The sequence below is a fragment of the Brasilonema angustatum genome, from assembly GCF_059505445.1.
This window is the reverse complement of the sequence record NZ_JCACKO010000102.1, coordinates 230685-288355: the sequence shown is the minus strand read 5'-3', so window position 1 is coordinate 288355 and position 57671 is coordinate 230685. Positions and strand designations below refer to the sequence as shown.

Sequence of the window (57671 nt, the reverse complement as noted above, 5' to 3'; positions counted from 1 at the left end):
AAGCTTCCGTCTCCTGTTCTAAGAGTCCTTCTGCTTCCTGCGCCATTTTGCGGCGACTTTCTTGGTTTTGTGCAACGACTGCCTTTAAATCATCCACATTAAACGCCTGTACGTTTGCCAATCCGTTAACATCAGCATGAACGTTACGTGGTACCGAAATATCAATCAACATCAAAGGTTGACTGGGTTCCAAAACCATCTCTAATTTAGTGCGGTCAAGAATCGGCTCTAGAGAAGATGTGCTTGTAAATACTAAATCACTTTCGGTAATTACGCTCATCATTTCCGAAAGCAAGCAAGTTTTGATCGGTTGTCCGGGGAAGTGCTTTGCCAATTCCTGCGCCCGCCCCAGAGAGCGATTTAAGATACAAATTTGATCAGCGCCTTTGGATAGTAGGTGTTGTACTAGCAAGCGTGACATTTTGCCAGCACCTAAAATTGCCACCCGAGATGCCGTTAAATTTACTAATTTCATCTGCGCTAACTCCACAGCCGCCGAACTGATGGAGACAGCGCCAGTGCCAATGCTGGTTTCGGTGCGAACCCGTTTGCCTGCTGTAATGGCTTGTTTAAATAAGCGATTTAAAACTGTTTTTATACCGTTGAACTGCTGTCCTAGTTTGTGAGTGTGTTTCACTTGAGCGAGAATTTGACCTTCTCCCAAAACCAGGCTATCTAAACCAGAAGCAACACGCATCAAGTGCATGACTGCATCTTGATGGAGTAAAACAAACAAATCTTGCCGTAAAGATATGACTGGTAATTTACTGTGTTCAGAAAGAAACTGAGTCACTTCCCGAATTCCCTGTTCGGTTTCTTGGGCAACAACGTAAATTTCCAGGCGGTTACAAGTGCTTAGTATTGCGACTTCTTCAATATGAGGATAGCTGAGCAAGTGCGCGATCGCACCTTCAATTTGTGGTTCTGGAACACTCAGTTTTTCCCGAACTTCTACCGGGGCTGTTTTATGGCTTAACCCCACCACTGCTATATTCATTTGCTAAATCTTAGTTACTAATTGAGAATTGGGAATAGCGTAAAGGGAAAAGGGTAACCCCTTTTCCCTTTTTCAAAAATTAGTGCAATTGCAATTCCTTGGGTTGGCGAGAAAGCATGTGGATAGTGTCCACGAATCGGGCAGTACGGGATTGGTTAGAAATTACCAAGCTTTGAGTTCTTGCGCCTCCTGGGAAGAAGCGGACACCTTGCATGAGGTTACCAGTGGTAATTCCACAAGCGGCGAATAAGACGGTTTCACCAGATGCTAGTTCATGAGCATCGTAGACCTTATCGGGGTCATTGATATTCATAGACTTCAGCCGGTCAAGGTTAGCTTCCTTGCTTTCGCCAATCAAACCAGTCTTGACGATGGCTGGATCGTAAATGAGTTGACCTTGGAAGTGACCACCCAAAGCACGCATTGCGGCGGCGGAAATAACGCCTTCTGGGGCAGCACCAATTCCCATCAGGGCATGAATGTTGGTTCCAGAAAAACCACAAGATATAGCTGCGCCTACGTCACCATCAGAAATCAGCTGGACTCTTGCTCCTGCGTCCCGAATTTCTTTGATCAAGTCGTTATGGCGTTCACGCTTCATCACCACGACAACAAGTTCGTCGATGCCTCTATCTAGACACTCAGAGAGAATCTTCAGGTTTTCAGTGGCAGATTTGTTGATGTCCACCTTGCCCTTGGCAGCTGGGGGAGCTGCGATCTTCTTCATGTAGAAGTCTGGCGCAGCAAACAAACCACCTTTTTGGGAAATTGCCAAAACAGCCATTGACCCTGGTTGACCGTAAGCTACAAGGTTAGTACCCTCACAAGGGTCAACAGCAATATCAATTTCAATCAGTTCATCGGGGTTACAGAAATTTTTGGCATCTGGCTGGCTACAAATACCAACTTCTTCCCCGATATAAAGCATGGGCGCGTCATCGCGTTCGCCTTCCCCAATCACGATGCGACCACGCATATAAATTTTATTCATCCGTTCCCGCATGGCTTCTACAGCCACTTCGTCAGCGGTATTTTTTTCGCCTTTTCCCATCCAGCGTGCGGATGCGATCGCGGCTTGCTCAACAACTTCAATAATTTCTAACCCAAGTGTATTTTCCACAAACTCTGCCCTCTCGGTTGCTTGATTTTGCGTCGTTCTAGAAACCTGTTTCAGTTTTCAAGTCTACCAAAGGGCGGATACCTGTGGGGATACTTATGGAAAATAGTATCACTATCCGCTATGTTAAGTTTTGCTTCTTTTGACTTGCCATAGCACTAAACGACACATTTTCTTACTCAGATCATATACCAAAAAGTTTACACAAAATTATGTTTTTTTAATAATTTCACTTGACTTTTGCAATGAAGTTTATGTCAAGTTGCAGTCAAAGGTATCTCTAGACCAATACAGTTGGTGATCAGTCTTTTTTCTCTCGCTCTCTAACCCAAGCACTCAATAACTGCCTGCCTCAATGCATAAACTTCTTAAGTTAACCCTATTACAGGGAAGGCTCTGCTGTAACAAAGAGCGCTCGTTACCAGGCTCAGCCTCTTGTTGAGAATCGTGCAATATTTCATCGCAACTTTCTTTTGAACTTTACCTAAATTTAGCTGACTTTGGTTGTATCTACATATCGCCAACTAATTTTCTGACCTAGGAGTGAAAGTCTGTAAACTGAGGAGCATTTTACTGTTTGTCATGGTCTGACTTGACTTTTGCAACAAACTTGGTTGCAAATTGGATTCAAACGTATTTTTACACTCTTACTGTCAAACAAAATACTAAAAAAGATTTCTGAAATAGAACCATTTTGAAGAACGGAGAAAAATTTATATGTCAATTGAAATATCAATCGCATTATTTTCTTATCTTTTGGGTGTTATTATTCAATGGGTTGGATTTAGACCAAAATTCAGAGAATTAGACGAATACGCAAATTTTCCCATAATTTGGGCAGCAAAAAAAGTCACAATGATTGCTTGCTTTCTGGAAGCTTTGACCTGGCCTTATAGTTTGATTTTAGAGAATGAACTTATCTTAGAAAAAAACGAAACGAAGTAAAAAAAACTCTGTAACGCTAGGCAATATAAAAAGCTCCTGCTTTCCTACACCCCCACCCCCTAAGCCCTGCGGGCACGCTGAGTCCCAAGGGGACACGCTGCGCGAACGCGAACGGGGAATTCAAAATTCGCTCATTCAAAAGTCAAAATTAATACTTTTGAACGCCAGGTGCTTTATGCCGGGAGACCCGTCCACCGCACTGGCTCCTTTTGACTTGATACTTTTAACTTGTTTTGCCCCTACACCCCTACACCCCTATCCCCCTGCACCCAAGCGCTCTGTTGTGCCAACCATGAATTAGGCTAAATAATAGATGGTAATGATTCACAAAAAACTTTAAAAACATTATGCTGAATTCTCTTAACACTGTACTAGGTCGCCATCCTGAGCGTATAAAAGCCAATGTTGAAATCTACACCTGGCAAACTTGCCCATATTGCATTCGCGCTAAGATGCTGTTGTGGTGGAAAGGAGTAAAATTCACGGAATACAAAATTGATGGTAACGAAGCAGCCAGAGTAAACATGGCAGAACGTGCCAATGGACGCCGTAGTGTACCGCAAATTTTTATTAACAATCAGCACATCGGTGGTTGTGATGACCTTTATCAGCTAGATACGCAAGCTCAATTAGACCCCATTCTTAGTCAGTCGGCTGTTTAGCTGGTTCCGCAATCAGAATATGTCTCTCGATTACTCAGAATATCTTGTACATCGGCAGTGGATGAGTCGCGCCTTAGACTTAGCACAAATAGCGGGTGATGCAGATGAAGTTCCTGTAGGTGCTGTTGTTATTGATTCGTCTGGAAGTTTGATTGCAGAAGGAGAAAACAGAAAAGAACGTGACAATGATCCTACCGCTCACGCAGAAATTATTGCAATTAGAGCAGCGGCTCAAAAGTTACGAACTTGGCGTCTTAACCAATGCACCCTTTACGTCACTCTGGAACCGTGTCCGATGTGTGCAGGTGCAATTGTACAGGCACGTATAAAACTTTTAGTCTATGGAGTGGACGACCCCAAAACTGGTGCAATTCGTACCGTTGCCAATATCCCCGATAGCGCTGCTTCCAATCACCGCTTGCGTGTGATTGGGGGTATTTTAGAATACTCCTGTCGTCAGCAATTGCAAGTTTGGTTTGCAAGACGGCGACAAATTTCTAACTAACGGACAGAGATAAAACTGTCCACGGGGTGCTACACAAGTCACGGAAGAAAATCTACGGTGTAACTAGCAAAGTCTTGAATGTATTCAACCTAACAGCCAGTAGCCACCGTCATGATTTCCTTAAACTCTTGCTCTGATACTCCGTGTGATCATCCTGCTACTACGCCAGAAAGTGCTAAGGTGGCTGAAATAACAACTTCTCAGATTTCTCCTTGGTTAAGTCCCTTAATGTATTTCTTGGGAGGTCATGTTGTTCTTCCATTTTTCTTTGGAGAAATTAAAGTCACTGGACAAGAAAATCTTCCTCAAACTGGTCCTGTTATTCTAGCTCCCACACATCGAACACGTTGGGATTCACTGGTATTATCGTATGCAGCCGGTCGCTGCGTAACTGGACGAGATTTGCGATTCATGGTCACGATTACTGAATGCCAAGGGTTGCAAGGCTGGTTTGTTCGACGTTTAGGGGGGTTCTCTGTAGATCCTCAACGCCCCTCAATCACAACTCTCCGTTATAGTATTGAACTTCTTGAGGAGGGCGAAATGTTAGTGATTTTCCCAGAGGGAAATATTTTTCGCGACACGAATGTTCACCCGTTAAAGCCAGGAATTGCTCGTCTGGCTTTGAGTGCTGAATCTAGTCATCCTGGGTTAGGCATAAAAATTATACCCATCGGCATCCATTACAGCGAACCTTACCCTACATGGGGTACGGATGTGAGTATTCACATTGGAACCGCAATCGATGTAGCAGATTACACTAGTTTTTCCTTGAAACAGGATGCTAAGCGTCTTACAGGTGATTTAACAATGGCTCTTCAAAAATTAAGCCATCAGGAATCACAAATCATTCCTCGTGCTTTTGCAGAAATTGCAAATACTTAACAAACACGTACACTTTTGTAACAATACCTGCTGATTGTGAAAGGGAATTGAGTCAATTTCTAAATCATATTTTAGTCCGATCAAGCAATTAGCATTCTTAGTTGAAAAACCAGAGGAATTTTTGCGTTTGTTCATAGGGGCAATTTAGGTACTATCTAGAAGCAATGGGAACCTGATTTCATGGATGTTCAGTCTAAATCAGGGAAACCGAATATGAGACTTTGTTTTGCCAAAGTTCAAAACAGAGTTAAGATACCCCAAGTTTCCATAACTGTTTTTTTAGTTACCTCTTTAAATGACCTCATGAACTCGTCTGCAACCATTCTTATATTTCGCTTCACTTCCTTAGCAGTGATAGCAACCCTGGGTCTGTTATCACCTGTTCATGCTCAAGTACAGTTACCCACCGGGTCTAGCCAACAACAACCCATTGATCCGAACAATCCAAATAACCTTCGTCCCACAGCACAAAATAACAGCCTTTTGAGCCTTGACGGAGGGAAGCGTCTCATGGCAGAGGCAAGTAATGCAGTTTCTTCCCAAAACTACGACACCGCAGCAAAAAAACTTCAAGAAGCACGAGCCGTGTTTAATCAGCTGTCTAATTTCTATCAAGAATTAAATTCTAGTTTTTCTGGAATTGACAATAAAGTTGCTGATGCTCAACGAAAAAAAGCGCTAGAAACTGCCCAAATGCGAGATGAAGCTACCTACCAGCTAGCATTGGTACATAGAGCGCAAAATAAGCCAGAATTAGCTGTACCGTTACTTGTTCAAATAGTTAAGAGTCAAAACCCCACACGTGATTTAGGTAAGAAAGCATATCAGCAGTTATTGGAATTAGGCTTTGTGGATGCTCCGTTTTCTACAGGGGCAGGTAGCGCTTCCTCCTCGCCCTCTGGTGCTTCCTCTTCTTCCCCTCAAAAGAACCCTCAAAAGATCCCTCAAAAGAACCCTCAAAAGAAATAATCGAATTACCTCTGTCCTTTGCTCACCACTGCCCCTAATCCCCACTTGTCATTCATCGAAATGATAAGATGAGATTATTGGCGATGGTGAGAAGTTTTGATGTTTGATACCGAGTTGGGTTCTGACGATGTTATTCTTTGACCAAGCCTTAGAATATCGCCGCAGGCCAAGCGCTAACGTGCACGTTCAGCGGTAGTTTCTCCTCATAAGGCACGCTTAACTGTATTTCGTTCGCTTGTCACGACAAGTTACCTCTTTGACTGCAACTTACTATAAGTCTCTATTAAGATAGATTTTAAATTGCCCAAATGCGGGAGTTACAATCCCTATTAAGCTTTGAAATGATTAGGAATTGCGATGATGAATCCGCAGCAAGTGGAAGAAATGATAAAGATACAACTGCCAGACGCTCTAGTTCAAGTCCAGGACTTGACTGGAGGCGGTGATCACTATCAAGTGACAGTCGTTTCATCGCAGTTTGCAAATAAAGGACTAGTACAACAGCACCAATTAGTTTATGGTGCGCTTAAGCAAGCTATGTCAAGTGAAGCGATCCATGCCTTAGCACTAAAAACATATACTCCCGATGCTTGGGAAAATAATCATTAGTTAAAACTAATGATGCAAGGCGAAAGACAACACCAGGAACTAGACTAAAAGCAAATCAGGAAACAAAAAGACCATGACGCCAGAACTTAAAGAGCGAATTGATCATTTAGTAAAACAAAACAAGATTTTGGTTTTCATGAAAGGAACCAAGTTAATGCCCCAATGTGGTTTTTCTAACAACGTGGTACAAATCCTAAATACGTTGGGAGTTCCTTTCGAGACGGTGGATGTTTTGGCTGACTACGAAATCCGTCAAGGAATTAAAGAGTATTCCAACTGGCCAACAATTCCCCAAGTCTATATCAACGGTGAATTCGTTGGTGGTTCGGACGTCCTCATTGAACAGTACCAGAAAGGCGAATTGCAGCAAATAGTGGAAGTAGCACTTGCTTCCTGAAATCAAGCATATTGCAGTTAGTTCTTAATAAAGACAGTCCTAGGTGCTGAGTGTTGAGTAATGAGTGATCTGACCCATCAGTTCACTCATTATTCACAACCGATTACTTAGAACTGTTTTGTTCGCAATTGTAAAGAAGTATTTCCAAAAGTTCTCATCACGGCCACGCAGATAATCACGTATGCTATAATTACCTGCGTTGAGGTACTGGTACTATTGCTAAAAAAAGCAAGATATTAATAGTAATCCAGTTCTGGTTGCGTCATTGTGAAGTTTGAAACATCGTGCAAGTAGCGATTAGCCTCCTCTTCTAAGCGATGAATCAGATACGGTTCAATAGCGTTACCGTGTTGCAGTGCGGCTATATAGCCATCCAAATACATCCGCATATCATCCATGCGATAACCGCGATTCCATAACTCGACGAAGGCGTCAGTTAGTCTTTGGTAATAGCGGATGGTTTGTGTGTCTTGGAGCATAACTGCTGTTGGAAAACTGTCTGGAATAGAGGATTGTAATTTATTCGAGTACCTAAGGAAAGTCTCACTTTCAGTTTGGCATTAACTAAAAGACGATATCTCCCCTAATGGAAAAATCTCGATCGGCTACAGACTATCTCGATCCTATTCCATAAAACAGGAAATATGATTATCAGGTAAGCTATTGTTATAATTGCCTCAAGCAATAACTTAACTGACTTCGAGAGCATGAGTACCAATCTGTAGCGCTACATCAAATATGCTTCCACCGCAAAGCTGAAAAACTTTTTTGGCAAAGGTTAGCTTATTTAGTGAGACTTCCTTGGTAAATGGCACCCATATCGAGAGCAGAGTTTGTAATCAAAAGCGTTTTCACTAAGTCTAACAAAAATTTAAGATTATTACTAACTTGGCTTTGGACAACGCGTTAATTAAACGCTTTTCCTGTATTGATATTAGTAAATATGAATCTAATAACAATTGAGGTAACAAGGATTACAAAACCTAAGACATAGGCTTTGTTACCTTGAAATTTATGCACGCTAAGGGGTCTTGCCACCGTGGGTTCGGTTTGTATTGAAATCATTGAGGGAAATCCCCATCTGAGGTCATTGCTTGGCTGGCACTTGCAACAACTGGACTATCGGGTGCATCAAGCCGCAAGTATTTACCAAGCTAGAGAAGTGTTTTTAAGCCATCAACCGACACTGGTTATTCTGGATGCCGACTTACCTGATGGTGACGGTATTGAGTTCTGCCGTTGGTTACATCGTCAACAACAGCCTTTGATTCTAATGCTATCTGCCCGTAATAATGAGGCTGATATTGTGGGTGGTTTAAAAGCGGGAGCAGATGACTACCTCTGCAAACCTTTTGGGATGCAGGAATTTCTTGCACGGGTTGAGGCACTTATTCGCCGTAAGCGCACACCTGTTGCACCAGCTTATTTAGATTATGGTGCTTTGCAAATTGATTTGGTACAGCGTCGCGTTCGCATCCTCGGGGAGTTTATCGACTTAACTCCTCAGGAATTCAGTTTACTTTACGTTTTGGCACAAGCTGGAGGAGTTCCTTTAAGTCGATCAGAACTGTTACGCCGTGCTTGGCCTGATGCTATAGATAATCCACGCACCATTGATACTCATGTTTTATCATTACGGAAAAAAGTAGAATTAGATCCCCGCCAACCTAGTTTTATTCAAACTATCCGCAATGTAGGATACAGATTTAACACGGAAATTTTAAATGCTAATATTCCAAACTCGTCAACAAAGTTACCTAAAGAAAGATTCAGTAATCAACGTTCTATACTCAGTACTCAGCGTTGAGACAGAGGAACAAGAAGAGTAAATAATTCGCTCATCACCGATAGCGTTTGCGCAGCGTCCCTCTTAGGGACTAGCGTGCCCGTTAGGCGCAGCCGTGGCGTTAGCCATAGGGCATAGATTTGAGTCTCCTCCACCAGACGCTGCGCGAACGGAGGAAACCTCCCGCAGTCGCCACAACGGGACGCCACATGCTACAAGTCGGCACAGCCGACGGCAGATGCTTCAAGCCGGGAAACCCGGACGCCAGACGCCTACGGAGGGAGACCCTCCTGTAGCGCTGGCTCTCCAACGCACTGCCTCCCCAACGCAGTGGCTCAAGAACCCCAACGCCAGATCCCTCTGTCGGGAAACCCTCCTGCTGCACTGGCTCCGCAAGGGGCTGCTCTTTGCTCAAACTTCTCTCAAAATTCAAATTCGTTTTGGACTTTTGCTTGCGTTAACTTTTCTCTTAAGTTAGCCCAACTTATTTCAGACGCTTCTTGATTGACAAGTAAGCGACCTTGTTGTAAACATAAAAGCCGTGTACAAAACTTATAAGCTACCTCTAGCTGGTGATTGATCATAACAACCGTTGTTTGATAATTTTGAGTCAACTGGCTCAAAATTTCCACCAGATGGTTAGCCTGATTTACATCTAGGGCAGAAGTCGGTTCATCTAACAATAAAATTTTTGGTTGAATAACTAAAGCACGGGCGATCGCCACAAGCTGTCGTTGACCTAAAGAAAGCTGCACCTCAGTCCGCGTTAACCATTCATCTGGAATTTGCAACTGTTCTATCCAGTGACTCACGCGTTGCTGAATTGTTTGTTTGGGTAAACCACGCAAAACCAGGGGATAAGCCAAAGCTTCTTTTACTGTCATTCCTAATAGCTTCGGCTCTTGGGATACCAGTGTCACTATGGAGCGTAGCTGCAATACAGGAATTTCGGAATACTCCTGATTCTCCAGATAAATTTTACCGCTTGTAGGTTCACTCAAACGGTTCAGCAAGCGCAATAAATAAGTTTTTCCTGCACCAGATAGTCCAACAATAGCAACGCGTTCTCCCTCAAATACCTCAAAGGAAATATCCTGTAATATTGGATATCCCAATTGGTTATCCTGACTCTGGGTTTTCAGGCTGGCAAAAAGACTGACTTGTTCTAGTCGCAGTTGTGTTTTGAGGGCAAGTTTCCCTATCTGCGTGTCTTGTTGAATTTCCAAATTTAACCTTTGTTGTGGTAATTGTCCTTTTAGTCTCACTCCAATTTAGCAAGCCGCAGATAACGGATGTAGCAAATAGTTAGTGTTTGGGTTATGCCCTTAATAACTTATTCGTTACATCCGCCGTACTGTAGATTCTCGATTGCCTACTTTAGGTGAAACTCTAATTTATGTTGCCTTGTGCTAACGCTGTGGTGATTGTCCAACCATCAACTAATAGCAGCAATAGCGTCAAAAAAAGTAAAATTAAATACATCCACGGTTGTGCTAAGGGATAGACATCTGTCGTATCTACCTGTGTCTTCTGTTGCACAAATTTCACCAAACGGGCAAACCCAACCACACGCATTGGTAGCAAGTAAGCTTTTCCTTCGTGAGTCAGGAAGTAGTAAACGATTCCTCCTTGACCAGTTGTGCGGGGTTTTAACTCTTTTACTTGAGACCAAGGTAAAGACCAGCCTTTGCGGAAAAAACGTGGCACCCACTGAGGATAAGTTAGCTGAATTCCTTGGTCATCTACAATTACACGTTCACTCAACGCTGCATACAGACCAATAAAACCGATGATAATACCCACCCATAACAACGCTGGTGGTACTGGCGCTGCTGTTACCTGCGAGAGGAAAGGTAAGGGTGTGGTAAGTGCCACATATAGACACAAAAGTGTGATCCTAATTAAAGGAGATAGTCGAAAAACAGAAGATGAAGTATCGGCTGAGTTTGCTGTCACGGCTCCATCATGATCGTTGTACTTTAAATTAATATTAGCTGCTAATAACGTGAGAGCAATTTTTCATGGCCATTTAATTAGCGAACTGAATCGTGATTGATCATGGTAAGTACTTTTGTACGACACTCCAGCCTGTTAACGATACCCAAGCAAAGCCAAAAAACAGGACAATATTAGCACTTATGTGGATACGTCTAGCCCAAAGTCGTCTAGCATTGATGAGCAATGCACTTCCAGCAGATAGCAAAACTAGCACCACTGCTGTCAAACCAGCTATCAGATGTGGTGAGTGTCCCAAAGAACCAAAGTGACCTAAAGTGCCAATAATGCCAATCAATAACAAAAGCAGCACTAAACTTACCATGCAACTGCCGATCATATAGTGAAAAGAATGCAGCCAGCTAAGTCCTTCTTGCTGTAGTGTTCTGGCACGAAACATCCAAACACCCGTTATCACTAACAGTAAATAAGCTAGTAGCGATAAACCCATCGACCATGCTGCTATTTTCCATAGCCAAAGAAAAGAAGGTAGGTTCATAGTAAACATTGTAGATGGGACAGTGTAGTGATGGAGGCGATGAGGACATTATTAAACACAAAACAAAAGAGGGTTACTAAGTTCAGTAACCCTCTAACTAAGCAAAATTTGTTTTTTTAATCAATGGATACTAAACCAGCGACTTGTAAGGATTTTATGAAATCTCCGGTTATTGTATTAATTTGCACAATTGGTTTTTTATTGATAGGGTCCATAACTAGTCCTGAATCTGTGTCAAACACAAAACTGTTAGGTTCACTGATTGCAAGGCGATCGCACGGAATTGTATCCGATAAAATTGCACTTGCCATCATGCCGGTGTGAATTTCTAGTTGAGCTTGTCTTGGAGCTTCAAACACTAACCTTTGTCCAGGAAAAACAACCCGTTCAAAGTACCAGTTGGGAATATTGGAGATGCGAGCCACCTGTATTTTACTTGTGGCATTTACGTAACAACAGAACAGTTTTCCCGATTGCTCAGGAGGTAGAGGATCTAATATTTGAGCCATAACTGCTGAGGAGTTTTACGCCACTATTTTATATTACACCAGCAAACCTAGCACTGGCTGATCCCCAGTTGCTGTAACCCCGACTACCAACTGAAGTTTTCTAGATTATTTCTATCTTAAGATGTGCGAGTATATGAAAAATTTGTAAAAATCTATGCCTTTTACGCAATTGTACATTATGCTCCCACAAATATAATGTTCCCTGGTTCACAAAAAAATCACAAAAATTGTGATTGACGTGTCCTCCCTAATCTTCTAAACCACAAATAAAGTATGTGGATCATCCCTTGGCAAAGATAATTGGTGTTATCGTAAAGCTATATGATCTATGAAAATTATTTATATAATCTCGCCAGAGAGACTAGAAATCTGACGGCAAAGTGTGCTTATCTAATTTTCACTGCTTTCAAGAAACACAGGGGTGTAGGGGTATAGGGGAGCCAGTGCCCTTCGGGTTCGCAGTCGCCTAGGTCGGGAGACCCTCCTGCAGCGCCGTCTCACCGTGCGCGGGTTAAGCGCGTTGAGGCATGTGGCGTGAGCCAGTACTTGATGAGGGTCTCTCGACCTAGGTATCTGGTGAGACCAGCGCGAATGACGGCTTTCCCGACCTAGGCGACTGGCGGAGCGCGTTAGCTCCGGCCCCCTTAGGGGCTAGCGGAACCGTTCGGTACGGGGCCGTGCCCGTTAGGCGCAGCCGTGGCGTAAGCCATAGGGCTCAGGTTCTCCCCGATAGCCCTCCGGGGAGAACCTTCGGTTCCGCTTCGCTAACGCCAGTCGCCTGACGCCACATTCTTCAACGGGGGGAACCCCCGCACAGAAGTGGCTCCGGAGGGAGACCCTCCCGCAGCGCTGGACTCACCGTAAGGCGTGGCGTAAGCCATAGGGCGTGAAAAAGGTGTTTCTTTGATTCATAGCGGGTGGTGCGCCGTTATAGTGCCCCTGCTCTTAAGAAACACGCTTAATAGGGAACAAGGAACGCTTAACACCGAAAGAGTGTTTCTTTGATTCATAACGGGCGGTGCGCCTAAGAATGTGGTGCTTTTAATAAACACAATAGACTAATCAATAATCTGGGTGAATGTCAAGTAAAATTAAGATATAGGACAAAAAACAAAATAAACACTTCTTTAAAAGATATTGTTCTCGCCTTCCGTTGAAAACAGCAAGATAGAAGTTAGAAAATTTGTGATGGACAATCGAATTCTCTATGTTCGCCTTCCTTGTAACCCCATCTTTCCTATTGGGGTAGTTTATCTTGCAGATCACGTTCACAAGCTGTTTCCTACAATTGAACAGCGGATTTTTGATTTGGGGACAGTACCGCCTTTAGATTACGCATCCGCTCTGGATCAGTGTATCGATGAATTCAAACCCACACTACTAGTGTATTCATGGCGAGATATCCAAATTTATGCTCCTGTGGGTGGACGTGGTGGTAACCCATTACAATATTCCTTTGAAATTTTCTATGCCAAAAACCCCCTAGTGAAATTACACGGTGCTTTTGGCGGCTTACGGATGCTGACAAGTTACTATGGGGAACTGTGGCGTAACCTCGGATTAATCAAACGTGGTTTGAAACGTGCCCAAAAATATCATCCAGATATCCGCGTCGTTGTGGGTGGTGGTGCTGTGAGTGTATTTTACGAACAGCTTGGTAAAAGTCTACCAAAGGGGACAATTGTTTCTGTGGGTGAGGGCGAAACCTTGCTAGAAAAACTTTTAACTGGAACAGAGTTTAGTTCGGAACGTTGCTACATAGTGGGAGAATCTCAACCACGTACACGCCTGATCCACGAACAACCCACTCCAGTACAAAAAACCGCTTGTAACTACGACTATATCGAAAGCATCTGGTCCGAGTTTAGTTATTACCTACAGGAAGGAGATTTCTACATCGGTGTGCAAACCAAACGTGGTTGTCCCCATAACTGCTGCTATTGCGTTTACACGGTTGTAGAAGGTAAACAGGTACGTATCAATCCTGCGGATGAAGTTGTTGCCGAAATGCGACAACTTTACAATCGGGGCATACGTAACTTCTGGTTTACCGATGCCCAATTCATCCCCGCCCGAAAATTTATCGAAGATGCAGAGGAACTGCTACAGAAAATCATCGATTCCGGAATGACAGATATTCACTGGGCAGCATACATCCGCGCTGACAACCTCACACCAAAGACGTGTGAGTTGATGGTGAAAACTGGGATGAACTACTTTGAAATTGGTATTACCAGTGGTTCTCAAGAACTTGTTCGTAAGATGCGCATGGGCTATAACCTGCGAACAGTCTTACAAAACTGTCGCGACTTAAAAGCTGCTGGATTTAATGAGTTAGTCTCTGTCAACTACTCCTTTAACGTTATTGACGAACGCCCCGAAACTATTCGCCAAACGATCGCCTACCACCGCGAATTAGAAAAAATTTTTGGTGCGGACAAAGTTGAACCTGCGATCTTCTTCATCGGGCTACAACCTCATACCCATTTAGAAGAGTATGCCTTTAAAGAAGGAATCGTTAAACAGGGGTACAATCCAATGAGCCATATGCCCTGGAACGCTAGAAAACTTCTCTGGAATCCCGAACCTCTCGGTTCCTTCTTTGGTGAAGTCTGCTTAGAAGCATGGCGACGCAACCCCAACGACTTCGGACGCGAAGTTATGAAAATTTTAGAGGAAAGAGTCGGCTGTGCTGATTTAGAGGAAGCACTTTGTGCCCCCGTTGAGGTGAAAGAGAAAAAGTTGCTTGCAGTATCATAACCTTTGTCCCCCGTCAACTCTTCCTATCTCCAGCTTGCGGGGGAACATACTGTCTTTCAAATTTTTCTAAAACCATCACACTGCGTGCATCATTAATTGTCTTGTAAATTAAATCTTGGAACGCTGGATATTCTTCAGCACTATAAATATCCTTTTGGAACATTAAATTGCGCTGAACGCGAATGTATCCGTTGCCTACTTCATAACGGCTTTTGTATTCTCCAGCGGCATTTGAGAAGCTTCTATTTTCAGGTAAATGACTGATTTTATATCCAGTAGGTAGTATAATTTTGTACTCCCAACTTCCATTCCCTGCTCCCACAATCAGGGGATACGAACGCTTATTAAATCTGATAAATCCGCGCAGCGATTGTGGATTTATCGTACTAATCCCAAAGGGCGTACTGAAATAAATTTGTTTGTCTATACTGACGGCATAAGGGCTAAGCCATTTGCCCTTGAGTGTCACAGGTTGATCTAGATTATTGAGATCACTAGTTTCTAGGCTACCACTGCCCCCTTCAGGAGTTGCAGCAAGAAGTTTATTGACAATTTGGTCTAGTTTATCGGAAGCAAAGTAGCGCCTATACAAACTGTTAATACTTCCGAAGTATTGCACTTCACTTTGCCCGTTGATGCTTCCATCGTTAGCAATTGTGATTGTACTAGTCATGAAATAGCGATTTTGATTAGCAATGGATTTTGGCGTGTATGCAGTCAGACCTTTTTGTGTTGCCATCACTACAAATTTATTGTGTAAAGAAACATCCAGTTGTCCAAAAGATGCATAATTATCAGTCGGATTTGCAAAAATCTTGTAATCAGGTAGATAAATGATTGCATGATTAAACTGAGAACTTGTTGGTAATGGAACTGTTTGATATATCGAACCCCAGTTAACTAACACAGGCACAGAATTAATACCTTTCGCTTTTAGTAAGGTCTGCATTAAAAGCACATAATCTTTACAATCTCCATAACCATTTCGCAAAATTGCTGTAGAAGTATGGGGTATGTAGCCTGCAGATTCTGTCAGGTAAACGGCAACATATTTAATATTTTGAGCAACCCAGTTATAGATTAATCGTGTCGCTTCAATGCCTTGTTTGTCTCCTGTAATTTTGTCTGCCAGCTTTTTAATTTCTGGTGTCACCACAGCCTTGTCGTGCCAATTCCGCCAAACGATTTTACCCAGTTCCTCCCAACTATCAAGATTGGAAAACACAAAGATAGAATCAACATCTGTAGGATCAACCATGTCATTTTCAGACTGACGGGCTGGCTGGTTGGCAATCACAGCCGTAATTATCCTGCGATCGCCTTGAATTTTATCACTCACCACATAAGCACCCCGCTTTTTCCAGCGCAGTTTGAGTGAAGTTGGTATGGAGATTTGCACGGTTTCCTTAACCGATGACTCTCGAAATGATGGAGTCTCCATGTCGCTAAAGTCAATTGATGGCTTTTTCTGAGTCAGTTTCCATTTAACGAAGGTTTGGCTACCTACCATCAGTTTTGGAAACACCACAGTTGTTGTCATACTGTTGGAAAATCCGGGTGCATCCTGTGACTCCTGGCTTGGGCGGGTGAAAATATTTTCTTCAGTGACTTTGACTTTTTCCCCATTCGGTTGAATCACATAAGCCTCAACTAATTCCAATGATTGAGTGTCAGGAGAATAACTCTGGCTTGCCCGCTGCCAATCTTCAATTCCCTGTGGAGTTAGCAAAGTCATCCGTTGGGCAATCACTTCTGTATAGGTGTAGTCTAGATTGACCTGGTAGTGATTCTCATAGTTGTCCATTCTGGCATTTTCAACCACTGGTTTAGCTGCTGGAGTGGTTGGCTGTTTTTCCGTGGTAGTACCTGCTGTTTGAACTGGAGTTTGAACCTTCCCGTTAGGAGTTTGGGAACTTAAAAGCTGTCTAACCTCAGTGCCATAGGCTTTCATAGGCACTATACTTAAGAATATGCCGTAAATTAAAGTAATATTTAGTCTTAGTATTTTTTGGACGAATTTCATTAGGAATTTTCGTATTTTTTATGGTGATAAACTTGTCAATAGTAATACACTATCCTCAGTTGTCTTCAATCCTGTTTTTTGTAAGCGCACAGCGCATACCAATCCCTATGCCTACGGCTTGCGGCACACTGATCACAAAATCACCATTGTAGTCCTCAGTGCATTGGCGTAGCGTAGCCTTTAAACAGTAAACTAAAAAATAATTGGCGCAAACTTCAGATCAAATTCAAAACTCAAAACTTTCTCCTTTGTCGTTGCTTAGCGTCTTTGCGTTTCATTTGATTAAATACCATGTTACAAGGCTCAATTTTACAAAAGCTAGAAGCAGCTCATCGCCATAGTAAAAGACCAATTCAATACGGTGTTTACTACAAAAATACCTTGGTTTCCTTGTGTCATGCTCTGGAAGACCACATTTTGACTGACGACAGTACACCTTTAGTCATCACAGCCTTCCAACAAGGGAAATGGTATTTGCAAGAAGCCGAAAGATATGCAGATATTGCTAAAAAATCCGGTCAAATCGCGATCATGGCTTCCCTGGATACAGGCTTTGCTGAACATCCCACAAGCCAGTTGCCTAATGTGAACCTGGTAGGATTAGATTCAACTGATCCAGTGGCGCAGGAATGGCACTTGATTATTCTCGCCCCAGGATACACAGCAATGGTAATTTGTCAAGAACTTTCAGTTGCTGATTATGGTTCTAGCGGAGTACCTGCATCAGATGTAGAGCGGAAATTCTACGGCTTGTGGACATTTGAGCCAGAGTTAGTCAAAGAAACAGCAGAATTGGCAATTTCCCACATCGGAGAATATAACCCAGAACTGGCACAAAAACTCAAGGCACATAAACAGGCAATTCAGTCGCGTCTTGCAACAGCAGAAGACTTGAGTGCAGTGGTTTCTCGGGTAGTAGATTACCTCCAAACAGGGCAAGTGAACATTTCCGTGCCTACAGCAACTCGCCATCAAGCGTTGGATGGTAACCTGGTTTCCAACGAAATCCAAGCATTTTTACGGATGGCGCAAATTATTGATGCTACTGATACTACCAATCCAATGGCAGCGGCACAAGTGGTAGCGCTAGCAGAAACAATGGGGCAACTTTTGGATATTCCTGCATGGCAGATGAAACGTTTGCGTTTTGCAGCTTTGCTGCACCGTATAGATCCATTGCAAAGAGTAGAAAGCGTTCTTTCTCCTGGAACTTCTACACGCTACCAAGAAGATACACCCACTTGTGCCTTGAGTTGTCCTTTGGTACCAGGAGCGCAAGTTCTGCGAACTATGCCACAATTGCGAGCGATCGCCCAAATTATTACACATCAAACTGAGTACTGGGATGGTACAGGTGAACCAGCCGGGTTAGCTGGAGATGAAATTCCTTTGGAGTCGAGAATTCTCGCATTAGTCGCGGATTTCCAATGGCGGCTGAATCAGAAAGAAAATTCTTTAGATAATCGCGAGGAGATATTTGCTCAAGCTTTAGAAGAGTGCAGGCAACTGCAATCCCATCGCTTTGATCCTAAACTTGTAGATACATTGGCTTTATTAGTCATGGGTTTACAACAAGGACTGGATGTACCTGTGATGACACCCAAAGCTAGCACTAGTATGTGGCTACTCAATAGCAGGTTAGATAGCGAAAGCAAAACTAGTGAGCAGATTCGCAGTTACGGCAAATAATCATTTGATACAAAAGCTCACAGACGCTGAGAAACTCTTTGTACCTTTGTGTCTGTGTGCAAAATTTAATGATCTTGATAATCCATAATTTATATGAACATAGAAGAAATTCGATTAGGAAAACTCAAAAATCTGCCAGGAACAAATTTAGAGGACGAAGATTTATCAAATGCTGATTTAAGTCGCGTTAATCTTGCTGGTGCTCACCTTGTTGGCACAATTTTTACACGTTCCAAACTCGAAGGTGGACATTTAGAAGGTGCTAATTTGATGGGAGCCAACCTCGTAGAAACTGATTTGCGCGCGAACCTTATGGGAGCGAACTTGATGCAAGCAGATTTGACAGGCGCTGACTTACGAGGTGGGAATTTGCGTGGTGCTAATTTAATGGGAGCAAGACTGAGTCAAGTATCGTTTATCGGTGCTTTCTTGAGTGGTGCCAATTTGATGAATGTTAACTTGCAAGGTGTTGACTTTCGAGGTGCTGACTTGCGAGGGGCTAATTTGACTGGGGCGAATCTTAAAGGTGCAGACTTGAGTCGCGCTGATTTACAAGGTGCGTTGTTGAGTGAGGCGAATTTGGAAGAAACTGACTTGCGCAAAGCCAATCTTGCTGGTGCGAATTTGACGGGTGCTAATTTACTTTGTGCTGAATTAGACGGTGCTAATTTGAGTGGCGTGAATTTGGAGAGGGCGTGTTTGGTAGGGACATCGGTTGAGAGAGTTTCGTGAGGAAAAAGTTATGAGTCTACAGGAAGTTCTTAAGCAAGCATTGCAGCTTTCAACAGTGGACAAGGTGCGTTTGATTGAGCAAATTGCTCCTGAAATAGAACGCGAGTTAATCGACAACCCGTCTACGCCCCGTAAATCATTGTGGGGTTTATGTGCCGATTTGGGACAAGCACCTTCACAATCTGAAATTGATGCAGCCCGCACTCAGGAATGGGCTAACTTCCCATGCTGTACTAGCAGAAGTTCCATTTGATCGACATATAGCCCAAGCTTTGCGTTTAGTTGAGCGCACACAAGTGCCAGATTTACCAGATCGTATTGTCGCTGCTACAGCCTTGCATCTGGGAGTGCCAGTGATTAGTCGGGACAGCAAAATTAAACTATCCAGCATTAACACTATTTGGTGATGGAGTACTTTGTCTGTAACCCAGCAAAACTCCATTTTTGATTATTCAAATTTTCACTACCCGCCCCCTCATCCACAACGCCAGCCCACCCAAAAACACCAACCCTATTACCGCTGCCAAAGGATTATCATTCACTCCCGTTACCCAGTCGGGAACTTGACGAGAATATTTCATCAATCCCCCAACATTAATAATGTAGTATCCCCAAACTAAACCACCATGTAAACCAATCGATAAACCTAGGCGTCCCCTGGAACCCCACTTCGCCCATACCAGTGTTAACCCTAGCAACAATAAGCCAAAAAATTGCGGGGAGGTGCGAATGACTTCTGGCAGTGGTTTAATAAAGTGGGCGATCGCAAAAATGGTGGCATCTGTCCAAAGTACGACAGGGGGGGTATAATCCCGCTGCAGTTCATCCAATATCCACCCCCGGAAAAACAATTCCTCTGCAAACGCCACACCCAAACTGGTAATTAACCCTTCTAAAACAACTCTGAGCAAAAAAATATTAGGTTTTTGCCACACCAACCAACCCAGGAGTCCTTCTAAACTAAATAGAATCAGAATGGTAATCAGCCCAATAGCCAAGCCACGCAGCAGTTCCACTCCATTGAGGCGTGTTCTTTCTAAACCATAGTGCCGAAATATCTGTCGCTGCTGGTATACATATTTGTTCCATATAGGAAGAAGCACGAAAAATCCAATTGCCAGCGGTACCATAGTCAAGATAGTGACTAAATTGGAATCATCTACCAACAAATAAATAGGTACGGCTATGGGCAACCATATTCCCACCAAAGTTAATATAAAAGCGCCCAGCCTTATTGGGGCAGGGCGTTGGCGTAAACGGAGTAAAACTTTTTTCAATTCAAATAGCCCAACTATTCCTCAGGCTCAATTGTGCTGGTCAAACCATGAGTTTTCAATGTTTCGCAATAGAACTCAGCGTGTTCTTGAGCGCAAGTAATCACTAAGGCAAACCCATTGCTATGCGCTTCCATCATAATGCTGACAGCCTGAGGCTGAGTAAGATTTGGCACTGTGGTTAATAGAACTTCTACCACATGCTCCATAGAGTTGTGGTTATCGTTATGAAGCAAAACGCGATACCGAGGCGCTAGCTTGCGGGATGTTGAATTCTTCTGTAAAGTTTCGACAGACACGGCTCTTTACTCTTTTTTGGCTGAATTAGTACAGCACAATATTTGTCAAAATATTGCTTAACACTTATTTATCTATTTTATAGCATACTCATACAAATGTGGGGTTAGTCAAAATTTTTGCGCTTCTGGGTTGATAAGTGCATGGCTTTCGTGTGCGTTGACACCTTATTCTCTTAAAATTAATGAAAATATAGTTGTCGCCTAAACTGCATGAACATGACTGTGGAGTTTCAAGCAGGACAAATTGTGTACTTAGAGCATAGCGACAGGAGGCTGTACGCAGAAGTCATTCAAGTAGTCGTTTCCCGTCAGTTGTGTTGGGTACGTCCTTTGCTGCTGGTCGCCTTCACTCAAGAAATGCCGCAGATCATTGACCTGCGAGATACCTCTGATCTGCTTTGGTATGTGAATGTATTTCAGCCTGCTTTAGACACAGAAGTGATCGGTTTTTTGAGTCAGGTTTTAGCAAAAGAACCAAAACCTGGAGAGACAACAGAAGCTAAGCAACAACGAAATCAGTTTCTTCACGACATTTGGCAAGCACAAAAAGAAAGTTCTGAGTCTTGAGGTGCAAAAGTGCTTTGCTCAGGTGCGTAGTCGTGAGTTGACGGCTGATCTATCGCTTCATGCATTGCTTGAGTGATGTGAGCAGGCGTTGGTTTATTTGGGTCTGCCTCAATACGGTTCAGTTAAGACATTTATTTGTTGAGGCGGCACCAGGAGTAGGGAGCAGGGAGAAAACCGATCCACATGAAGAGCGTTTCTCCCCCTCCCCCTGCTCCCGAGCGTAGCGTGCTCCCTGCTTGCCTTGCTCCAGCTTTCTCGCCGCGCAAAGCGCTAACACGAGCAAATTTCTTATCCCAAGCGTATTGGGGTCTGCCTTTGCTATATGAATGATGTCAACTCCCTGAGCAATCAGTTGGTTGTGTGTGTGCTCAATTTTGGCAGGTAAGGAGGAATTTTTTCTAAACTTCGAGCAAACTGTATGGCAATGATTTCTGACTAATGCAAATGTGAAAGCACTCTCTTTTCAGTTTCTTTTCAGTTTACGCTTTGCCATCAGCCATAGACTTAACCTTTAGAAAAAGTATCAGTAGTGACAATATTCAAGCTTGAGTATTGGTACTACCGTTACTGTAGTTTTTATTTTATCTCCTATTGAAGTTCGGTGACTACTATAGTCTTTACTTAATTTCAGTAAAAAGCTATCAATCCAAGCACTTAGAATAAACAACCTGCACTTGGAACCAACTGAACACGACCAGCATCCATCTCTGCCATTAAGAGTTCTAAAGCTTCATAGTCAACGTCTGAAATATAACCCAGTTGTGTCAATTCTGAGTTGATTTCATTTTCTATTTCAGGAGTCAACTTTTTTATATCAAGAGCTTTTTCTACTAATCGACGAATAGAGTATTTTGTTGTCATTCTGATTACACCCAGTTTATAGGTAATCATTATCTATGGTATCATTTGATATAAAGAGTGATCTTAAACTGTCTGTGTAAGCGATCAAGATCACAAAAATCTGGAAACATAGTGCTTGACCAAAGAAACTTTGCTAGGTGAAAAATTTTTGGAATGCTTACTCTTAAAGAGTTTTACAAAAAATATACCTAGCAAAGTTAGCTTGGTGGACTAATAGCTCATTGCTGCTTCAACTATCTGCCAATTATCAACAGACTTATTGCTCAAATGGGAAAGAGGCAAGTAAGTAGGGTTGTACACGTCTACGTTTTAACCCACACGGCAAAATCCGGTCATGGGGGCATTTTAACGCGACTAATCGTGACGTCAAAGCAGTTAAGAAAGTAAAAAGGCACCGCAGTTGTTCAGTACGAGTGATGAGGCGGATAAAAATCCTGATCTGTTGTACCACAACAGTTGCACACCTCATGTAAAGATGCTGCTTTGAACAACGCGAGGGTTTGGATATTCCATAAAGGAACTATTCGCTCACTGCGGGGGTTTGTGTGTCTTATTTTTGAGATAGGTTTATCAACGAAGTGACTGTTGTAAGGTTAACGCTTCCTCTAGCAATTCAATCGAAGTATGATAAATAAAAATTTTAGGTGTAATTAGCTGTTTATCCTCGCCTCTACGGCAATTTGTGAAGATTATATTTTCCTAAATCTAAAAAAAAAGTATATTGAAACACAGTTACACTAGGGTTTTTGACAATCTTTAAACAATAACTCTATAGCAATAAAGATTCAGCAAAGAGAACTAAGACGAATGGTCGATGTGAGAAAAAAAAGTTTATGGTCAAATACATCTAACCTTAAAGTTCAATAACTTTAATAGGATCTAACGATGCAAGTAGTACTAGACTATCCAAAAATAACTGTTATTAGTCCTCAAGGTTGCCTAAATGCCACAAACGCTTTAGAATTCGAAACAAATATCACAAAAGCACTATCACAAGATGGTATTTCTTTGTTACTCGTAGACTTAGAGTATGTGGAATCCCTAGACAGTGCGGGTTTAATGGCATTAGTGTCTGCGCTCAAGCTATCTCAGAAACTAGAACGGCGCTTCAGCCTGTGCTCAGTTTCACCCTGCTTGAGAATTATATTTGAAATGACTCAGTTAGATAGGGTTTTTGAGATATTTGAAGGGAAAGCGGCATTTGAAGCAGCTTGCTTCCCGATGCAATAAATGAGAGTGAACTCATGTCTAAAAAAGTCTTAAGGAAAAATAAGTGGCTCTGTTGAAACACCTAAGAAATGCTAAAGTTAAAAGTGAGTAGCTGTAATTAAGGTAGCTAAAAGATAGCACAGTGAGTGTTGCAGTTGAAAAGTTAATCACATCGGATATAGTAAAACCAGCTCGTTACTTAGGTAACGAGCTCTTAGCAATTCATAAGCCTTGGTATACGGCAGAAATCCATTGGGTTCTAACATACCCGGAAATTTATGAAGTGGGCGCATCCAATTTAGGACACATTATCCTTTATAATATACTGAATGCCCAACCGCGTCAGTTGTGCGATCGCGCTTACCTACCAGGATCAGATCTAGCAAGAAAACTACGGGCAACAAAGACACCATTGTTCGCCGTAGAATCTAGGCGAACACTAAGCGAATTTGACATTATAGGCTTTAGCCTCAGTTATGAACTCGGAGCAACCAACATTTTAGAAATGTTGGACTTAGCTGGAATTCCCTTAACTTGGCAAGAACGCCTGGAAGTCAAGACAAATGAAGCAGGGGGCGCAGAGGAAAACAATATTTCTTCATCCTCTAGTTACCCCCTGATTTTTGCAGGGGGACAGACAGCGACATCCAATCCGGAACCATACGCTGACTTCTTCGACTTCTTCGCCTTAGGAGATGGTGAGGAACTGTTGCCAGAAATCGGCTTAGTCTTGGAAGAAGGTAAAAAAGCAGGACTGAATCGTAAAGAATTGTTGCTGGATTTAGCGCAGATACCAGGCGTCTATGTTCCTCTGTTTTATGATATGGCAGAGGATGGGTCAGTTCATCCTAACAACCCAGATGTCCCAAAACAAGTTGTGCGGCGCATAGCAAGCCCAATGCCAGCTTATTCTATAGGGTTAGTTCCCTATATCGAGCCAGTGCATGACCGCCTGACAATTGAAATTAGGCGTGGTTGTACTCGTGGGTGTCGCTTCTGCCAACCAGGAATGCTGACTCGACCAGCACGAGATGTGGAACCGCAAAAGGTGGTGGAAGTAATAGATTCGGGAATGCGGCAAACAGGTTACAATGAATTCTCTTTACTATCCCTAAGTTGTTCTGATTATTTATCCTTACCAGCAGTGGGGATGGAAATTAAAAATAGGCTAAAAGATGAGAATATTTCTCTTTCTTTACCAAGCCAACGAGTTGATAGATTTGATGAAAATATTGCCAACATCCTTGGTGGTGTAAGGCAAGGAGGGCTGACTTTTGCTCCAGAAGCAGGAAGTCAAAGGATGCGAGATATTATCAACAAAGGTTTGACGAATGAAGAACTGCTGCGGGGTGTAAAAACAGCTTGGGAACAAGGATGGGACAAAATTAAGCTTTATTTTATGATTGGCTTGCCAGGTGAAACTGATACTGATGTGTTAGGGATCGCAGAAACGGTAAGCTGGTTACAAAGGGAGTGTCGAGCCAAAAACAGAAGATCACTGTCATTTAACTTAACAATCTCTAACTTTACGCCCAAGCCCCATACACCTTTTCAGTGGCACTCTGTTTCTACTGCTGAGTTTAAGCGCAAGCAAGACTTACTGCGCCAAGCATTCCGCCGCATCAAAGGCGTGAAGGTAAATTTCACTGATGTCCGTATTTCAGCAATGGAAGATTTTATCGGACGAGGCGATCGCCGCCTAGCCCCGGTATTGCGCCGTGCTTGGGAATTAGGTGCAGGCATGGATTCTTGGTTTGAAAGTGTAGAAAAAGCATTCAGGGCTTGGGAACAAGCCATCTCGGAAGCTGGTTTAGATTGGAAATATCGCCTAGTGGAGAAGGGTGAGTGGAACTTGTTTGCAACAACAGCAGACAAGGAGAAAGAAAAGGAGGAAACGAGCAAAAAAGAAAACCAAGCATTGACTGCCTGGATCCCCTGCCTTGATTCACCCCTGCCTTGGGACCACATTAACACTGGTATAGAGAAAAAATGGCTTAAGGAAGATTTGCAACGCGCTCTAGAAGCAGCAACTGTGCCAGATTGCTCTTTTGAAAGTTGTTCTCACTGTGGCGTGTGTGGCACTGACTTTGGTCATAATGTTGTGATAGAGCCGCCTTCTATCCCAGAATTTGCGGGTGAGTTTGTCCCAAATACGACCAAAGTACAACGGCTGCGTGTCTGGTTTGGTAAGCAAGGGGGTTTGGCTTTAGTCGGACACTTAGATTTGATGCGCTTATTTGATAGATCTGTGCGACGCGCCGGATTGCCAATTTCTTTTACTGGTGGGTTTCATCCAACCCCTCGCATTTCTATAGCCCATGCTTTGCCTTTGGGAACCACCAGCAGTGGTGAAATTGTAGATTTTGAGCTAACACAGCTAGTTGACTTGGAAAGTTTTCGCCAAAAATTAGCTGATGCTCTGCCATTAGATATTCCCATATATCAGGTGCAAGAGCTAGATTTAAAAGCAAGTGCTGCAAACCAAGCTCTAGAAGCTAGTGAGTATCTCATAACCGTGGCTTGCCTTATTGAGGCCACACCAGTACAATGGCAAGGTTGGGTCGAAACCATCAAAGCCAAAGATGAGTTTTGGTGGGAACACACAACTAAGTCAGGCAAAACTCAGTTGGTAAATCTGCGCGATCGCTTATTTGAGTTAGAATTAGTAGAGTTGCCAAAACACCGAGATCATCAGGATGAACCTGTAGTTATCCTGCGATATGTAGGTAGCTGTCGGCATGATGGGGTGCTGTTGCGTCCCGAACAAGTCCTGTTTATGCTGGAACAAGTAGCAGATACAGAATTCAATCTGCTGCAAATTCACCGGAATCGGCTGATTTTGGCAGTTTAGTTTTTTGGGGGCAATTTGCTAGTAATTGCCCTGTTGTAGTACCTTTGGGTAATTGATTTTTAACAAGGTTGCGTTAGAATGGAATCAAGAGAAATTTTCTGGCGCTGCATTGAGTGGACTGATTCACTACCCTGATACTCAGGGCGCAAAAGCAAAGATATTAGAGTGAAACGATTAGCGGGTTTTTTATCTAAGACAAACACCAGGCAGATTAATAACACTCTCTTTGAGCTCGGCTCGTGAATTAGCTTTTCCCCAACAGTAGGCTCGCTGGCTTCTCTGATTCTATGATTTTTAAAATTAATTGAATGCCCAATCTACAATTTAGGTAGTCCGAGTAACGAGTACCGAGTGTTGAGTCACGAGTGGCGAGTGCTGAGTGTAAATAACCCAGTACTAACCCTTCAGGTATCTTCTCCATCAGACGCTAGTTTGTAAGTCCCAAAGGAATACGCTGCGCTTACGCGCCAAGTGTTATGACCAGGGGAACCAAGCTAGTTCCTTTAACCGGACGCCACATGTACCGAGTATCGGTACAGCCGCAAGGGCGCAGTGGCTTAGGAACCCGCAAGGGTGGACTGGCTCCCCAAAGGCGCACAGCCGCAAGTAACTCACAAAACGCCGCTTGCTATAACCGCTTGAGGCAAGCCAGTTTCCAAGGGTGGGGGAAACCCTCGCACTTTCATTAGCTCCCCAAAGGCGTAGTGGCTTCTCAAAACTCATAACTCAGAACTCCGCACTTTCCAGCGATTGGGTATTGCATCAAAAATTAACCACAGACGGTTCATTAAATTGCTTAAATAATATGCAACCGTTCTGGATGGATCAGGCTTGTGAACGCAGTCAAGCGCCTAAGTAGCTTTCTAAGTTTTTTGTGAGCGCAACTTTTACCAGCAGCGCATAAGCAGGCTTGTAGCGGCCAGAGGTATAACAAACTGCCAAGTCTATTAATGCTGCCAGTTTTTGAGGACAATAATTGAATGCCAAAACAAATTATCATCGCGGAACAGCATCAAATTGCTGCAGTATTTTCTGAAGACCAGATACAAGAACTCGTAGTAGCCACAGGACATCACCAAATAGGTGATATCTACCTAGGAGTAGTGGAAAATGTACTACCTGGGATAGATGCGGCTTTTGTTAATATAGGCGATCCAGAGCGCAATGGGTTTATTCATGTCACTGACTTAGGGCCCCTACGACTGAGACGTACAGCAGCGGCTATTACAGAATTATTAACACCGCAGCAAAAAGTATTAGTACAAGTGATGAAAGAGCCAACAGGTACTAAAGGACCAAGGCTCACCGGGAACATTACCTTGCCAGGACGCTACGTTGTACTAATGCCATACGGTCGGGGAGTCAATTTATCACGGCGAATTAGGAGTGAAAGCGAGCGTAACCGTTTGCGTGCGCTAGCAATTTTGATTAAACCAGCAGGGATGGGTTTGTTAGTTCGTACCGAAGCCGAAGGCAAACCAGAAGAAGCGATTATCGAAGATTTAGAATTGCTGCAAAAGCAATGGGAAGCAATTCAGCAAGAAGCACAATCAACGCGTCCCCCAGCGCTCTTAAATCGGGATGATGATTTTATCCAGCGCGTACTGCGAGATATGTATGGCGCAGATGTAAACAGAATTGTGGTAGACTCCAGTACTGGTTTGAAGCGAGTGAAGCAGTACTTGCAAAACTGGAGTGGTGGACAAACACCGCAAGGGGTGTTAATAGATCATCACCGCGATCGCGCACCCATTTTAGAGTACTTCCGCATTAATGCTGCAATTAAAGAAGCTCTCAAGCCCAGAGTAGACTTACCTTCTGGAGGCTACATTATTATCGAGCCGACAGAAGCATTAACAGTGATAGATGTCAACTCTGGTTCATTCACGCGATCAGCAACAGCGAGAGAAACTGTTTTATGGACCAACTGCGAAGCCGCCACAGAAATTGCTCGTCAGCTGCGGTTGCGAAATGTTGCAGGAGTGATTGTCGTTGATTTTATTGATATGGAATCGCGGCGTGACCAACTGCATGTTCTAGAACATTTCAACAAATCACTAAAAGCAGACAAAGCTCGTCCCCAGATTGCCCAACTCACTGAGTTAGGTTTAGTAGAACTCACTCGCAAACGTCAAGGTCAAAATATTTACGAATTGTTTGGTGCAGTTTGTTCCACCTGCGGCGGTTTAGGGCACATTGTCCATTTACCAGGAGAAACTGAAAGCCGACCCCTCGCACCAACAGAATTACCAGACCGCTTTGCATCCTCCTTGCCTTATAAAGAACCACGTCTGCCAGTTACTCGACCGACTGAACCACGAGAAACCTTGGAAGGATATGGGGAAGCATACGAGAGTGACAATGATTTGGCTACTTTGAATCTAGTCAATCATCCCAGCTACCAAGAAATGACTGATAGCAGAAAGCGTCGTACCCGCCGTAGTACTCGCATAGAAAGGCTAAATGGGGGAAATGGCAAAGATGAACCACGGGTTGGGGCTAATAACCCTCTGGCGTTTCTGAACGAGACAGACTTGGAAATAGATGATGAGCCCGAACTTCCCACCCCATCAGAAGTTTCCTCACCCAGCATTAGCAAACCTTCTTGGGGTAGTGACAGAGTCATCGAACGTAGCCATAAAGTAGTGACAAAGGTAGAGCCAATCAAGCCAGTGGTAGAACCACCGGAGATTGTAACTGTAGAAATGTCGTCTCAAGAACAGGATGTCTACGCCCAGATGGGAGTTTCTCCATTGGAAAAATTGAGTCGGGAGGTCAGAAATCCCAAATCTGTTATTATCAACGTCACCCTGCCTGGGCACAGTCCTGCAACAGCAACTGAATCAACCTCAGAATCACCTGTATCTAGTAGAGTCACTGCTGTAGTCACACCCGAGCTACCAACCGAATCAATTCCAGAAACGACATCTGATGTATCGGGTGATGTATCGGGTGATGTATCGGGTGATGTATCGGGTAATGTATCGGATCTTCCCGTAATGAGAGAAGATGAAAGTGAAGTAACCAGCAGCCTAAGTGATAAGCGCCGCCGTCGCCGTCGTTCTTCCTCTGTGGAGACTGATACATCAACTGAATCTGAAAGTTAAGAAACTTATGATTAAGACGGAGCAAACTGTCACTTCTACTGGGTTGTCAGCACCCAACACACAGATGAAGTGGCTAGATTTTTCCATGCTGTCAACCACTCAAGGGCTGATTGCAGGTGTGGATGAAGTGGGACGAGGTGCCCTGTTTGGTCCTGTGGTAGCAGCAGCAGTGATACTACCAGATAGCGCTTTATCACAACTCATTACAGCTGAAATTAAAGATAGTAAAAAGCTATCCAGTTCTCGAAGAGTGCGGCTAGCGCAACAAATCTGTGCGCTGGCTATAGACTGGAAAATCGGTTTTGCTTCAACAGCTGAAATTGACCAGATGAATATTCTTCAAGCAACAATGCTAGCAATGAAGCGGGCTGTTCTCAAATTAAAGGTGCAGCCTTCTTTGTGTTTAATTGATGGCAATCAGTTAGTAAAAGACTTGCCACTGACACAACAAACGATAATCAAGGGAGATGAGCGCTCTATTGCTATTGCCTCTGCTAGTATTATTGCAAAAGTTTGGCGTGATGACCTTATACTTCGCCTCGCTTCTAAGTATTCCATGTATGACTTAGAACGTAACAAGGGTTATGGAAGTCAACGACATCTGATTGCACTGCAACAGCACGGACCCTCACCATTACATCGCAAGTCCTTTCGTCCTTGTCAAATAACGATACTTAGTTGTGCTAAATAGAACTTATCCATAGTTGTTGATCACAACTACTTTATGTACTTTGGTGCTTCTATCAACACAAACACCTTTTATTTCCCCGCAAACGTATATTTGGAGCTAGTCGATCCTACGAATGTATTAGATCTCTCCATAAATTAAACATTAACCTAGACAGCACAAGGGTTTGAAATTAGTTTTCAAAGATGTCTATTGATTTCAGTCAACAGTGTGACATCTGCATAAGTCTCTGTACATCTGTAGTTGATGATAATTGTGTGTTCATAAACACTAAAACTTTTTCATAATTGCTCTGGTTTGAAGAGCGGCATACTTTTATCCTCAAGCGCTTTTTCTCGCGTTTGCAATGTCACCCAACGGCAGTAATCTCCTAGAAGTTGATGTAGTAATCTTTGCTTAATTGTTAGCAAAACACTTTTGAGCAAACCATTGCCTGTTGCTTCTAGTATTGGCTTAGGCGTATAGCAAAATGGTGGGGGGAAGTCTACCAACACTTCTAAATCGGCTCTTCCTTTGATCACGGTGCTAGTAACTTGCGGTTCTGGCAATAGATACCCTTTCAAATTCAATGTAAAGCGCTGGTTAATATACTCTACACCAAGGATTTCACAATTTAGCGAGCGTAGATAAATCGTTCCATTTGATTCAGCCCAGACTCTCATGTCTACAGTTGGTTGAATACTTAGTGACATAAAGTTCAGAGGACGCATTTTCAACCGAAAGACTTCATCGGAAAGCTGTTGGATACGGCTAGGGTCAACTAAAGCGTTAACCAAGCGTTGAGGTTGACGTAAGTAGTGCTGAATTGGAATGGGCTGTTCTGGAATAGCAATTTCGATTGATTGATAGGCAGTAAATCGAGTAGACATGAGTTTTTTAAAATATCTGTTAAATAATTGTAATATTTTCTTAAACATTTGTGTTCGTCATAAGTCATAAGCCATTAGGAGGGAGCGCGGTTGATTCTCAATTACTTGTACTTATTGACATATAAACCAGCCTATGCATGCAAAGCAACCTTCGGTACGAAGCGCCCCAGCAGACTTTGGCGCTCTTGCAACGCGCTCCGTTCATTACTCATTTGTGTGGAAAGAAGTTTATTATGTCTGATAACAAGTCACAACACTCAATATAAATAAAATTCCCTCCATCCACTTGATTGCTAACGTCAACTGACTTCACGCGAGTGGTCAACTATCCACACAAAACTAAACTTTATGAATCTATCGATTGCACACTTAGGACCTCCAGGTACTTACACAGAACAAGCCGCTCTTTTTTATCTCAATTGGTTGACGAAAAATACGGAAGTTGAGGCTATGTTATGCCCTTATCCCAGTAATGCTCAGACATTACGAGCCGTTGCCCAAAAAGAGGCACAATTGGCTGTTGTACCTGTGGAAAATTCTATTGAAGGCAGTGTGACCATGACACTGGATACATTATGGCAACTAGATAGTTTGCAAGTTCAGTTGGCTGTGGTTATGCCCATTTCTCATACATTAATTTCTTGTGCTCAAAGCTTAGAAAATATCAAAACAGTTTATTCTCATCCACAAGGCTTAGCACAATGTCAAGTATGGTTGGAGAGGTTTCTCCCCAGTGTAGAGCTGATTCCAACGAATTCCACCACTGAGGCGCTACTGCAACTCAAGCAAGACTTAACTGCTGCAGCTATTTCATCCCAACGGGCAGCGCAACTCTACAACTTGCCAATAATAGCTAGCGGGATTAACGACTATCCCGGAAACTGTACTCGTTTTTGGGTTGTCAGTCAAAATCATTTACCAATCTCCCATCCCACTATTTTAGAATGTCCTCGTCACACATCCATTGCTTTTAGTGTTCCTGCTAACATACCAGGAGCGTTAGCGAAACCTCTACAGGTATTAGCTCGTCTAAGTATTAATCTCAGTAAAATTGAATCTCGCCCAACAAAACGTTCTCTTGGGGAATACCTATTTTTTATTGATTTGGAAGCAGACGCATCTCAACCACACGTACAATCTGCTTTAGCAGAAATATCTTCTTATACAGAGATATTAAAAATTTTTGGTAGTTACAATGTTTTACCAATTAACGCTCTTAGTAAAGCAGTTAGTGGTTAATATTTAGTTGTTATGAAACGACTAATAACCACTAACGACTAACCATTTACAACTCACAACTTCTGATTAAAGGTGTCCTTGAGAACGGTACGAGCTGCCAAGTGGTTACGAGTAGAAGTGAGAATTTCTGCTTCCCGTTCTAAACGAGCAGCAGTATCCTGCATTTCTAACAATGTCTGCTGCTCTGTAGCAACACCATAAAGGTTACTTGCTACCCAGTAAGATAACTCTGTTGGTAAATTTGGCAAATCTTCTGGCAGTTCAATGTTTTGCTCAGTTAACTTAGCTGACAGACGCACAACATCTGTGAGTAATTGTTCAACATCAGTAGCCAAAGGTCGCAAATTTGTTGTTGGAGGGTTGTCTGAAATCCACTCAACCAAGCCAACTCGATACGGCTTTTCACGGACATACTTTAAAAGGCGAAATCTTTGTTGACCCAATGTCCACATCTTTATTCGGTCATCTGGTAGTCTCTCATAATGAACAATTTCTGCACAACAGCCAACGTTAGCAATTGTGCCTTTCATAGGATCTACCATCAAAACCCCGAACCTGCGATCGCTCTCCAAAATTGTATTCATCATAATTCGGTAGCGAAATTCAAAAATGTGCAGGGGTAAGGGTCTTGTTGGAAATAGAACTACCTCTGGTAACGGGAACAGAGGTAGTTCGCAAACTGCAATTTTAGAAGAGGATGTCATTGTTACCTTGGTATAAATTTAATCTTAAAAAGCTTTTATTCTCTGCTTTTTCCCGCACTTTTTCTATATTCTATCATTTTGATTTTAATGCTAATAAAAAGCCCCGAAATATATTTTTTCAGGGCTTTGTTATAATTAATACAAAAATTTTTCTGTTAGTTGTTAGTAAGCTAGTGCGTTTCTACTGGGCATACCCGGAAGGGTTGTTAGTTTTTATAGCAGTTGCCAGGTAGATTAGGACATGAACTAATGAGAAAATACGGAAACCACCAGACTTTCACACGCCTATTAAGCGTTAAGCGTTCCCTGCTATACAAAGTAAACTAAGCACTAGCAAATAATCAATTGACATTAGAGCTTAACTTCGATGTCTACACCGGATGGTAGATCTAGTTTCATCAAGGCATCAATGGTTTTAGAAGAAGGTTGGTAGATATCGATAATTCGACGATGAGTACGGGTTTCAAAATGTTCTCGTGAGTCTTTATCTACGTGGGGCGATCGCAACACACAGTAGATTCGGCGTTTCGTAGGTAAAGGAATTGGTCCTATAGCTGTCGCGTTGGTGCGGTTTGCTGTGTCTACAATCTTCTCGCAAGATGTGTCCAGCAAGCGGCGGTCAAAAGCCTGTAAACGAATTCTAATCTTTTGCTGCTGTAGAGTTGCCATCTTAAATTTTCCAGGTTCTGATGAGTTGTGATTTTGGTATTAGGGACTAGAGACGAACGATTAGTAAACAAGCTTTCCAATACCCCTTGAAGGAGTGCGTCTGGAGTATGCGATTGTTGTAACGCGTTCATGGACACGAAAAGAGCAGAGCGGTTATTATACCATCTCTGCTCCTTTTTTAGTTAAGGTGCAAAGGTGTTACTTGACGATTTTGGAAACAACACCAGCACCGATGGTACGACCACCTTCACGAATTGCGAAGCGCATTCCTTGCTCAATAGCGATCGGGTTGATAAGTTCCACAGTCACCTTGACACGGTCACCAGGCATCACCATTTCGGCAGCACTACCATCGTCAGCAGTGAACTGTTTGATTGTGCCAGTCACATCGGTTGTCCGCACATAGAACTGAGGACGGTAGCCTGGGAAAAATGGAGTTTTGCGACCGCCTTCTTTTTCTGTTAAGACGTATACTTCACCTTCAAATTGTGTGTGCGGGGTAATCGAACCAGGCTTAGCCAGAACCATGCCCCGTTCTATATCAGCTTTCTGTATACCGCGCAACAGTATTCCGGCGTTATCACCAGCCATACCTTCTTCGAGACTCTTCTTAAACATCTCGATACCGGTTACGGTGGTGCTGCGAGTATTTCTAATACCCACTAGCTCTACGTTGTCGCCGATTTTGACTTTACCCCGTTCAATACGTCCGGTAGCTACGGTACCACGACCTGTGATGGAGAACACGTCTTCTACTGCCATCAAGAAGGGCTTATCTACGTCGCGTTCAGGAGTGGGGATAGAAGCATCTACGGCATCCATCAGTTCGTAGATTTTATCTACCCAATCATTTTCACCTTTCTGTGTCTTGGGATTCTTAGTCATTACTTCCAACGCCTGTAGACCAGAGCCTTTGATAATAGGAATATCGTCACCAGCGAAATCGTAGTCAGATAGCAATTCTCGAAGTTCTAGTTCTACAAGTTCCAGGAGTTCTGGATCATCCATCAAGTCTTCTTTATTCAAGAAGACAACCAGATTGGGAACACCAACCTGTTTTGCCAGCAGGATGTGTTCGCGGGTTTGGGGCATAGGACCATCCGTAGCAGCAACTACAAGAATGGCTCCATCCATCTGAGCAGCACCAGTGATCATGTTTTTCACATAGTCAGCGTGCCCAGGACAATCTACGTGAGCATAGTGCCGCTTCTGTGTTTCATACTCAACGTGAGCGGTATTGATGGTAATACCCCGTGCTTTTTCTTCTGGTGCGTTATCGATTTGGTCGTAGCCTTTTGCCACAGCTTGACCCATAGCTGCCAAGGTCATGGTGATGGCTGCCGTTAACGTGGTTTTACCGTGGTCAACGTGTCCAATAGTACCGATGTTAACGTGGGGTTTATTCCTTTCAAACTTTGCGCGTGCCATTAATGCTAATTTCCTTTACTAACTAACCGTTCCCTTTGCTTTTAGCTATGATTGCCTCAGCCACGTTGCGAGGCACTTCTTCATAGTTGCTAAACTCCATTGAAAAGATGCCCCGACCTTGGGTCTTTGATCTGATATCAGTGGCGTAGCCAAACATTTCTGCTAATGGAACTTTAGCAGTTACTTTAGCAAGACCCTGCTCAGATCCCATCCCCTCAATTTGCCCACGACGGGAATTGAGGTCGCCCATCACATCCCCAAGGAAGTTTTCGGGAACTTCTACCTCAACTTTCATCATAGGCTCTAACAGGACGGGTGCTGCTTTCATCACAGCTTCCTTCATCGCCATTGAGCCAGCGATTTTGAAAGCCATTTCTGAAGAGTCCACATCGTGGTACGATCCATCAATCAGCGTTGCTTTGACATCAATCAGCGGATATCCAGCAAGAACACCCGATTCGCAGCTTTCTTTCATTCCCTGTTCTGCGGGTCCAATGTACTCTTTGGGTACGGTACCGCCAACAATTTTGGAGACGAATTCAAAGCCGGTTCCTGGTTGTCCTGGCTCCAAGTCAATTACAACGTGACCGTACTGACCTTTACCACCGCTTTGGCGGATGAACTTACCTTCAATTCTGTTAACAGGCTTGCGAATTGTTTCGCGGTAAGCAACTTGTGGCGCACCAACGTTTGCTTCCACTTTGAATTCACGTAACATCCGGTCTACCAGAATTTCCAGGTGTAGCTCTCCCATCCCTGCAATCACGGTTTGGTTGGTTTCCGGATCGACATTCACACGGAAGGTGGGGTCTTCTTCCGAAAGAGATTGCAGAGCTTTGGACAACTTGTCCATGTCATTCTTGGTTTTGGGTTCAACCGCCACCGAGATCACAGGCTCAGGAATGAACAGGGATTCCAGAATCACTGGTGAAGCATCAGCAGAAAGTGTGTCACCTGTCAAGGTATCTTTCAATCCCAAGGCGGCTCCCAAATCACCTGCTCGCAGTTCTTCTACGTCCATTCTGTCATCTGCTCTCAAAATTACTAAGCGAGAAATCCGTTCTTTCTTGTTCTTAGTAGCATTGAGGACATAGCTGCCTTTCTTGAGAACACCAGAATAGACGCGAACGAAGGTTAGGCGACCGTAGGGGTCAGCCATAATCTTGAAGGCAAGAGCTGATAGTGGTTCATTGTCGTCGGCATGGCGCTCGACGGGTTCACCATTTGGCAGTGTACCTTGAATTGGTGGTACATCAATTGGTGCTGGCAGATAATCTACTACCGCATCCAATAGCAGCTGTACGCCTTTGTTTTTGAATGCCGAGCCGCAAAGCATTGGCACAATCTTACCTGTGACGGTGCCTTTACGCAGAGCAGTACGGATTTCGTCTTCGGTCAGTTCTTCGCCGTCGAAGTACTTGGTCATCAAGTCATCACTAGTTTCCGCTACTGCTTCAATCAATTTGGAGCGGAACTCTTCAACCTGACCGACCATATCTTCGGGGATATCTGTTTCCTGAATATCCGTTCCCTGGTCATTGTTGTAAATGTATGCACGCATCCGCACCAGGTCAACAATACCCTTGAAGTCGATTTCACTGCCAATAGGCAACTGAATAGGAATCGCATTTGCCCGCAGGCGATCGCGCACTTGATCGTAAACCCTGTAGAAGTTAGCGCCAGTACGATCCATCTTGTTGATAAAAACAATGCGAGGCACTTTATAGCGATCTGCCTGACGCCACACGGTTTCTGTTTGCGGCTGCACGCCACCTACAGAACATAAAACTGTAATCACACCATCCAGTACCCGCATGGAACGTTCCACTTCAATCGTGAAGTCCACGTGTCCTGGAGTATCAATAATGTTAATTTGATGATTTTTCCAAGTGGTACTAATAGCAGCAGCAGTGATGGTAATTCCCCGCTCTCGCTCTTGTTCCATCCAGTCAGTTACAGCGGTTCCTTCATGAACCTCACCTATTTTATGAATTATCCCAGAGTAAAATAATATTCTCTCTGTCGTCGTTGTTTTGCCCGCATCTATATGCGCCGCAATACCTATATTGCGTACTTTCTCTAGCGGGTTCGTACGTGCCACAGCTGCCTCCTATAGTTTTCGCCTCATGATATCTTGTATATTACACTTTGTTAAGATATTATACTCTTACGGAAAACCGTCTTTTCCTAAGTAAATATACATTCTTATTGCGCTACAGTCACGATATATCACCCGATGTTAGACGCGCCAAAGCGCGTCTTTGCATTAGTAGCGATAATGAGCAAAGGCTTTGTTTGCTTCTGCCATCCGGTGCGTTTCTTCACGTTTGCGAATCGCATTTCCGCTTTCGTTTGCAGCATCCATTAATTCATTTGCCAGTTTGCTTGCCATTGTGCGACCTGGTCTTGCCCTTGAAAACTGTACTAACCAACGTAGTGCTAAGCTTGTACCGCGTTCCGCACGCACTTCCATTGGGACTTGGTAGGTTGCCCCACCAACGCGACGAGCTTTGACTTCTACTAAAGGCGTCGCATTACGCACAGCTTTTTCAAAGGTTTCCAACGGATCGCCACCAGTCCGTTCCTGTATTGTTTTCATAGCAGCATAAACAATGCGTGAGGCCAGAGATTTTTTACCATGACGCATGATTCGCCTAGTCATCATGCTGATGAGGCGACTGTTGTATACAGAGTCCGGTGGAACCGGACGCTTTTTAATAACACCACGACGAGACATACTTAAACCTTTAATTCTGAATCGGGAGACTACATGCTATACGTTATCGAACACCGGCATTTTTCAACGCTAAATCCCGTCGTTCAATTTTATTCAGAAGTGTAACTGCAATTGCAGCTACACTGACTGACAAAAAATGCTGTCCTTAACAAGAGGAAGCGACAAAATTATATACTGCGACTGACCCTACTTATTCAACTCCCACAAGCAATACACGATTGCTTTGAGTGTTATTTTTTAGATCTTTTCTCAACAGATTGAAGGCTATTCGTCAAAGACGTGCCGAAGGTTTAGTTAACGATTCCAAGAGTTACCTCCTGGAGTTTCCTGCTTTATCCTCTGAAAACTCGACGAGCAAAACTAGCATTTTTACCCGTCACCCCCAGATCGATTTAGCAGGTCTTTTGATTTAACCTCCACCAACTGCCTTAAGACAGAGGATATGGAGTAGCGCGTACTTTGAGCTTTACATCGGCAGATACCGTTTACAGTCCTGCTAGACTTTGTGTACTAGTTTCACGCCTCGTCTGCCTGACCGACCGATGGGTGTTACCAGAAAATTTTATCGCGCTTTTATCGCGACTCTGGGCCAAGTTTGGCGCAAACACAAACTCATTTTTAAGAACAAGCCTTCCTGCTCAAGCAACGAAATCTTACTCTAATTTGTGTCAAAAAGCTCTCTGTTCTAAATGAGAAACTGTTAAACAGAACATAGTGCTTGATTTCACTTAGCAAAGCCAATTGCTATGTCCTGCGCTATGGGCAATATTTTGACTCCTCGAACCATTGGGAAAGCTAGCGTTAAGAAGAAGCAATCCGACAAAAAGCACTTATAGACTTAGAGGTTATCCAAGTTTGGAAAAGTGTTGTTGGTGTTTAGAGCATTGATGACTCATAGCTATTCTATTTAGCCTTAACGCGCTTAGTTCCATACTTGGAACGACCTTGCTTGCGGTCTTTGACTCCGGCTGTATCTAAAGTTCCACGGACAATGTGGTATCTCACGCCTGGTAAGTCCTTAACGCGACCGCCACGAATCATCACAACAGAGTGTTCTTGCAAGTTATGACCAATTCCTGGAATGTAAGCTGTGACTTCAAATCCAGAGGTTAACCTTACCCTTGCGACTTTACGTAGAGCTGAGTTTGGCTTTTTCGGTGTGGTCGTATATACTCTAGTACAAACGCCCCGACGTTGAGGGCACTGCTTTAGAGCTGGGGACTTGGTTTTCTGACGCGCTTGTTCGCGTTCGTTACGTATTAGCTGCTGTATGGTTGGCATGAGTTACAGCGCGAGAAGCTGCCTTTAGTCTAAGTTTTTACAAATCCTAATTATATCTTTTTTTGTGCTTTTGTGTCAAACTTGTTGGGGAATTAGTTATTGAGTTGTAGAAAAAGAGTTACCACATTCACAAGTCGCATTTGCTATAGGGTTGTAGAAGCGAAAGCCACCGCCCATCAAATCCTCTGAATAGTCTACAGTCAAATCGTTGACGTGTTTTAAGCTTTCGGCATCTATGACAATCGCAATATCATAACACTCAAAAATGCGTTCGTTGCTTTGGGACGGCACCAAAGCAGTGTCACCCGAAGAAGCGCTGCATTCTGGCTCATCACCTACTTGTAGCGCTTCTTCAAAGGACATATCATAGTACCATCCAGAGCAACCTCCAGGTTTAACAGCCAAACGAAACAAGACATTTGGCTGTTGTTTTGATTTTAATCGCCTGATTTCATTGGCGGCAGATGGACTCAATTGGATCATAGAAGCGGCAAAGCAATTTAAAAACCTATTAATGAGAAACTCGGTTTCTTAAAGAAACCGAGTTTTTTCAAAATAGCATATTTTGTCTGACTTTCGCTTGCTGCTTATTTCAGCCTAAACTGCCTAACAAGCAGATTTTAAATTCGTGCTTTGAAGGGCTATTGTTGATTTTTTTGTTCAGCCCGAGCATAGTCATCCTGGTAACGGACAATGTCATCTTCTCCTAAATATTCCCCATTTTGAACTTCAATTAACACCAAAGGAATCACACCAGGATTCTCTAATCGATGGGCTGTACACTGGGGTACATAGGTTGACTGATTATTGCTGAGGAAAACTTCATTATCACCGCAGACAACCTTGGCTGTACCACAAACGACAATCCAATGTTCGCTACGGTGGTGGTGCATTTGCAAGCTGAGGCGGTGTCCAGGCTTAACTTCAATACGCTTAATTTTATATCCACGGCCTTCTTCTAAGACGGTAAATGAACCCCAAGGACGAAGCTCAGTTGCAGCGACACCTCTTGGCGTGACAGATGGCGGAAGGGGCAATGTGTTAGTTTGTGTTGCTTCTTGAATTTGAGCCATATTTACCTCATGTTATGACACAACAGACTTTCAGTACTCTTGAATCATTGAAAAAGACAAGGCGTGACGTTGCTTTGGTGGAGATGAGCAATCCACGCCACCTCTGGCAAAGATAACACGCATCAGGTGGAGGAGTGTTATCGATCACCTCTGAAACTAGTGTGTCTACACCAAGTCTTCATCAAGTCACATGGCAACTTATTCTCAACTTTAAAGTTAAGGAGCAAGATTAACAGGGAATAGGGAACGCTTAACGCTTAACAGGGAATAGGGAAATCCCCCAATGCACTACTTCCTCTGGACTCCAGGCGGCGAGAAGAATATACCAATACCGTTGTGAACGCGAGCAACAGTATTAGGGGAACGATCAAGCAATTGTCCTCCCAAGTAAAGACTAGTAGAACTGCCACCGTCCAAATTAAGAGCATCGACACAGCCCAAGAACTGCATGAGTTGGGCATGTTCTGCTAGGGTAGGTCCTCCTCCACCGTCAACACGGTTGTGTATAGCCGCAATAATCAAATTTCCTGTGGTTGTTGTACAGATACCACTGCGAATAGCCTTTTGAGTCATAAAGGCGTTGCTAAATTTTTCGCTCTTGCCATCAAGGACTATTTGACGATTTTGCAGTAGCAGTGGTCCTGCTCCTACAATCTGGGAGTAACGGCTAAAAGCTACAGGAGCAGTGGAACTCGTTATTGTTATAGAGGAGCCAACAGGTAAGGTAGCAGCATTGCTCGTAGTGTTACCGCGTAATGTTAGTAAATAGCCATCTTGTGGTATTGGGACGGCAATTTCACCACCTTTACCTCCTGTTAGCTGATTGATAATTTGGTTTTTCTGGACAACAAAAATGATTTCATTGTCAGTTAAGGGAGTGTAGTTTGCTCCCCATGCAGCAGTATAACGAGCAATACCGCTTTGAACGTAGCCACTATTGAGAGTTAAAATCGGCAACTGTAGATTGTTGTTACCTACCAAAGTTTCCAACAAGTTGAGACGACCAATGTAAAATTGCCCAGAATCATTCCAGGCGATCGCTCCTCGGTTAAGAATTGGACTTGATAACCACACACCATCCCGACGAATTGCACCCAGAGGTAATTGATTATTACGGTTAAAATAACCGCCGTTAATTGCTGCAACTGCTGAGTACTGTTGTGCAGTTTGAATCAAAGGAGCGGTACCTATCAAGCTGTTAGTCGTTGTCGAGATAGGTTTCACTTTGATCCCGGAGGTACGAGGATTTATTTCTAACCACACAACAGGAAAGCGTTCTTTACCTAAGTTGACAAACCGCTGTCGCCAATTCAACCCTGGTGCCCATGTAATATTTCTTTCCACCATCGCATCAGGTCGAATTTCAATAATCAGACGATTGGGGTTAGCTACAGTGCTGATCCGAGGAGTTAAACCCAAGGGAACCCCCAGATGGATGATCGTTTGATTGTTGACTACCTCTACCTGTTGTATTAATCCTGGAGATGAGGGAGTTGTTAATTTGTCTTGCCCTACTTGCCCTACTGTATTTGAAGGAGTGTAACGTTGTGCCAACACTGGATTGGCTATTCCATCAAGGGTAATGATCCACTCTCTATTTGGTGGCGAGGTAGAACGTGGAGGTGATGAAGAAAGTTGTGTAGAAGAATTTCCTTCTTCCTCTATTTGAGGTTGAGGTTTTTTGATTGGTAGCCCTTGTGTGATTTGCCAAAGAGTTGGGCGATCTAAAGCTACGATAATGCGAGCGCCTGTATACTGCCCAACCAGGCTACGCCTGGTTGCCCCGAATCTCCGATTCGGGGAACCCTGTTCTGGAAGAACAGGGTTGGCAGTAGGGCGTGCTTCGCGATCGCGATCGCGCGACAGTTGCTTATCCTGAGAAATATTTGTGACTTTCGCGCTTGGTGTTGTAACTATTAACGTGTTATTGACGACTTGCATCTGCCATTGGGCAGTTTTTGCAAAATTCGTAACGTCTAAATATCGATATCCACTGGTTAATACACTACTTAACACTAGTGGTTTCGTATCAGATGAAAACCACTGTATTGGTTGCTTGTTTGGATTGCTGCTATCTAAGAAATCTACCCCGAATAATTGCCGAACTGCTGCGTCACTCAGATGAATACTCAACGAGCCTGTTTTTTCGCGTTGCTGCAACCAGGCTCCAGAAAAAATGCGACCATTGAGAGAAATTTCGTTACCATAGGAAATTACCCCGCTTAAAGCAGGAGGTGGAGGTAATGGTTGCTCAAAAGAACTCACAGAGGAAGTAGCACCCTGTTGAAGTTGCTTTTTTTGAACAAACTGCTGTTGAGAGACGAGGAAACGAGGAGAAGTCTCTATGTCCCTGTGTTTGTCTGTCCCCTTGTCAGTTTTTAACAAGAACTGCGCTTTTGCATTCATACCTGTAGCTATTAAGCACAGTAGTGTCACAAGTATTGGTAACACGAAAACCATGACATACCTGCCATTGCTTTTATTGACAATAGCACTGCAATGTTGTTGGCATTTTGAAGTTGGTATTTCTCCCATAATTCGGAATTTACTTGGTGGAAACAATTCCTTAAAGTATTAAATTCAGGGTATAGCTTTCGCTCTCGTTACAAGGCACAGCATTGTAACGGTGTTGCTTTTGAGTATCGGGAAAACTTTGTAGAACTTAATATACCCACTACCTCGTACTCGTCACCCACTTTTAACAAAGAAGCTAAGTACTTCAGTTGTCAAAATCAAAAAAGAATGACATGAGTTTTGCTCTCGAACGGGATGTGATATTGTATATATGGGCTTTTTATCTCTTGAAAACAATCAAAAAATTTGTTTAAGTACAACTATTAATCAGGACAAGCGCTAAGTGAGATCAGTGCTCGTGATCTATGACAGCAGCTTTAGTTGCCAAAACTAAAGTGATGGAATTGCCCATGAGCGCTAAGAGTAGCAATGCCAGTATTGTCATGCTGCTAGCAACACAATTGACAACAAGAACCTCAAAAATTTAGAAAACCTCAGAATATATAGGATAGGAAGGATAGGACATTGTCAAATTAGTCTATAGTGTAATACGCTGATTTTGTTACCAAATAACGATAATTCTAGATTTAAAAGTCGTGAAGACATATGTTGAAATGTGTTTCAGGCAAGCGACACAAGGCTAGACCTGGAAACTAGCCTTCGCCCTTAAATCTGAAAATTTGAGGAATAGAACTATAAACAAAAAACTGCTGGGGCAAAAATAGTCTCCTTTACTCAGCATCAACACAAAAATAACGAGATGATTTTAACACGGGATAAGCAAAATGGAACCCGAAGTTAAAATTTTTTTTCCCTAATTTTCAGTCATTCTGTTTTTCTCCATATCTCTTCATTCTGATTTAGCAAAATTTTCCCAACAAATGAAGTTGTAAAACTCGTAACCAAGGCCTCAGGGACAGTCTATGAATAAAAAACGGATGAATCAAGAAATGACATCAAATGCTTCCTCAGGGTGTAACTATCAAGGACAAAGATGGCTCGTAGAAGAGCGAGATGCTTGTGGTGTGGGTTTTATTGCCCATCGCCAAAACTATGCCAATCATGAAATACTAGAAAAAGCGTTGGCTGCTTTGACTTGCTTGGAACACCGAGGCGGTTGTAGTGCAGATCAAGACTCTGGTGACGGTGCGGGAATATTAACTGCGATACCTTGGACGTTGTTCCAACAAGATTTTGCTACGCGCGGGATACAAGTTCCCTCTACTGAAAATACTGCTGTGGGGATGATATTTTTACCGCAAGATCCACAAGCAGCGCAAACAGCGCGTACAGTTGTTGAGGAAATCGCAGAGTCGGAAAAATTAACTGTACTGGGCTGGCGAGTAGTCCCAGTGCAACCAAAATTACTAGGGGTACAAGCAAGAGAAAATCAACCTCAAATTGAACAGATTTTCTTAGCCTCCCAAGACAAAAGCGGTGATGAACTGGAACGTCAACTCTACATCACCCGTCGCCGAGTAGGTCAAACCATTCGCAATACTATCAACAGCAACTGGTCAGAAGACTTTTATATCTGTTCCTTGTCTAGCCGCACAATTGTTTACAAAGGCATGGTGCGTTCAGCAGTATTGGGAGACTTTTATCACGATTTAAAAAATCCGTCATACACAAGCGCTTTTGCTGTTTATCACCGCCGCTTTAGTACCAATACCATGCCCAAATGGCCCTTAGCTCAACCGATGCGGCTTTTGGGACATAACGGCGAAATTAATACTCTCTTAGGTAACATCAACTGGATGATGGCGCGAGAAGCGAGTTTGTATCATCCAGTGTGGAGCGTTGGCGCAGCCTCTCCGAAGGAGACTCGCATCAATGAACTCAAGCCATTTGTCTACATAGACAATAGCGACTCAGCCACTTTAGACAACGTGTTCGAGTTGCTGGTGCGTTCTGAACGTAGCCCATTGGAAGCCTTGATGATTATGGTTCCAGAGGCTTATCAAAATCAGCCCCAGTTGCGTAATTACCCAGAGATTATTGATTTCTACGAATACTACAGCGGTCTGCAAGAAGCATGGGATGGACCAGCATTGTTGGTGTTTAGCGATGGGTGCAAAGTTGGTGCAACACTGGATCGTAATGGCTTAAGACCAGCTCGTTACTGCATTACCAAGGATGACTACATAGTTGTGGCTTCTGAAGCAGGAGTCGTGAATATAGATGAAGCCAACATCCTGGAAAAAGGTAGACTTGGTCCTGGGCAAATGATTGCTGTGGATTTAGAAACTCAAGAGGTGCTGAAGAATTGGGAGATAAAGGCGCGCATTGCCAAAAACAAACCATACGGCGAATGGATACGCCAATACCGCCAAGAACTCAAATCTTTAGTCAATGGTAAGTCGTCAGCAGTTAATGGTAATGGCGTCAATGGTAATGGACATTCCACAAACAAAATCGAAAGACTTCCCTTGCTGCGACACCAAATTGCCTTTGGTTACACCACAGAAGATGTGGAATTGGTGATTCAGCCAATGGCGATCGAAGGTAAAGAGCCAACTTTCTGTATGGGGGACGATATTCCCTTAGCAGTATTGTCTCAAAAACCCCACTTGCTTTATGACTATTTCAAACAGCGCTTTGCTCAGGTGACGAACCCTGCGATTGATCCCCTTAGAGAAAGCTTGGTTATGTCGTTGAAAGTAGAACTGGGTGAGCGAGGTAACATACTACAGCCAAAACCAGAATATGCGCGCAGAATCAAGCTGGATTCACCAGTGCTGCTTGAGGCAGAATTGGAGGCTATTAAGTTGTCGGGATTTGCGACAGCAGAATTATCTACCATTTTTGAAATAGCTGCAGGTCCAGAAGGATTAAAAGCAGCAGTGCAATCTTTGCAAGCACAAGCCGCTGAATCGGTGCGAGCAGGAGCTAAAATACTTATCCTCAGCGACAGGATAAGTAATGGCATTGATACTGAATACACCTATATTCCGCCTCTACTTGCGGTGGGTGCAGTACACCATCACCTGATCCGTGAGGGACTGCGGATGAAAACATCCCTCGTCATTGAGACAGCGCAGTGCTGGAGTACACATCACTTTGCGTGTCTGATTGGCTACGGAGCAGGTGCTGTTTGTCCGTATATGGCTTTGGAGACTGTGCGTGATTGGTGGTTTGACCCGAAAACCCAACAGTTTATGAAAGGGGGTAAAATCACTGAGATGAGTTTGGAACAGGCGATCGCCAACTATCGCAAAGCAGTAGAAGGTGGTTTGCTCAAGATTCTCTCCAAAATGGGGATTTCCTTGCTCTCTAGCTATCAAGCAGCGCAAATTTTTGAAGCAATTGGCATTGGGCAGGATTTATTAGAGTTGGGATTCAATGGGACAACTTCCCGCATCGGTGGAATTAGCGTTGGTGAACTCGCTCAAGAAGTGCTGGCGTTCCACAGCAAAGCTTTCCCTGAACTGACAACTAAAAAGCTAGAGAATCTGGGGTTTGTCAAATACCGTCCTAACGGTGAGTACCATATGAACAGCCCAGAATTGGCAAAAGCACTGCACAAAGCGGTTGATGGCAAGAAATACGACCACTACGAAGTTTATAAGAAGTACTTGCAAAACAGACCACTAACTGCGTTGCGTGACTTGCTGGATTTCCAAAGCGATCGCTGCTCCATTTCCATTGAAGAAGTCGAGTCTGTCAGTGACATTGTTAAACGCTTCTGTACTGGTGGGATGTCGTTGGGAGCATTGTCACGGGAAGCCCATGAAACTTTGGCGATCGCCATGAATCGCCTTGGTGGTAAATCCAACTCTGGGGAAGGTGGGGAAGATCCAGTGCGTTACAAAGTTCTGGATGACGTAGACCAAACAGGTCACTCGTCAACCCTACCGCACTTAAAAGGATTGCACAACGGTGACACCGCGACAAGTGCGATTAAGCAAGTCGCGTCAGGACGCTTTGGTGTGACGCCAGAGTACCTGATGAGCGCCAAACAAATTGAAATCAAAATCGCCCAAGGTGCAAAACCAGGGGAAGGTGGACAGCTTCCAGGACCAAAAGTCAGCCCCTACATTGCGATGTTACGGCGTTCTAAGCCTGGAGTGACGCTGATTTCACCACCACCGCACCACGACATCTATTCCATCGAAGACTTGGCGCAGCTGATTTTTGACTTGCACCAAATTAACCCGAAAGCTCAAGTATCGGTGAAGTTAGTTGCAGAAATTGGTATCGGTACCATCGCTGCTGGTGTGGCGAAGGCAAATGCTGATATCATTCAAATTTCTGGTCACGATGGCGGTACAGGAGCTTCTCCACTAAGTTCTATTAAACACGCAGGTTCCCCGTGGGAACTCGGTTTAACTGAAGTCCATCGTGTGTTAATGGACAATAGCTTGCGTGACAGAGTGATTTTGCGTGTAGATGGTGGCTTAAAAAGTGGCTGGGACGTACTGATGGGCGCATTGATGGGCGCAGAAGAATTTGGCTTTGGTTCGATCGCCATGATTGCGGAAGGCTGCGTTATGGCGCGGATTTGTCACTTGAACACGTGCCCTGTGGGCGTTGCCACCCAAAAAGAAGAACTGCGCAAGCGGTTTACCGGAATGCCAGAACACGTTGTCAACTTCTTCTACTTTATTGCTGAAGAAGTCCGTAGCCTCCTAGCAAAACTTGGCTACCGTTCGTTGTCAGAACTTACTGGACGTGCTGACTTGTTGAAGGTTCGAGAAGACGTACATATAAATAAGACAAATGCGCTGAATTTAGATTGCTTACTTCAATTACCAAACACCAGAGAAAATCGTAGTTGGCTCGTACATGAGCAAGTCCATAGCAATGGCGTGGTTTTGGATGACCAATTGCTTGCTGATTCAGATATTCAAGCTGCCATCCGCAAGCAATCTTCTGTTAGCAAAACAGTGACGGTGGTTAACACCGACAGAACTGTTGGCACACGCTTAGCTGGGTTCATTGCTTCTAAGTATGGTGACAATGGTTTTGAAGGACAAATTCACCTGAATTTTAAAGGTAGTGTTGGGCAAAGTTTTGGTGCTTTCAATCTTCCCAGTATGATTCTCACCCTTGAAGGAGAGGCAAACGACTATGTTGGTAAGGGAATGAACGGTGGTGAGATCATCATCAAACCCCCAGCAAATGCCACTTATAACTCAGCACAAAACGTGATCATTGGCAATACTTGCCTTTACGGTGCGACTGGTGGTGTCTTATTTGCCAGAGGTTTAGCTGGAGAACGTTTTGCTGTCCGTAACTCCAATGGAACAGCAGTGATTGAAGGAGCTGGGGATCACTGCTGTGAGTACATGACTGGTGGTGTGGTTGTCGTTCTCGGGATGGTGGGACGCAATGTTGCAGCCGGGATGACTGGCGGATTAGCGTACTTCTTGGATGAAGATGGTTTGTTCCCTGAGTTAGTCAACAGAGATATAGTTAAACTCCAACGAGTTATTACCCCTACTGGCGAGAAACAACTACAGGAGTTAATCAAAGCTCATGCTGAACGCACCGGTTCACAAAAAGCGAAGATGATTCTAGAGAATTGGCAGGAGTTCTTGCCTAAGTTCTGGCAATTAGTTCCGCCTTCTGAAGCGGATAGTCCACAAGCTAATCCTCAAGCTGTGGAGGAAAAACAGCTTAGTTCAGTTTAGAGTGATTGAAGGCCCAAGTCCACCACTTGCACACAGAACCCCAAAAAAGTTTCTGTGTGCAACCCCCTTTTTGGGCTGAGGTATTGTCCCCTAAAAATTTCGGCTAAGCCCCGCACTTCGTCATCCGACCAACTTGATGATCGTCGTTTTTCATACTCTCTGGCTTCTACCTGCCCCTGTCTGGCTCCAAATGTTTATATTTGTGATTAAACCCCCTCAAAATAACAGCCCGCCTGTTTTCTGGATTACATTTTTGTAATGTTAGCCAAAGGATAATGAATTTAAAATCGAGTTAGCAGTTTGAATTCATGCGCTTGTGCCCCGGAGTGTAGGCGATGCTCCAGCAGGGAGCGCTAGCATTGCTGATCGCCATACTGCTAAGCCTGTTCTTTCAGAACAAGCTACCCCGAATCTCCGATTCGGGGCTGTGGTGACCGACTTTGCGCAGTAAGACGCGCTAAGCGATCCCGCAAGCAAGCCGCAAGCGTCTACGCAAAAATCTGCTTTTCGGTTGAACAGCTCAAACTCGATCAGATAACTCGATAAGTCAATTGCAATCAACTGGCAATACAACTCACCAGCCGCGAGTTTAATTGTCTTGAGTATCTAATGCGCTTTTGCGGAGGGACTTTCACCCGAACCCAAATTCAAAGAACACGTTGTTTTCTAACGAGTTTTATCTTTCTACTGACTTTCTTATTATTAGTGGTTAGTAATGGCTAATAATTATTTAGTATTATTCTTTTGTGATGCTGTTAACTGTAGTTCTTGGTCTTGGATTTCTAATAGTTCTGGTATAGTGACAAAGCGATAGCCCTGTTTCCTAAAGTCGCTAATAATTTGTGGTAAAGCTTCGACAGTTCTGGAGCGATTCCCACCACCATCATGCATCAATACAATTCCACCTGGTTTAGATTCTTTCATAACGTTCCTAATTAATTTTGGTACAGGAGGACGACTGTAGTCAACGGAGTCAGCAGACCACATAATCAGGGTGTAATTTTTGTTTTTAGCATAAGCAGCCACCCCATTATGCATAATTCCACCAGGTGGTCTAAACAAAGTGGTTCTCGCACCTGTGATTTGATAAATTAAGTCTGTTGTGCTTTCAATTTCATAGGCAGCTGCCTGTGGATTAAAATAGTGATACCAATGATGCCAGGTATGATTGCCTATAACGTGACCTTCAGCCACAATTCGCTTCGCTAATTCTGGATGGGTCTTTAGGTTCTGTCCAATAACGAAGAATGTACCCTTTATATTGTTTTTTTTCAGGATATCCAGCACCTCTGGAGTAGATGTAGCCCAAGGACCATCATCGAAGGTAAGTGCAATAACTTTTTCCCCTTTCTTCAGTTTTGCATTCTCAACAACTGCACCTTTAAAGCGCGATGGTACATCATAGGAAAATCCCTTTGTTTTTGCCTCTTCCTGCCAACTTGTTAGCATTCCCGCCTTGAATGTCTCCATGCGCTGTTGAGTTTCTACTTTCGCTCCTGTATCCTTCACATTCGTAGCTTGTTTTTTCTGAGTATCAGAAGTGTTAGAATTGACAGGCATTACCAAACCAACACTTAAACTGGCGCAAAAACAAACTAGGGCAATTAGTACTCCATGTGACCAAACATACGATTTGTTAGTTTCCACGTCAAAGCTCCTCGGGGTGGAATCATGAGTTATGTGTTTAAGGGTGTGCGACAGCACATTTTATCTCAATCAGAGATACGTAGGTGTTTTCTGATAATCCGAAAAATTTAAATATAGATTAACAGAAATATAAAGATTAAGCCGATAAATGATACAGCTTTAGAGGAAACCAGGATGATCTCGCTTTAAACTAACATATCTGGTAATAATTATAAGTATGATGATTCTTTTGCATAAATAATGTTTTGCGTTGTCTATTTTGAAGTATCAGTTACATAGAGAATACTGTATATTCTACTGCTAAAGCTTATTGAAGACAGAAAAAAATCTTAATTTTTTAGTATATTCTCTGTTATCAATCATTAGCCCGATGAAAAATACTAGACGCCCGAAACAAAATAAAGTTTCTTATTGTCAAATATATATTTTCCCTTAACGCAGAGTTTGCTGAGAATCATATTTTTCTCAGTACAGCTATGGAAATACTCATGTTTGGGCTAGGTAATTTATCAGTTCTCAATCATTATTAAGTCATTTTAATAGTGAATCTACAGTTACGGAATCGTTTGGATTGTTACTTCATTGTTATTCGACTTTCAAATTTATGTTTTCAGTAAAAGTACGGAAAATGTGAAAACTGATACAACTAAATTATGTTTAACAATCAAAAAATCTGTACTTATTAAAGCATATTATGTGGTGAATACGATGTGATAACATATACTGAAGCAACATTTGTTGTCTGAAAAAATCTTTGAGAAAATTCTATGAAGCTAAGTTTAGATAGAGCTAGGGTTGGCACAAATACCGCAGTTAACTCAAGGATAATGCCAGTAAGGGTGAAATCACCTCTACTGCCTTAGTTAAACCTGATTACGGAAAACTTATTTAACAAACAAATGTACGCCGTCCTGGTGGTAGCGCAGCTCAAATAACTGAGTTTTCTTGAGAGACTCTACCAAGTTAGTCGCAAACTCTCGATCACTTAGCCAGCCAGGATGATTTACATTCAATAGTATATAGTCAAACTCTGCCAAATTAGTAGGTGGTGAGTTAGCGCTTGTCAACTCGACAACTGGTCTATGTGTTAAATGTGGGGCAATCTCAGCAGTTGTCAAAACAGATCCTTTTGTTTGCACTAGGGCAACTGCTTGTCGTGTGGCTTGCCAAGTGTCCAGTGAATTTAAGTAAATAGACCAGAAGTATCCGTATTTGGCTAAAGCTAAGAATGCGACAATTGACCATAATATGATTTTTCGTTTGTTGCGTAACCATCCCTGACCTATCGCAAGGCTGGAAATAACAGCTAACACAAGAAATGGAACTGCTGGAAGAGAATACTGGTTGATCAAGTTTTTTTGCGTTGAGAACTGACTCAGAAGATTGATCCCCAAAGTGGGAACCGCAGCAATCAAAGGCTGCATTGCTTGCACAGAAAGTCCCCAAATCACAGGTGCTACTAAAAACAGCAGATATTCTAGGTTATCTAATGAAAAAACCTGTCCCAACACAAGTCCTGGATTGAGTAGTAAATTTTTAGCAATTTCTGAAAAAGAGTTTCCCAAATAAGCATACCGACCAATATGACGTTCCACAGACGCCGCTTGGGTACCAAAAAAAGGGATGACAATTTTGGTTGCGATCGCAAACCAACATATACCGCTTACAAGAGCGATCGCACCGCATCGTCGCTTCTTTTCAAACACCAATAGCCAGACTCCCATTGCTGCAACTGTTATAGATAATACAGCTTTACATGCCAGCGTCAGGAAGATACATAAACAAAACCAGGCAGTGCGTTCCAGTCTAGCGGCTAAAACTGCCCCTAACAATGCTGGCACAGCTATCACTTCTGGGTGAAAATCAAAGAGATTAATATTGAACACTAATGGATACAGTAGGTACACTGTAGCAACTGCTATGGTTTGCCCAGTTCTAAGACCAGCATGACGCGCTAGATGCCATGTAGGTAAGATAGCTAATGCTAATGCTACTGCTTGTACTGCAAACAACCAGTAAACACTAGGGTATATTTTGTAAAATAACGCTAAGACATAAAAAATCAAAGCGGCATGATCACCAAGAATATGGAAACCAAGAAAAGAAGAAATAGGTGATTGGCCTTGGCTAATTAAGTAAACTGCCTGGTCAAAAATTCCTAAGTCATAAGCATTTGACTGGAATAATTCATGTCTTAAAATGCTGCACCCAAAAAAAACGAACGCACTCACGCCAATCATCCAATTTATAGGACTAGGCGAAATCAGTTTTTTCATCATCACTCTACTTTCCATCTACCCTACCCAAAGTTTTTGGGCAAATCGAACAGCAAAGCTTGCAAGTAGGATAGTAAAAAACAACAGCGTTAGGTAACCCCAGCGAGGGTAGCGAGATAATAATACACCGAGAGCGACACTTGGAGACACAATACCGTAGACCAGACGACTTAAAGAGATAGTACCACCAGATGCTAGTAACAAACCTATACCGCAGAAGCCATAGATAACAGTGACTGGAGTCAATTGAGCGCGCAATTGCCATAATAAGTAGGCACTACCGAAAACAGCAACTATGTTAATCAATGGATCGCCTGCTAGTATCCACAAAAGAAAGACTAAAGCGGCAAAGCCATAATCAAGTTTTGCAGAACTTAACTGTTTACGGAAGTAGCATAAACAAGAACCGATGGCAATAATCATCGTAAACAATAGAGGATGCAGGGGGTCTTTGATCCCGCCATGCTTCCAATTCAATGTCCCGATAGTCACTTGCATCAGCATTTTCCACCAACCCTGCCAATTAAACCCAAGCGTTGGTCGCCATCCCTTTTGTGCATGGAGAAATCCCAAAGGGTCACCAAATTGAATCGCACAGTATATGCTGAAAAGAACTAGTCCAGCAGCGGTGGCAAAAGAGGCAACAAAAGCAATAGGAGGTTTGCGTTGTTTCCAAGCTGCCAAGGCAAACGCCGGGATCAATGCCATCCCTGTCGGACGCGTTGCTGTTGCCATTGCACCCCAAAAGGCAGTCCAGCCATACTGTTGTTTATCAAAAGCTGCCAAAGCTGCTGTACTCAACAGTAAGTATAGCCCTTCAGTGTAAATGACTCCTGCAAATAGCGATAATGGACACCAAGCAACGACAGCTGTTGTCCACCGCGCTGCACTTTCACCAGCTTGTTCCTTAACCCAAAAGTATAAAAAGTAAAGCGCCGCCAAAAAAGCCAAATTGTTGAGTAATGTTCCTGCCACTTCAAACGGCAAGCCCAAGTTCATTAAAACTCGGATGATTAAGGGAAACAGGGGAAAGAAGGCAAGGATGTGTGACTTGCCATCATTAACAAATTCATATCCGGTGGTGGCAATGGCGTGGTAATTTCCACTATCCCATGCATCAAACACCTCCCAACCAAAAGTGGGGGTTATGCCTCCAGGTGGTGTTGGTAATAATGGCGCAATCAACAACATCGCAGTCCAGATGAATAATCGACTCACAAGCCATGTCGTTGCTGGAAACAGTAAGGGATTTACCCATAAAACTTTGCTTGCAGATATTAGACCTTTAGCCATAAGCTTGAGTGTTTCTAGAAACTGCTCCTTCCTTTCAAGTTCCTACATATTCAGGGCTGATAATATGTAATGTTCTGTTATACCATTTTCGTCTGTATAAGTTTTTGAGTAATTTTTATTGATATAAGCTGTGAGTTGACTATCACTTTTGATTTGTCCAGTCCACCTATCAAGAATGATTTGCTCAGGACGATAGTTCTGTAAGACAGCAAGTAGTTCTTCTAATGTCAAATCTCCTGAGTTGAGTCGTTTGTACGACATTACCGCCATTTCTGGAGGAACGCGTAAACCAGCGTAAAACGCGTAGATGGGGCGATCTGTAAATACCCATTGGGTAGAACCTTTGTATTTTAATACAAGCTGCATGACTTCTAAGTTCTTAGGGGGTCTTCCCTTTGGATTTGGAGGAGTCGCAACCACTAAGACAATCAAAAGCACTACGCTCAGAAAGCGTGCAGCAAAGACTGATTGCCCGAATAAACTAAACCACTGTGATAGCAGGACTGTGAAAAGGGGTGGTTGGTCGCTCCAAATTTGGGTATAAAGAGAAAACCCTTGCGAATAAAGAAGGGTTTTGATTAAATTCAGACTAATAGGGAGACCCCTTCGGGGAATACCTCCGGTCTCGCTGCACATACGCCAGATGCCTGGCTGTCGGGAAACCCTCCCGCAGCCGGTTGTCGTCACCTCCAAAGAGCGCTGTCTTACCGTGCGCGGGTTAAGCGCGTTGAGGCATGTGGCGTGAGCCAGTACAGCATTAATGTGGGGGACTACTAGTTATGTCCCCTACACCCTTACACCCCTAGTTTTTGACGTTTTATTCGGTTGTGGGGTGTCCAGTCCCGGTCTAGCCTTCCGGGTATATTTTTCCTAATTAAGACAAGCGTTTAAATCTGTGTCCTATTTGTAACCGCGCATTCAAGTTTTACCCTACCCAAAGTTTTTGGGCAAATTTAAGAGACAGTCTGACGAGTAAGATAGCAAACAAACCCAGACTTAAGTATCCTTGGCGAGGATAGCGCGATAGGAATACACCAAAAGCTACACTCAGTGACACAATACCGTAAGCCAAACGACCCAAGGATATCGTACCTCCGGAGGCAAGCAGCAAACTGATCCCGCACAAACCATAGATCACAGTGACTGGGGTTAATTGAGTGCGTGAATGCCACAACATATAAGTGCCACCACAAACCATAACTGCGTTCAGAAAGTTATAGATGAACCAATCATTTGCTAGTATTAACAAGCAGATTGATAAACCATAAAAGCCGCAGACAGCAAGAGAATTAAGTTGCTTACGGAAGCGCCACAAACAATAACCATAGCTGACAACAACCCCAAGAAGTAGGAGATGCAGGTAGTTATTTATTGAGAAAACTTTCCAATGGGATGTGCCAGCAGTGATTTGTAATAGCATATTTAACCAACCCTGTCCATCAAATCCTAGGGAGGGTCGCCATCCGCGTTGTGCATGGATAAATCCAAAGGGATTGCCAAATTGAATTGCACAGTACAGGCTAAACAAAAGCACTCCGATTGCACTGCCACACCCAGCAACGTAAGCCATCAAGGGTCTACGCTGTCTCCATGCTGCTAACAAAAATGCAGGTATAAGTGCTAACCCTGTGGGACGGGTTGCCGTTGCCATTGCGCCCCAAAGGATAGTCCAGTGGTATTGCTTTTGATCAAAGGCTCGCAAAGCCGCAGTGCTCAAGAATAAGTATAGCCCCTCAGTGTAAATAACCGTACCAAACATCGACAGTGGACACCAAGCCACTACAGCTGTTGCCCAACGCGCCTCCTTTGTGCCACAATGATCCTCCACCCAAAAATAGATACAATAAAGCGCTGCAAAAAATGCCAAGTTATTTATCAGCGTGCCTGCCACTTCAAATGACAAGCCAAGGCGCATGAAAACCCAAATAGCTAGGGGAAATAAGGGAAAAAACGCAAGATTGTGTTGTTTCCCATCATCGCTAAATTCATAACCAGATGTTGCGATCGAATGGTAGTGTACACTATCCCATGCATCAAACACTCCCCAGCCAAATTGAGGGGTAATTCCTTGCGATGGTGCGCTCAGATGTGGAACAACCAGCAACATAGTAGCCCAAATAAATAATCGGCTGACAAGCCAGATTACCGTAGGAAAAAGAAAATCATTTTTCCAGAAAACTTTTTTGATAAATATTTGAATTTCAGCCATAAGCTTGAGTGTTTTTCAAACTCCTCTGTGTATTCACATGCCTATAGCTGTAATTTGGTGTTTATTTAGTAACATTTCACACATTTCACTCCTCCACCAACATGAGTTATTACATGATAAGAAACATAGCTGACAAAGTTTCCAGCTATTTACTATCAGTAGTTAAAATTTAGCAGATATCGCTATGAACCTAGGCAGTTAGATTTAACTATATAGTCTTTCTATACAACATTTTTTTTTGCAAAGAAAAGTTGCTCTGGAGAGATGTTTAACTCATCTTCTGGTTTATAGTGCATAGCAGTAGAACTCAAGATTGGCAATAAAACATTAGGTAGGGTGAAGTTGGTTCGTTTTCACACTTTTTGAAAGATTCCCCAGCAACTTCGCCTCTTGATAACTCACTCCCCATCAGCCGTTAGCACTGACAATATCCCGTTAAGCTTAGTAGCAAATCGAACTGATTTTTGAGCCAACGCAAATCAACGCACCTTGGGTATGCTTAGCAAATGCATTCGCTTTGTTGAGGCACTTAAGCACACTTGTTGATTACAGTCCTTTACACGAGCGACGGTTGATCCCATTTTTAGAAAGAATGGGGTTTCCTGTCGTCTTGTGTAAGGTGTCAGAGTATAAGGATATAGGATAAATCAATTTATTTGTGTATCCCAAGCAATCTATATTAATGTTGTCTGTCAATCCTGAAACAATTGTGAAAGCAATAACTCTTCTTGGTTCTACTGGTTCTATCGGTACTCAGACTTTAGACATTGTCGCTCAATACCCCGATCAATTCCGGATTGTGGGGTTAGCAGCTGGGAATAATGTAGATTTGTTGGCTTCTCAGATTCGGCAGTTTCGACCAAGTATAGTAGCTATCTGTTCAGAAGAAAAGTTGCCAGCACTCAAAGAAGCAATCAAAGACGTTGCTCCCCAGCCGATTTTAATGGCTGGTGATGCTGGAGTCATTGAAGTTGCCCGCTACGGAGATGCTCAAATCGTTGTTACGGGTATCGTTGGTTGTGCTGGGTTGTTACCCACAATCGCAGCCATTGAAGCTGGTAAAGATATCGCCTTGGCAAACAAGGAAACCTTAATTGCTGGAGGCCCGGTTGTTTTACCTCTGATTAAAAAACACGGTGTGAAATTACTGCCAGCAGATTCGGAACATTCTGCGATATTTCAATGCTTACAAGGTGTTCCAGATGGAGGTTTACGACGAATTTTATTAACTGCATCTGGTGGTGCTTTTCGTGACTGGGCAGTAGAGAAGTTAGCAGAAGTTACAGTTGCTGATGCGATCAAACATCCTAACTGGTCGATGGGACGTAAAATTACTGTTGATTCTGCGACTTTAATGAACAAAGGTTTGGAAGTGATTGAGGCTCATTTCCTCTTTGGGTTGGATTACGAGAATATCGAGATTGTGATTCATCCCCAAAGTATTATTCACTCGCTCATTGAACTACAAGATACTTCTGTTCTCGCCCAACTTGGTTGGCCTGATATGCGCTTACCTTTACTATATGCTTTGTCTTGGCCTGAACGTATCTACACCAATTGGGAACGACTAGATTTAGTCAAAATCGGCAGTTTTACCTTCTGTGAACCAGATCATCAAAAGTATCCTTGCATGAAACTAGCTTATGCGGTAGGTCGGGCTGGTGGTTCTATGCCTGCTGTGTTAAATGCAGCGAATGAGCAAGCTGTAGCTTTGTTTTTAGAAGAAAAAATTCAGTTTTTAGATATTCCTCAGTGTATTGAATGGGTGTGCGATCGCCACGAAGCCAATAATCGGGCAAATCCTTCTTTAGATGACATTTTGACCGCAGATAAATGGGCAAGGCAGGAAGTTTTAAAAGTAACTCAACACTTGGAAAATCGTCCGCGTATAATATCTTTGCGATAAAAAACGACTTACAACCCTAGGTTTTCATTGTATTTCTGTTCAGCGTTCAGCTTACTCCTGAGCGCTATTTTTTTTATTCGTAATTTTTACCTTATAGCGATGTATAAGAGTATAAACATATAGTTGTGTTGTTGCTTAGTGACTTTCGTCATTTAGTTATTCATTTATATTTTATTATACGAAAAAAGTAAATTATTTTTCTTGCATAAGTTTTCTGTATAGACTTTGCGAAAAACCTATATACACCAAGAATCAAAA

At 43.2% G+C, this 57671-nt stretch carries 50 protein-coding genes (1 of these 50 only partly in view); 24 read left to right on the top strand and 26 right to left on the bottom strand.

Annotated elements, in window-relative coordinates; all coding sequences use genetic code 11:
- Together AC5JM2_RS17970 and glpX are read right to left on the bottom strand one after the other, a co-directional pair.
- On the bottom strand, window positions 1-997 hold the 5' portion of the coding sequence (locus AC5JM2_RS17970; protein WP_495836210.1) for a glutamyl-tRNA reductase. The gene continues 290 nt to the left of window position 1, outside the view; 997 of the gene's 1287 nt are visible here — the first part of the coding sequence; the start codon lies at window positions 995-997; its stop codon lies off the left edge, out of view.
- Between the two features lie 79 nt (window positions 998-1076).
- On the bottom strand, window positions 1077-2117 hold the full coding sequence (gene glpX, locus AC5JM2_RS17965; protein WP_495836209.1) for a class II fructose-bisphosphatase: 1041 nt from the start codon (window positions 2115-2117) through the stop codon (window positions 1077-1079).
- 714 nt (window positions 2118-2831) lie between these two features.
- On the opposite strand from glpX, the gene AC5JM2_RS17960 reads away from it, so the two are divergent.
- The 7 genes from AC5JM2_RS17960 (at window position 2832) to grxD (ending at window position 7086) form a co-directional block, all read left to right on the top strand.
- On the top strand, window positions 2832-3059 hold the full coding sequence (locus AC5JM2_RS17960; protein WP_495836208.1) for a hypothetical protein: 228 nt from the start codon (window positions 2832-2834) through the stop codon (window positions 3057-3059).
- A gap of 347 nt (window positions 3060-3406) precedes the next feature.
- Complete coding sequence (gene grxC, locus AC5JM2_RS17955) at window positions 3407-3721, top strand: glutaredoxin 3 (protein WP_495836207.1); 315 nt, start codon at window positions 3407-3409, stop codon at window positions 3719-3721.
- 19 nt (window positions 3722-3740) lie between these two features.
- On the top strand, window positions 3741-4226 hold the full coding sequence (gene tadA / locus AC5JM2_RS17950) for a tRNA adenosine(34) deaminase TadA (RefSeq protein ID WP_495836206.1): 486 nt from the start codon (window positions 3741-3743) through the stop codon (window positions 4224-4226).
- Window positions 4227-4337: 111 nt separating this feature from the next.
- A complete protein-coding gene (locus AC5JM2_RS17945) occupies window positions 4338-5111 on the top strand; it encodes a lysophospholipid acyltransferase family protein (protein ID WP_495836205.1) in 774 nt (257 codons plus the stop codon).
- 303 nt (window positions 5112-5414) lie between these two features.
- The gene (locus tag AC5JM2_RS17940) at window positions 5415-6080 is read left to right on the top strand and encodes a hypothetical protein (protein ID WP_495836204.1); all 666 of its coding nucleotides are present in this window, start codon (window positions 5415-5417) and stop codon (window positions 6078-6080) included.
- Between the two features lie 357 nt (window positions 6081-6437).
- Complete coding sequence (locus AC5JM2_RS17935; protein ID WP_495836203.1) at window positions 6438-6689, top strand: BolA family protein; 252 nt, start codon at window positions 6438-6440, stop codon at window positions 6687-6689.
- A gap of 73 nt (window positions 6690-6762) precedes the next feature.
- Window positions 6763-7086: a Grx4 family monothiol glutaredoxin gene (grxD, locus tag AC5JM2_RS17930; RefSeq protein ID WP_169263482.1), complete on the top strand. Its 324-nt coding sequence runs from the start codon at window positions 6763-6765 to the stop codon at window positions 7084-7086.
- A gap of 236 nt (window positions 7087-7322) precedes the next feature.
- Here the strand turns inward: grxD and AC5JM2_RS17925 are convergent, their stop codons facing one another.
- Window positions 7323-7565, bottom strand: a complete 243-nt coding sequence (locus AC5JM2_RS17925) for a DUF6761 family protein (protein WP_495836202.1) — start codon at window positions 7563-7565, stop codon at window positions 7323-7325.
- 560 nt (window positions 7566-8125) lie between these two features.
- Here AC5JM2_RS17925 and AC5JM2_RS17920 point away from each other — a divergent pair.
- Both AC5JM2_RS17920 and AC5JM2_RS17915 read left to right on the top strand, forming a co-directional pair.
- Entirely contained in the window at window positions 8126-8893 is a 768-nt protein-coding gene (locus AC5JM2_RS17920) for a response regulator transcription factor (RefSeq protein ID WP_495836201.1), read from the top strand.
- A 94-nt stretch (window positions 8894-8987) separates the two neighbouring features.
- Window positions 8988-9350: a hypothetical protein gene (locus AC5JM2_RS17915; protein WP_495836200.1), complete on the top strand. Its 363-nt coding sequence runs from the start codon at window positions 8988-8990 to the stop codon at window positions 9348-9350.
- Here AC5JM2_RS17915 and AC5JM2_RS17910 read toward each other — a convergent pair.
- The 4 genes from AC5JM2_RS17910 to AC5JM2_RS17895 all read right to left on the bottom strand — a co-directional run bounded on the left by AC5JM2_RS17910 (window position 9295) and on the right by AC5JM2_RS17895 (window position 11875).
- Complete coding sequence (locus AC5JM2_RS17910; RefSeq protein ID WP_495836241.1) at window positions 9295-10074, bottom strand: ABC transporter ATP-binding protein; 780 nt, start codon at window positions 10072-10074, stop codon at window positions 9295-9297. The two genes, AC5JM2_RS17915 and AC5JM2_RS17910, sit on opposite strands and share 56 nt — an antisense overlap.
- A 187-nt stretch (window positions 10075-10261) precedes the next feature.
- Window positions 10262-10828: a hypothetical protein gene (locus AC5JM2_RS17905; RefSeq protein ID WP_495836199.1), complete on the bottom strand. Its 567-nt coding sequence runs from the start codon at window positions 10826-10828 to the stop codon at window positions 10262-10264.
- Window positions 10829-10928: 100 nt separating this feature from the next.
- Window positions 10929-11366, bottom strand: coding sequence for a DUF4079 domain-containing protein (locus tag AC5JM2_RS17900; RefSeq protein WP_495836198.1), 438 nt, complete (start codon window positions 11364-11366; stop codon window positions 10929-10931).
- 116 nt (window positions 11367-11482) lie between these two features.
- Entirely contained in the window at window positions 11483-11875 is a 393-nt protein-coding gene (locus AC5JM2_RS17895) for a DUF1830 domain-containing protein (protein ID WP_495836197.1), read from the bottom strand.
- Between the two features lie 1188 nt (window positions 11876-13063).
- On the opposite strand from AC5JM2_RS17895, the gene AC5JM2_RS17890 reads away from it, so the two are divergent.
- The gene (locus AC5JM2_RS17890; RefSeq protein WP_495836196.1) at window positions 13064-14635 is read left to right on the top strand and encodes a photosystem II high light acclimation radical SAM protein; all 1572 of its coding nucleotides are present in this window, start codon (window positions 13064-13066) and stop codon (window positions 14633-14635) included.
- A 13-nt stretch (window positions 14636-14648) separates the two neighbouring features.
- Here the strand turns inward: AC5JM2_RS17890 and AC5JM2_RS17885 are convergent, their stop codons facing one another.
- A complete protein-coding gene (locus AC5JM2_RS17885; RefSeq protein WP_495836195.1) occupies window positions 14649-16586 on the bottom strand; it encodes a DUF3857 domain-containing protein in 1938 nt (645 codons plus the stop codon).
- A gap of 363 nt (window positions 16587-16949) precedes the next feature.
- On the opposite strand from AC5JM2_RS17885, the gene AC5JM2_RS17880 reads away from it, so the two are divergent.
- The 4 genes from AC5JM2_RS17880 (at window position 16950) to AC5JM2_RS17865 (ending at window position 19486) form a co-directional block, all read left to right on the top strand.
- Window positions 16950-18347 (top strand): DICT sensory domain-containing protein, encoded by a 1398-nt coding sequence (locus AC5JM2_RS17880; RefSeq protein WP_495836194.1) that lies wholly within the window; start codon window positions 16950-16952, stop codon window positions 18345-18347.
- A 93-nt stretch (window positions 18348-18440) separates the two neighbouring features.
- Window positions 18441-19079: a pentapeptide repeat-containing protein gene (locus AC5JM2_RS17875; RefSeq protein ID WP_495836193.1), complete on the top strand. Its 639-nt coding sequence runs from the start codon at window positions 18441-18443 to the stop codon at window positions 19077-19079.
- Window positions 19080-19089: 10 nt separating this feature from the next.
- Window positions 19090-19332: a hypothetical protein gene (locus AC5JM2_RS17870; RefSeq protein ID WP_495836192.1), complete on the top strand. Its 243-nt coding sequence runs from the start codon at window positions 19090-19092 to the stop codon at window positions 19330-19332.
- Window positions 19271-19486, top strand: a complete 216-nt coding sequence (locus AC5JM2_RS17865; protein ID WP_495836191.1) for a PIN domain-containing protein — start codon at window positions 19271-19273, stop codon at window positions 19484-19486. The genes AC5JM2_RS17870 and AC5JM2_RS17865 overlap by 62 nt, the downstream gene beginning before the upstream one ends.
- A 45-nt stretch (window positions 19487-19531) precedes the next feature.
- Here the strand turns inward: AC5JM2_RS17865 and AC5JM2_RS17860 are convergent, their stop codons facing one another.
- The gene (locus tag AC5JM2_RS17860) at window positions 19532-20356 is read right to left on the bottom strand and encodes a CPBP family glutamic-type intramembrane protease (protein ID WP_495836190.1); all 825 of its coding nucleotides are present in this window, start codon (window positions 20354-20356) and stop codon (window positions 19532-19534) included.
- 14 nt (window positions 20357-20370) lie between these two features.
- The gene (gene clpS / locus AC5JM2_RS17855; protein ID WP_495836189.1) at window positions 20371-20652 is read right to left on the bottom strand and encodes an ATP-dependent Clp protease adapter ClpS; all 282 of its coding nucleotides are present in this window, start codon (window positions 20650-20652) and stop codon (window positions 20371-20373) included.
- Window positions 20653-20862: 210 nt separating this feature from the next.
- Here clpS and AC5JM2_RS17850 point away from each other — a divergent pair, with 210 nt between their 5' ends.
- Window positions 20863-21219, top strand: coding sequence for a hypothetical protein (locus AC5JM2_RS17850; protein ID WP_495836188.1), 357 nt, complete (start codon window positions 20863-20865; stop codon window positions 21217-21219).
- A gap of 654 nt (window positions 21220-21873) precedes the next feature.
- Here the strand turns inward: AC5JM2_RS17850 and AC5JM2_RS17845 are convergent.
- Entirely contained in the window at window positions 21874-22080 is a 207-nt protein-coding gene (locus AC5JM2_RS17845) for a hypothetical protein (protein WP_210616173.1), read from the bottom strand.
- Between the two features lie 885 nt (window positions 22081-22965).
- On the opposite strand from AC5JM2_RS17845, the gene AC5JM2_RS17840 reads away from it, so the two are divergent.
- The 5 genes from AC5JM2_RS17840 to AC5JM2_RS17820 all read left to right on the top strand — a co-directional run bounded on the left by AC5JM2_RS17840 (window position 22966) and on the right by AC5JM2_RS17820 (window position 29938).
- Window positions 22966-23310, top strand: coding sequence for an STAS domain-containing protein (locus tag AC5JM2_RS17840; RefSeq protein WP_495836187.1), 345 nt, complete (start codon window positions 22966-22968; stop codon window positions 23308-23310).
- A gap of 121 nt (window positions 23311-23431) precedes the next feature.
- A complete protein-coding gene (locus tag AC5JM2_RS17835; protein ID WP_495836186.1) occupies window positions 23432-26140 on the top strand; it encodes a TIGR03960 family B12-binding radical SAM protein in 2709 nt (902 codons plus the stop codon).
- Window positions 26141-26616: 476 nt separating this feature from the next.
- Window positions 26617-26829, top strand: a complete 213-nt coding sequence (locus AC5JM2_RS17830; RefSeq protein WP_495836185.1) for a hypothetical protein — start codon at window positions 26617-26619, stop codon at window positions 26827-26829.
- Window positions 26830-27120: 291 nt separating this feature from the next.
- Window positions 27121-29247, top strand: coding sequence for a ribonuclease E (gene rne / locus AC5JM2_RS17825; RefSeq protein WP_495836184.1), 2127 nt, complete (start codon window positions 27121-27123; stop codon window positions 29245-29247).
- Between the two features lie 7 nt (window positions 29248-29254).
- Window positions 29255-29938, top strand: a complete 684-nt coding sequence (locus AC5JM2_RS17820) for a ribonuclease HII (protein ID WP_495836183.1) — start codon at window positions 29255-29257, stop codon at window positions 29936-29938.
- Window positions 29939-30216: 278 nt separating this feature from the next.
- On the opposite strand, the gene AC5JM2_RS17815 is transcribed toward AC5JM2_RS17820, so the two are convergent.
- The gene (locus AC5JM2_RS17815; protein ID WP_495836182.1) at window positions 30217-30804 is read right to left on the bottom strand and encodes a DUF1997 domain-containing protein; all 588 of its coding nucleotides are present in this window, start codon (window positions 30802-30804) and stop codon (window positions 30217-30219) included.
- Window positions 30805-31152: 348 nt separating this feature from the next.
- Here AC5JM2_RS17815 and pheA point away from each other — a divergent pair, with 348 nt between their 5' ends.
- Window positions 31153-32043 (top strand): prephenate dehydratase, encoded by an 891-nt coding sequence (gene pheA, locus AC5JM2_RS17810; protein ID WP_495836181.1) that lies wholly within the window; start codon window positions 31153-31155, stop codon window positions 32041-32043.
- Between the two features lie 53 nt (window positions 32044-32096).
- On the opposite strand, the gene AC5JM2_RS17805 is transcribed toward pheA, so the two are convergent.
- From AC5JM2_RS17805 to AC5JM2_RS17765, 9 genes are all read right to left on the bottom strand, one after another.
- Complete coding sequence (locus AC5JM2_RS17805) at window positions 32097-32747, bottom strand: LON peptidase substrate-binding domain-containing protein (protein ID WP_495836180.1); 651 nt, start codon at window positions 32745-32747, stop codon at window positions 32097-32099.
- A gap of 351 nt (window positions 32748-33098) precedes the next feature.
- Window positions 33099-33416 (bottom strand): 30S ribosomal protein S10, encoded by a 318-nt coding sequence (gene rpsJ / locus AC5JM2_RS17800; RefSeq protein WP_008232935.1) that lies wholly within the window; start codon window positions 33414-33416, stop codon window positions 33099-33101.
- A gap of 198 nt (window positions 33417-33614) precedes the next feature.
- A complete protein-coding gene (tuf, locus tag AC5JM2_RS17795; RefSeq protein WP_495836179.1) occupies window positions 33615-34844 on the bottom strand; it encodes an elongation factor Tu in 1230 nt (409 codons plus the stop codon).
- A 22-nt stretch (window positions 34845-34866) separates the two neighbouring features.
- Window positions 34867-36945 carry an elongation factor G gene (fusA, locus tag AC5JM2_RS17790; RefSeq protein ID WP_495836178.1) on the bottom strand — a complete coding sequence of 693 codons (2079 nt, stop codon included), beginning with the start codon at window positions 36943-36945 and terminating at the stop codon, window positions 34867-34869.
- Window positions 36946-37110: 165 nt separating this feature from the next.
- Window positions 37111-37581, bottom strand: coding sequence for a 30S ribosomal protein S7 (rpsG, locus tag AC5JM2_RS17785; RefSeq protein WP_495836177.1), 471 nt, complete (start codon window positions 37579-37581; stop codon window positions 37111-37113).
- 903 nt (window positions 37582-38484) lie between these two features.
- The gene (rpsL, locus tag AC5JM2_RS17780; protein ID WP_495836176.1) at window positions 38485-38862 is read right to left on the bottom strand and encodes a 30S ribosomal protein S12; all 378 of its coding nucleotides are present in this window, start codon (window positions 38860-38862) and stop codon (window positions 38485-38487) included.
- Between the two features lie 96 nt (window positions 38863-38958).
- On the bottom strand, window positions 38959-39345 hold the full coding sequence (locus AC5JM2_RS17775) for a HesB/IscA family protein (RefSeq protein ID WP_495836175.1): 387 nt from the start codon (window positions 39343-39345) through the stop codon (window positions 38959-38961).
- Window positions 39346-39503: 158 nt separating this feature from the next.
- Complete coding sequence (locus AC5JM2_RS17770) at window positions 39504-39935, bottom strand: phosphomannose isomerase type II C-terminal cupin domain (RefSeq protein ID WP_171975747.1); 432 nt, start codon at window positions 39933-39935, stop codon at window positions 39504-39506.
- A 288-nt stretch (window positions 39936-40223) separates the two neighbouring features.
- Window positions 40224-42470 (bottom strand): phosphodiester glycosidase family protein, encoded by a 2247-nt coding sequence (locus tag AC5JM2_RS17765; protein ID WP_495836174.1) that lies wholly within the window; start codon window positions 42468-42470, stop codon window positions 40224-40226.
- Between the two features lie 344 nt (window positions 42471-42814).
- Between AC5JM2_RS17765 and AC5JM2_RS17760 the strand changes: the two genes are divergently transcribed.
- Complete coding sequence (locus AC5JM2_RS17760) at window positions 42815-42937, top strand: hypothetical protein (RefSeq protein ID WP_495836173.1); 123 nt, start codon at window positions 42815-42817, stop codon at window positions 42935-42937.
- A gap of 435 nt (window positions 42938-43372) precedes the next feature.
- Complete coding sequence (gltB, locus tag AC5JM2_RS17755; protein ID WP_495836172.1) at window positions 43373-48082, top strand: glutamate synthase large subunit; 4710 nt, start codon at window positions 43373-43375, stop codon at window positions 48080-48082.
- A gap of 726 nt (window positions 48083-48808) precedes the next feature.
- Here gltB and AC5JM2_RS17750 read toward each other — a convergent pair.
- The 5 genes from AC5JM2_RS17750 to AC5JM2_RS17730 form a co-directional block, all read right to left on the bottom strand.
- Window positions 48809-49729, bottom strand: a complete 921-nt coding sequence (locus AC5JM2_RS17750) for a polysaccharide deacetylase family protein (RefSeq protein ID WP_495836171.1) — start codon at window positions 49727-49729, stop codon at window positions 48809-48811.
- An 884-nt stretch (window positions 49730-50613) separates the two neighbouring features.
- On the bottom strand, window positions 50614-52008 hold the full coding sequence (locus AC5JM2_RS17745) for a DUF2079 domain-containing protein (RefSeq protein ID WP_495836170.1): 1395 nt from the start codon (window positions 52006-52008) through the stop codon (window positions 50614-50616).
- A 15-nt stretch (window positions 52009-52023) separates the two neighbouring features.
- Window positions 52024-53298 carry a mannosyltransferase family protein gene (locus AC5JM2_RS17740; protein WP_495836169.1) on the bottom strand — a complete coding sequence of 425 codons (1275 nt, stop codon included), beginning with the start codon at window positions 53296-53298 and terminating at the stop codon, window positions 52024-52026.
- Window positions 53299-53340: 42 nt separating this feature from the next.
- Window positions 53341-53664: a hypothetical protein gene (locus AC5JM2_RS17735; protein WP_495836168.1), complete on the bottom strand. Its 324-nt coding sequence runs from the start codon at window positions 53662-53664 to the stop codon at window positions 53341-53343.
- 559 nt (window positions 53665-54223) lie between these two features.
- Window positions 54224-55507, bottom strand: a complete 1284-nt coding sequence (locus AC5JM2_RS17730; RefSeq protein ID WP_495836167.1) for a mannosyltransferase family protein — start codon at window positions 55505-55507, stop codon at window positions 54224-54226.
- Between the two features lie 709 nt (window positions 55508-56216).
- Between AC5JM2_RS17730 and AC5JM2_RS17725 the strand changes: the two genes are divergently transcribed.
- Window positions 56217-57413: a 1-deoxy-D-xylulose-5-phosphate reductoisomerase gene (locus AC5JM2_RS17725; RefSeq protein WP_495836166.1), complete on the top strand. Its 1197-nt coding sequence runs from the start codon at window positions 56217-56219 to the stop codon at window positions 57411-57413.
- The last annotated feature ends 258 nt before the right edge of the window (window positions 57414-57671 follow it).

Bases quoted from the DNA above. Each gene is read 5' to 3' on its own strand.
- AC5JM2_RS17960 (WP_495836208.1), top strand. From the start codon at position 2,832: ATGTCAATTGAAATATCAATCGCATTATTTTCTTATCTTTTGGGTGTT.
- grxC (WP_495836207.1), top strand. From the start codon at position 3,407: ATGCTGAATTCTCTTAACACTGTACTAGGTCGCCATCCTGAGCGTATA.
- tadA (WP_495836206.1), top strand. From the start codon at position 3,741: ATGTCTCTCGATTACTCAGAATATCTTGTACATCGGCAGTGGATGAGT.
- AC5JM2_RS17945 (WP_495836205.1), top strand. From the start codon at position 4,338: ATGATTTCCTTAAACTCTTGCTCTGATACTCCGTGTGATCATCCTGCT.
- AC5JM2_RS17940 (WP_495836204.1), top strand. From the start codon at position 5,415: ATGAACTCGTCTGCAACCATTCTTATATTTCGCTTCACTTCCTTAGCA.
- AC5JM2_RS17935 (WP_495836203.1), top strand. From the start codon at position 6,438: ATGATGAATCCGCAGCAAGTGGAAGAAATGATAAAGATACAACTGCCA.
- grxD (WP_169263482.1), top strand. From the start codon at position 6,763: ATGACGCCAGAACTTAAAGAGCGAATTGATCATTTAGTAAAACAAAAC.
- AC5JM2_RS17925 (WP_495836202.1), bottom strand. From the start codon at position 7,565: ATGCTCCAAGACACACAAACCATCCGCTATTACCAAAGACTAACTGAC.
- AC5JM2_RS17900 (WP_495836198.1), bottom strand. From the start codon at position 11,366: ATGAACCTACCTTCTTTTCTTTGGCTATGGAAAATAGCAGCATGGTCG.
- AC5JM2_RS17895 (WP_495836197.1), bottom strand. From the start codon at position 11,875: ATGGCTCAAATATTAGATCCTCTACCTCCTGAGCAATCGGGAAAACTG.
- AC5JM2_RS17890 (WP_495836196.1), top strand. From the start codon at position 13,064: ATGGACAATCGAATTCTCTATGTTCGCCTTCCTTGTAACCCCATCTTT.
- AC5JM2_RS17885 (WP_495836195.1), bottom strand. From the start codon at position 16,586: ATGAAAGCCTATGGCACTGAGGTTAGACAGCTTTTAAGTTCCCAAACT.
- AC5JM2_RS17880 (WP_495836194.1), top strand. From the start codon at position 16,950: ATGTTACAAGGCTCAATTTTACAAAAGCTAGAAGCAGCTCATCGCCAT.
- AC5JM2_RS17875 (WP_495836193.1), top strand. From the start codon at position 18,441: ATGAACATAGAAGAAATTCGATTAGGAAAACTCAAAAATCTGCCAGGA.
- AC5JM2_RS17870 (WP_495836192.1), top strand. From the start codon at position 19,090: ATGAGTCTACAGGAAGTTCTTAAGCAAGCATTGCAGCTTTCAACAGTG.
- AC5JM2_RS17865 (WP_495836191.1), top strand. From the start codon at position 19,271: ATGCAGCCCGCACTCAGGAATGGGCTAACTTCCCATGCTGTACTAGCA.
- AC5JM2_RS17850 (WP_495836188.1), top strand. From the start codon at position 20,863: ATGAACATGACTGTGGAGTTTCAAGCAGGACAAATTGTGTACTTAGAG.
- AC5JM2_RS17845 (WP_210616173.1), bottom strand. From the start codon at position 22,080: ATGACAACAAAATACTCTATTCGTCGATTAGTAGAAAAAGCTCTTGAT.
- AC5JM2_RS17840 (WP_495836187.1), top strand. From the start codon at position 22,966: ATGCAAGTAGTACTAGACTATCCAAAAATAACTGTTATTAGTCCTCAA.
- AC5JM2_RS17830 (WP_495836185.1), top strand. From the start codon at position 26,617: ATGACCAGGGGAACCAAGCTAGTTCCTTTAACCGGACGCCACATGTAC.
- rne (WP_495836184.1), top strand. From the start codon at position 27,121: ATGCCAAAACAAATTATCATCGCGGAACAGCATCAAATTGCTGCAGTA.
- AC5JM2_RS17820 (WP_495836183.1), top strand. From the start codon at position 29,255: ATGATTAAGACGGAGCAAACTGTCACTTCTACTGGGTTGTCAGCACCC.
- AC5JM2_RS17815 (WP_495836182.1), bottom strand. From the start codon at position 30,804: ATGTCTACTCGATTTACTGCCTATCAATCAATCGAAATTGCTATTCCA.
- pheA (WP_495836181.1), top strand. From the start codon at position 31,153: ATGAATCTATCGATTGCACACTTAGGACCTCCAGGTACTTACACAGAA.
- AC5JM2_RS17805 (WP_495836180.1), bottom strand. From the start codon at position 32,747: ATGACATCCTCTTCTAAAATTGCAGTTTGCGAACTACCTCTGTTCCCG.
- rpsJ (WP_008232935.1), bottom strand. From the start codon at position 33,416: ATGGCAACTCTACAGCAGCAAAAGATTAGAATTCGTTTACAGGCTTTT.
- tuf (WP_495836179.1), bottom strand. From the start codon at position 34,844: ATGGCACGCGCAAAGTTTGAAAGGAATAAACCCCACGTTAACATCGGT.
- rpsG (WP_495836177.1), bottom strand. From the start codon at position 37,581: ATGTCTCGTCGTGGTGTTATTAAAAAGCGTCCGGTTCCACCGGACTCT.
- rpsL (WP_495836176.1), bottom strand. From the start codon at position 38,862: ATGCCAACCATACAGCAGCTAATACGTAACGAACGCGAACAAGCGCGT.
- AC5JM2_RS17775 (WP_495836175.1), bottom strand. From the start codon at position 39,345: ATGATCCAATTGAGTCCATCTGCCGCCAATGAAATCAGGCGATTAAAA.
- AC5JM2_RS17770 (WP_171975747.1), bottom strand. From the start codon at position 39,935: ATGGCTCAAATTCAAGAAGCAACACAAACTAACACATTGCCCCTTCCG.
- AC5JM2_RS17765 (WP_495836174.1), bottom strand. From the start codon at position 42,470: ATGGGAGAAATACCAACTTCAAAATGCCAACAACATTGCAGTGCTATT.
- AC5JM2_RS17760 (WP_495836173.1), top strand. From the start codon at position 42,815: ATGACAGCAGCTTTAGTTGCCAAAACTAAAGTGATGGAATTGCCCATG.
- gltB (WP_495836172.1), top strand. From the start codon at position 43,373: ATGAATAAAAAACGGATGAATCAAGAAATGACATCAAATGCTTCCTCA.
- AC5JM2_RS17745 (WP_495836170.1), bottom strand. From the start codon at position 52,008: ATGATGAAAAAACTGATTTCGCCTAGTCCTATAAATTGGATGATTGGC.
- AC5JM2_RS17740 (WP_495836169.1), bottom strand. From the start codon at position 53,298: ATGGCTAAAGGTCTAATATCTGCAAGCAAAGTTTTATGGGTAAATCCC.
- AC5JM2_RS17735 (WP_495836168.1), bottom strand. From the start codon at position 53,664: ATGCAGCTTGTATTAAAATACAAAGGTTCTACCCAATGGGTATTTACA.
- AC5JM2_RS17730 (WP_495836167.1), bottom strand. From the start codon at position 55,507: ATGGCTGAAATTCAAATATTTATCAAAAAAGTTTTCTGGAAAAATGAT.